Annotated in this window: 54 protein-coding genes (1 of these 54 running past the window's edge); 41 read left to right on the top strand and 13 right to left on the bottom strand. The window is 41.2% G+C overall.

What is annotated here, in order from left to right; all coding sequences use genetic code 11:
- The 3 genes from FQ608_RS00270 to FQ608_RS00260 all read left to right on the top strand — a co-directional run.
- A protein-coding gene (locus FQ608_RS00270; RefSeq protein ID WP_158855805.1) for an acyltransferase crosses the window boundary here: on the top strand, positions 1–335 show its end. The gene continues 376 nt to the left of window position 1, outside the view; the window shows 335 of its 711 coding nt (coding positions 377–711); its start codon lies beyond the left edge, outside the window; it ends in the stop codon at positions 333–335.
- 127 nt (positions 336–462) lie between these two features.
- Positions 463–1,605 (top strand): glycosyltransferase family 4 protein, encoded by a 1,143-nt coding sequence (locus tag FQ608_RS00265; RefSeq protein WP_158855804.1) that lies wholly within the window; start codon positions 463–465, stop codon positions 1,603–1,605.
- Positions 1,606–1,617: 12 nt separating this feature from the next.
- Positions 1,618–2,772: a DUF1972 domain-containing protein gene (locus FQ608_RS00260; RefSeq protein WP_158855803.1), complete on the top strand. Its 1,155-nt coding sequence runs from the start codon at positions 1,618–1,620 to the stop codon at positions 2,770–2,772.
- A gap of 64 nt (positions 2,773–2,836) precedes the next feature.
- Here the strand turns inward: FQ608_RS00260 and FQ608_RS00255 are convergent, their stop codons facing one another.
- Positions 2,837–3,745 carry a universal stress protein gene (locus FQ608_RS00255; protein WP_158855802.1) on the bottom strand — a complete coding sequence of 303 codons (909 nt, stop codon included), beginning with the start codon at positions 3,743–3,745 and terminating at the stop codon, positions 2,837–2,839.
- A gap of 254 nt (positions 3,746–3,999) precedes the next feature.
- Here FQ608_RS00255 and FQ608_RS00250 point away from each other — a divergent pair, with 254 nt between their 5' ends.
- On the top strand, positions 4,000–4,560 hold the full coding sequence (locus FQ608_RS00250) for a 2'-5' RNA ligase family protein (RefSeq protein ID WP_158855801.1): 561 nt from the start codon (positions 4,000–4,002) through the stop codon (positions 4,558–4,560).
- 40 nt (positions 4,561–4,600) lie between these two features.
- On the opposite strand, the gene FQ608_RS00245 is transcribed toward FQ608_RS00250, so the two are convergent.
- Positions 4,601–5,089, bottom strand: coding sequence for a DUF6702 family protein (locus FQ608_RS00245; RefSeq protein WP_158855800.1), 489 nt, complete (start codon positions 5,087–5,089; stop codon positions 4,601–4,603).
- Positions 5,090–5,179: 90 nt separating this feature from the next.
- Between FQ608_RS00245 and FQ608_RS00240 the strand changes: the two genes are divergently transcribed.
- Together FQ608_RS00240 and FQ608_RS00235 are read left to right on the top strand one after the other, a co-directional pair.
- Complete coding sequence (locus FQ608_RS00240) at positions 5,180–5,764, top strand: HupE/UreJ family protein (protein ID WP_158855799.1); 585 nt, start codon at positions 5,180–5,182, stop codon at positions 5,762–5,764.
- A gap of 274 nt (positions 5,765–6,038) precedes the next feature.
- A complete protein-coding gene (locus tag FQ608_RS00235) occupies positions 6,039–8,363 on the top strand; it encodes a M1 family metallopeptidase (protein WP_158855798.1) in 2,325 nt (774 codons plus the stop codon).
- Positions 8,364–8,841: 478 nt separating this feature from the next.
- Here the strand turns inward: FQ608_RS00235 and FQ608_RS00230 are convergent, their stop codons facing one another.
- Together FQ608_RS00230 and FQ608_RS00225 are read right to left on the bottom strand one after the other, a co-directional pair.
- Positions 8,842–10,074 carry an ammonium transporter gene (locus tag FQ608_RS00230; RefSeq protein ID WP_158855797.1) on the bottom strand — a complete coding sequence of 411 codons (1,233 nt, stop codon included), beginning with the start codon at positions 10,072–10,074 and terminating at the stop codon, positions 8,842–8,844.
- Between the two features lie 52 nt (positions 10,075–10,126).
- Positions 10,127–10,465 carry a P-II family nitrogen regulator gene (locus tag FQ608_RS00225; protein ID WP_158855796.1) on the bottom strand — a complete coding sequence of 113 codons (339 nt, stop codon included), beginning with the start codon at positions 10,463–10,465 and terminating at the stop codon, positions 10,127–10,129.
- Between the two features lie 363 nt (positions 10,466–10,828).
- Between FQ608_RS00225 and FQ608_RS00220 the strand changes: the two genes are divergently transcribed.
- Positions 10,829–11,725, top strand: a complete 897-nt coding sequence (locus FQ608_RS00220) for a nucleotidyltransferase family protein (RefSeq protein ID WP_158855795.1) — start codon at positions 10,829–10,831, stop codon at positions 11,723–11,725.
- A 166-nt stretch (positions 11,726–11,891) separates the two neighbouring features.
- Positions 11,892–12,308 carry a DoxX family protein gene (locus FQ608_RS00215; protein WP_158855794.1) on the top strand — a complete coding sequence of 139 codons (417 nt, stop codon included), beginning with the start codon at positions 11,892–11,894 and terminating at the stop codon, positions 12,306–12,308.
- Between the two features lie 335 nt (positions 12,309–12,643).
- Here the strand turns inward: FQ608_RS00215 and recF are convergent, their stop codons facing one another.
- A complete protein-coding gene (gene recF / locus FQ608_RS00210) occupies positions 12,644–13,756 on the bottom strand; it encodes a DNA replication/repair protein RecF (RefSeq protein WP_158855793.1) in 1,113 nt (370 codons plus the stop codon).
- Between the two features lie 104 nt (positions 13,757–13,860).
- Between recF and pdhA the strand changes: the two genes are divergently transcribed.
- The 6 genes from pdhA to FQ608_RS00180 all read left to right on the top strand — a co-directional run bounded on the left by pdhA (position 13,861) and on the right by FQ608_RS00180 (position 20,075).
- Positions 13,861–14,883, top strand: a complete 1,023-nt coding sequence (pdhA, locus tag FQ608_RS00205) for a pyruvate dehydrogenase (acetyl-transferring) E1 component subunit alpha (RefSeq protein WP_158855792.1) — start codon at positions 13,861–13,863, stop codon at positions 14,881–14,883.
- Positions 14,884–14,999: 116 nt separating this feature from the next.
- Positions 15,000–15,719: a tetratricopeptide repeat protein gene (locus FQ608_RS00200; protein WP_158855791.1), complete on the top strand. Its 720-nt coding sequence runs from the start codon at positions 15,000–15,002 to the stop codon at positions 15,717–15,719.
- Between the two features lie 79 nt (positions 15,720–15,798).
- Positions 15,799–16,275 carry a 6,7-dimethyl-8-ribityllumazine synthase gene (gene ribH / locus FQ608_RS00195; protein WP_158855790.1) on the top strand — a complete coding sequence of 159 codons (477 nt, stop codon included), beginning with the start codon at positions 15,799–15,801 and terminating at the stop codon, positions 16,273–16,275.
- A 69-nt stretch (positions 16,276–16,344) separates the two neighbouring features.
- Positions 16,345–17,667 carry an aspartate kinase gene (locus FQ608_RS00190; RefSeq protein WP_158855789.1) on the top strand — a complete coding sequence of 441 codons (1,323 nt, stop codon included), beginning with the start codon at positions 16,345–16,347 and terminating at the stop codon, positions 17,665–17,667.
- A gap of 121 nt (positions 17,668–17,788) precedes the next feature.
- Positions 17,789–18,130 (top strand): DUF6787 family protein, encoded by a 342-nt coding sequence (locus FQ608_RS00185; RefSeq protein ID WP_158855788.1) that lies wholly within the window; start codon positions 17,789–17,791, stop codon positions 18,128–18,130.
- A gap of 133 nt (positions 18,131–18,263) precedes the next feature.
- Positions 18,264–20,075, top strand: coding sequence for an ABC transporter ATP-binding protein (locus tag FQ608_RS00180; RefSeq protein ID WP_158855787.1), 1,812 nt, complete (start codon positions 18,264–18,266; stop codon positions 20,073–20,075).
- Here the strand turns inward: FQ608_RS00180 and nadC are convergent.
- Positions 20,044–20,913 (bottom strand): carboxylating nicotinate-nucleotide diphosphorylase, encoded by an 870-nt coding sequence (gene nadC, locus FQ608_RS00175; RefSeq protein ID WP_158855786.1) that lies wholly within the window; start codon positions 20,911–20,913, stop codon positions 20,044–20,046. The two genes, FQ608_RS00180 and nadC, sit on opposite strands and share 32 nt — an antisense overlap.
- 110 nt (positions 20,914–21,023) lie before the next feature.
- On the bottom strand, positions 21,024–21,434 hold the full coding sequence (locus FQ608_RS00170) for a DUF4783 domain-containing protein (RefSeq protein ID WP_158855785.1): 411 nt from the start codon (positions 21,432–21,434) through the stop codon (positions 21,024–21,026).
- Between the two features lie 236 nt (positions 21,435–21,670).
- On the opposite strand from FQ608_RS00170, the gene gpmI reads away from it, so the two are divergent.
- Both gpmI and FQ608_RS00160 read left to right on the top strand, forming a co-directional pair.
- Positions 21,671–23,194 (top strand): 2,3-bisphosphoglycerate-independent phosphoglycerate mutase, encoded by a 1,524-nt coding sequence (gpmI, locus tag FQ608_RS00165; protein ID WP_158855784.1) that lies wholly within the window; start codon positions 21,671–21,673, stop codon positions 23,192–23,194.
- Position 23,195: 1 nt separating this feature from the next.
- Complete coding sequence (locus FQ608_RS00160; RefSeq protein WP_158855783.1) at positions 23,196–23,780, top strand: hypothetical protein; 585 nt, start codon at positions 23,196–23,198, stop codon at positions 23,778–23,780.
- Between the two features lie 12 nt (positions 23,781–23,792).
- On the opposite strand, the gene FQ608_RS00155 is transcribed toward FQ608_RS00160, so the two are convergent.
- Together FQ608_RS00155 and FQ608_RS00150 are read right to left on the bottom strand one after the other, a co-directional pair.
- On the bottom strand, positions 23,793–25,310 hold the full coding sequence (locus FQ608_RS00155) for a sodium:proton antiporter (protein ID WP_158855782.1): 1,518 nt from the start codon (positions 25,308–25,310) through the stop codon (positions 23,793–23,795).
- Between the two features lie 246 nt (positions 25,311–25,556).
- Positions 25,557–26,633, bottom strand: coding sequence for an anhydro-N-acetylmuramic acid kinase (locus tag FQ608_RS00150; RefSeq protein ID WP_158855781.1), 1,077 nt, complete (start codon positions 26,631–26,633; stop codon positions 25,557–25,559).
- 394 nt (positions 26,634–27,027) lie between these two features.
- Here FQ608_RS00150 and FQ608_RS00145 point away from each other — a divergent pair, with 394 nt between their 5' ends.
- From FQ608_RS00145 to FQ608_RS00090, 12 genes are all read left to right on the top strand, one after another.
- Positions 27,028–28,311, top strand: a complete 1,284-nt coding sequence (locus tag FQ608_RS00145; RefSeq protein WP_158855780.1) for a hypothetical protein — start codon at positions 27,028–27,030, stop codon at positions 28,309–28,311.
- Between the two features lie 11 nt (positions 28,312–28,322).
- The gene (locus FQ608_RS00140) at positions 28,323–29,624 is read left to right on the top strand and encodes a hypothetical protein (protein WP_199856276.1); all 1,302 of its coding nucleotides are present in this window, start codon (positions 28,323–28,325) and stop codon (positions 29,622–29,624) included.
- A gap of 99 nt (positions 29,625–29,723) precedes the next feature.
- Positions 29,724–30,251 (top strand): LPS export ABC transporter periplasmic protein LptC, encoded by a 528-nt coding sequence (lptC, locus tag FQ608_RS00135; RefSeq protein ID WP_158855778.1) that lies wholly within the window; start codon positions 29,724–29,726, stop codon positions 30,249–30,251.
- 9 nt (positions 30,252–30,260) lie between these two features.
- On the top strand, positions 30,261–30,476 hold the full coding sequence (locus tag FQ608_RS00130; RefSeq protein ID WP_158855777.1) for a hypothetical protein: 216 nt from the start codon (positions 30,261–30,263) through the stop codon (positions 30,474–30,476).
- Entirely contained in the window at positions 30,476–31,747 is a 1,272-nt protein-coding gene (locus FQ608_RS00125) for a hemolysin family protein (RefSeq protein WP_158855776.1), read from the top strand. The genes FQ608_RS00130 and FQ608_RS00125 overlap by 1 nt, the downstream gene beginning before the upstream one ends.
- Positions 31,748–31,834: 87 nt before the next feature.
- Positions 31,835–33,949, top strand: coding sequence for a peptidylprolyl isomerase (locus tag FQ608_RS00120; RefSeq protein ID WP_158855775.1), 2,115 nt, complete (start codon positions 31,835–31,837; stop codon positions 33,947–33,949).
- Between the two features lie 105 nt (positions 33,950–34,054).
- A complete protein-coding gene (locus tag FQ608_RS00115; protein ID WP_158855774.1) occupies positions 34,055–34,321 on the top strand; it encodes a DUF493 family protein in 267 nt (88 codons plus the stop codon).
- A gap of 20 nt (positions 34,322–34,341) precedes the next feature.
- Positions 34,342–34,569 carry a 4a-hydroxytetrahydrobiopterin dehydratase gene (locus FQ608_RS00110; protein WP_158855773.1) on the top strand — a complete coding sequence of 76 codons (228 nt, stop codon included), beginning with the start codon at positions 34,342–34,344 and terminating at the stop codon, positions 34,567–34,569.
- Positions 34,570–34,571: 2 nt separating this feature from the next.
- Positions 34,572–35,252, top strand: a complete 681-nt coding sequence (gene rsmI / locus FQ608_RS00105; protein WP_158855772.1) for a 16S rRNA (cytidine(1402)-2'-O)-methyltransferase — start codon at positions 34,572–34,574, stop codon at positions 35,250–35,252.
- A 1-nt stretch (position 35,253) separates the two neighbouring features.
- Positions 35,254–36,057, top strand: a complete 804-nt coding sequence (locus FQ608_RS00100; RefSeq protein WP_158855771.1) for an inositol monophosphatase family protein — start codon at positions 35,254–35,256, stop codon at positions 36,055–36,057.
- A gap of 250 nt (positions 36,058–36,307) precedes the next feature.
- Positions 36,308–36,922 (top strand): NADPH-dependent F420 reductase, encoded by a 615-nt coding sequence (locus FQ608_RS00095; RefSeq protein ID WP_158855770.1) that lies wholly within the window; start codon positions 36,308–36,310, stop codon positions 36,920–36,922.
- A gap of 345 nt (positions 36,923–37,267) precedes the next feature.
- Positions 37,268–40,267, top strand: a complete 3,000-nt coding sequence (locus FQ608_RS00090) for an AsmA-like C-terminal region-containing protein (protein WP_158855769.1) — start codon at positions 37,268–37,270, stop codon at positions 40,265–40,267.
- A 3-nt stretch (positions 40,268–40,270) separates the two neighbouring features.
- On the opposite strand, the gene FQ608_RS00085 is transcribed toward FQ608_RS00090, so the two are convergent.
- Positions 40,271–41,191, bottom strand: coding sequence for an AEC family transporter (locus FQ608_RS00085; protein ID WP_158855768.1), 921 nt, complete (start codon positions 41,189–41,191; stop codon positions 40,271–40,273).
- Between the two features lie 119 nt (positions 41,192–41,310).
- Here FQ608_RS00085 and FQ608_RS00080 point away from each other — a divergent pair, with 119 nt between their 5' ends.
- On the top strand, positions 41,311–41,541 hold the full coding sequence (locus FQ608_RS00080) for a hypothetical protein (RefSeq protein ID WP_158855767.1): 231 nt from the start codon (positions 41,311–41,313) through the stop codon (positions 41,539–41,541).
- A gap of 18 nt (positions 41,542–41,559) precedes the next feature.
- Here FQ608_RS00080 and FQ608_RS00075 read toward each other — a convergent pair whose 3' ends face one another.
- Positions 41,560–41,931 (bottom strand): UDP-glucuronosyltransferase, encoded by a 372-nt coding sequence (locus tag FQ608_RS00075; RefSeq protein ID WP_158855766.1) that lies wholly within the window; start codon positions 41,929–41,931, stop codon positions 41,560–41,562.
- Between the two features lie 163 nt (positions 41,932–42,094).
- Between FQ608_RS00075 and FQ608_RS00070 the strand changes: the two genes are divergently transcribed.
- The 7 genes from FQ608_RS00070 to FQ608_RS00040 all read left to right on the top strand — a co-directional run bounded on the left by FQ608_RS00070 (position 42,095) and on the right by FQ608_RS00040 (position 51,145).
- Positions 42,095–42,427: a hypothetical protein gene (locus tag FQ608_RS00070; protein ID WP_158855765.1), complete on the top strand. Its 333-nt coding sequence runs from the start codon at positions 42,095–42,097 to the stop codon at positions 42,425–42,427.
- Between the two features lie 120 nt (positions 42,428–42,547).
- On the top strand, positions 42,548–44,815 hold the full coding sequence (locus FQ608_RS00065; protein WP_158855764.1) for a TonB-dependent receptor: 2,268 nt from the start codon (positions 42,548–42,550) through the stop codon (positions 44,813–44,815).
- A 467-nt stretch (positions 44,816–45,282) separates the two neighbouring features.
- Positions 45,283–45,858 (top strand): hypothetical protein, encoded by a 576-nt coding sequence (locus FQ608_RS00060; protein ID WP_158855763.1) that lies wholly within the window; start codon positions 45,283–45,285, stop codon positions 45,856–45,858.
- 221 nt (positions 45,859–46,079) lie between these two features.
- Positions 46,080–46,529 carry a ferritin-like domain-containing protein gene (locus tag FQ608_RS00055; protein ID WP_158855762.1) on the top strand — a complete coding sequence of 150 codons (450 nt, stop codon included), beginning with the start codon at positions 46,080–46,082 and terminating at the stop codon, positions 46,527–46,529.
- Positions 46,530–46,902: 373 nt separating this feature from the next.
- Complete coding sequence (locus FQ608_RS00050) at positions 46,903–48,228, top strand: M16 family metallopeptidase (protein WP_158855761.1); 1,326 nt, start codon at positions 46,903–46,905, stop codon at positions 48,226–48,228.
- Between the two features lie 116 nt (positions 48,229–48,344).
- Positions 48,345–50,390, top strand: coding sequence for a M16 family metallopeptidase (locus FQ608_RS00045; protein ID WP_158855760.1), 2,046 nt, complete (start codon positions 48,345–48,347; stop codon positions 50,388–50,390).
- A gap of 47 nt (positions 50,391–50,437) precedes the next feature.
- Positions 50,438–51,145, top strand: a complete 708-nt coding sequence (locus tag FQ608_RS00040; protein ID WP_158855759.1) for a LolA-like protein — start codon at positions 50,438–50,440, stop codon at positions 51,143–51,145.
- Positions 51,146–51,305: 160 nt separating this feature from the next.
- Here the strand turns inward: FQ608_RS00040 and FQ608_RS00035 are convergent, their stop codons facing one another.
- Together FQ608_RS00035 and FQ608_RS00030 are read right to left on the bottom strand one after the other, a co-directional pair.
- Entirely contained in the window at positions 51,306–51,749 is a 444-nt protein-coding gene (locus FQ608_RS00035; protein ID WP_158855758.1) for a DoxX family protein, read from the bottom strand.
- Positions 51,750–51,829: 80 nt separating this feature from the next.
- Positions 51,830–53,506, bottom strand: coding sequence for a M61 family metallopeptidase (locus FQ608_RS00030; RefSeq protein WP_158855757.1), 1,677 nt, complete (start codon positions 53,504–53,506; stop codon positions 51,830–51,832).
- Positions 53,507–53,631: 125 nt separating this feature from the next.
- Between FQ608_RS00030 and rpmH the strand changes: the two genes are divergently transcribed.
- The 5 genes from rpmH (at position 53,632) to FQ608_RS00005 (ending at position 57,249) form a co-directional block, all read left to right on the top strand.
- Positions 53,632–53,790 (top strand): 50S ribosomal protein L34, encoded by a 159-nt coding sequence (gene rpmH, locus FQ608_RS00025; RefSeq protein ID WP_158855756.1) that lies wholly within the window; start codon positions 53,632–53,634, stop codon positions 53,788–53,790.
- A gap of 37 nt (positions 53,791–53,827) precedes the next feature.
- Entirely contained in the window at positions 53,828–54,190 is a 363-nt protein-coding gene (rnpA, locus tag FQ608_RS00020) for a ribonuclease P protein component (protein WP_158855755.1), read from the top strand.
- Positions 54,191–54,203: 13 nt separating this feature from the next.
- Positions 54,204–55,868, top strand: a complete 1,665-nt coding sequence (locus FQ608_RS00015; protein ID WP_158855754.1) for a S41 family peptidase — start codon at positions 54,204–54,206, stop codon at positions 55,866–55,868.
- A gap of 179 nt (positions 55,869–56,047) precedes the next feature.
- Entirely contained in the window at positions 56,048–56,737 is a 690-nt protein-coding gene (tsaB, locus tag FQ608_RS00010) for a tRNA (adenosine(37)-N6)-threonylcarbamoyltransferase complex dimerization subunit type 1 TsaB (protein ID WP_158855753.1), read from the top strand.
- Complete coding sequence (locus FQ608_RS00005; RefSeq protein ID WP_158855752.1) at positions 56,734–57,249, top strand: DUF2480 family protein; 516 nt, start codon at positions 56,734–56,736, stop codon at positions 57,247–57,249. Before tsaB ends, FQ608_RS00005 begins: the two co-directional genes overlap by 4 nt.
- Positions 57,250–57,671 lie beyond the last annotated feature (422 nt).

Genomic DNA, 57,671 nt, shown 5'->3' with positions numbered 1-57,671 from the left:
GTAACAATTCCAGCATCGGTCCATACAGCTATATAGGATGTTCGGGGTATATAGAAATTGGGAATAATGTGATGATTTCGCCAAGAGTAAGTATTTATTCTGAAAACCATGTGTTCGATGATCCGGCTATCCCCATGATAGAGCAGGGGGTTAATAGAAGTTTTGTGATCATTGAGGATGATTGCTGGATAGCCTCCCATTCGGTGATTTTGGCTGGTGTAAGAATAGGTAGAGGTTCGGTGGTTGGCGCGGGCAGTGTCGTTACCAAAGATGTGCCGCCATTTTCGATAGTGGCTGGAAATCCTGCCAAGATAATCAAGCCAAGAAAAAATTAATAAACCCTTAGGAAATTGTGTATTATAATCCCGTACCGATTCCATTACTCAGGGCGGGAAAATGTAAATAATTAAGTTTTATTCCTTATGCGTTTTATTTTTTCCAAAGGTCAATCTATTGTGTTGTATGCCTCATAGAATTCTTATGTTACATGGATCCTCAGATTTGTATGGGGCCAGCAAGATATTCTTGTTTACGGCACAGGCTTTGATTCTTCAAGGTCATCATGTGGTGGTTTGCTTATCAGAGGATGGCCCCTTGGTGAAGGGACTTCAATCAGTGGGTGCGGATGTCCGCATTATCCGGTTGGGAATCGTGCGGAGAAAATATATGAACCTAGCAGGAATGATAAACAGGCTGGGAGTACTTTGGAAGGCAAATAGCAAACTTACGACTATTCTCAGGACTGAGACAATTTCACTGGTGTATTCCAATACGGCAGCGGTATGGATTGGTGCTTGGATAAGTAAGCGGCAGAAGCTTCCGCATTATTGGCATTTGCACGAAATCATCCAACATCCCAGGTGGTTTTCCAGATTCCTGAAAAAACTCGTTTATAACTATTCAGATAAAATTCTGGTAGTATCTAGGGCTGTGAAAGATCATTGGCAGGTTGATTTGCCATCAGGGAAGTTTGAACTCATATATAATGGGATCGATTATGAGCCGTATTTGCATGCTGGTAAATCACTGAGAAAGGAGTTGGCTATTCCTGAAAACACCTGTGTTATTGGTATGATCGCCAGGGTTAGTCCGTGGAAGGGACAACAATACTTTTTGGAAATTGCGAAAGAATTAAACAAAAAGTTCATAAATTTAATTTTTATTATGACAGGTGACGCTTTTCCCGGCTCTGAATACATATATAAAGAAATTAAAGACAAAATCAACAACGATAATTTAAACAAATTCGTCATTGATTTGGGATTTAGAACGGATGTTCCGGATGTTTTAGCTACCATGGATGTCTTAGTTTTGCCGTCAATACTTCCTGATCCATTTCCTACCGTGATTTTGGAAGGAATGGCAGCCGGTAAACCAGTCGTAGCTACGGCTCATGGAGGGGCTCCCGAAATGTTGGTGGATCAAAAGAGTGGCTATTTGATTCCGTGGGACGACGCACCTGAAGCTGTCCGAATTATGTCGCCTTTGATCGAAAATATAATCCTAAGGCGGGAAATGGGAGTATTTAACAAAAATAGAGTATTAACTAATTTTTCCTTAACGTCTTTTCAAGAAAATATCGCAAGTGTTTTTCAGAAAAGATAATGATTAATCAGTATGTCAAAAGATAGCAAACCTATGCGGGTAGCCATTTTGGGAACGAGAGGATATCCTTTTGTTTATAGTGGATATGAAACGTTTGTCAAAGAAATGGGCGAGAGATTGGTGAGCAGAGATGTAGAAGTGACCGTATACTGTCATAGTCCTTTGTTTAAGGAAAAGCCAAAAATGGTGAATGGTATTCATTTGGTATATATTCCAAGCATAGAAACGAAGTCACTCAGTCAATTGACAAGCTCCTTTTTCTCATTTATCCATGTCTGTTTTTCCAAGGCCGACGTAGTCTTTGTCGCCAACAGTGCCAATGGGCCTTTTGGAATTTTCACAAAAATATTCGGCAAGCCCTCCGTGATTAATGTGGACGGCTTGGAATGGCTAAGACCTAAATGGAAAGGATTGGGTTCTTGGTATTACAAGATGGCATCCAGGTTAGCAACAAAACTTTTTGATCAGGTTATTACCGATTCAGATGAAATGCAACGGATTTATTTGGAGCTATTCAATGCCCCCTCCAAAATGATCGCATATGGTGCCAACCCTCGGATGAACTCGGATGAGACGCTTATCGAGCAATGGAACCTTGAACCAGAATCTTATTTTTTGATTGTAGGACGGCTTATCCCGGATAATAACTCGGATTTGATTGTCAAGGGATTTTTGAAGTCAAGCTCCAAAAGGAAATTGGTTGTGGTAGGCGATGTGCCCTATCAAGATCAGTTTGCAACAAAGATGAAAGGGATTCCCGATGATCGGTTGGTATTTACCGGATACGTCAAAGACGCCGACGCCCTTGCCTCCCTGTATCACAATTGCTATGCGTATTTTCACGGGCACGAATATGGTGGAACCAACCCAGCCATGCTAAAAGCATTGGGATATGGGTGTGCTATCCTTGCTTTGGATACACCCTTTAATCAAGAAATGCTTCAAGACGGAAAGTACGGATGGTACTTTGAAAAAAACATCCCTTCCGTAGTGAAAATCGTTGAAGCAGCGGAAAAGGTACCGGAAAAAATGGGGATTCTCAGGGAGAAGTCCAGGGATGGTCTCGTTCAGAAGTATAACTGGGATTTTGTTACGGATGAATATGAAACCCTCTTCAAAAAGCTCTGCAAACGTAAAATTGTAGAGAAATTGGTGGAAAAGAATTAAACAATCAAGGAAAAAACCCTCCAATTTTCATTGAAAGGGTTTTTTAAATGTCCTTAACCTGACTTTAGATTTTCATCAACGCCTCAAGAAACCCCATGTTTTCTCCACGTTTTTTGAGAACCAATGTTGGAATATCATCATTAAGTTGAATAAGTCTTTCTGATACCGAGCCAAGCAAAATAGCGGCGGAATTGCTTCTTCCTCTACTTCCTATGACAATAAAATCGACCTGCTCCTTTTCAGCCAGTTTTATTATATAATTAGCTTCACTTTTATCGTCTTTCAATATGAATTCACAGGAAATATCTCCAAGACCAGCCTTTTCGATGAATTTTTTGAAATCTTTTTTGGCATGTTCCAACATTACCTTTGCAAATTCACTATGGGATTTTCCAGTTTTGGAATAGCCGGCTGGAATCTCGTACAAATGGCAACATAGAATTTTAGCATGGATTCCCTTGGCTATAGAATGGGCGAGTTCCAGAGTCATTAATGAATAGTCGGAGAAATCCACCGGAACTAATATTCGGTTTATTTCATGGACGTTGGCCTTTTCCGGGATGAAGAGAATGGAGGTTGGGGCCCGCTGCGCCAAATTTTTGGCAAGCGTTCCGGAACCTAGGTCTACCGATTTTCTACCCATTACCAAAAGATCCACATCTTTGATCTTGCACCATCTCAGAATGGTTTCCATTGGGTTTCCCTCTTTCACAAGGACCTCATAGGGGATTTCCTTCATCCCTGCTACTTTTACTTCATGTTCGATCCCCGCGCGAATAGTTTCATCCGCAGGGGCCAACAAATCTGGATAGGTTTTTTTGATATCCTCCGGTATGGACAAGTCTTTGGAAACATGAACAAAATAAATTTTCTCTGTATCAAAGACAGCTATCATGTGCTTTATATTCATCAATATAGTCTCATCCATAGAACTGAGATCCATACCGATCATGATTTTTTTGAAGTGTTTCATCTGTTTATATTTTGTTTTTCAGCGGTCATAACTTGCCCCGTACCTAAGGTCGGGATAGCCTGTCCCGAATTTATTCGGGAGAATCTCGTCATGCTCGATTTCATCAGGCTATTTGTAAAGTTTCTTCAATTTAAGTGATTACCCAAAACTTTTAACGCAGAGTTCCATATTTTGTGGGAAAAATTGTTTGAGGTCGGTTTTTTTGGTTTTCATTTGTCATTTAGAAAAAGGAAAAATACGATTTAAAAGGTTCTATGGCCAAAACATTAGGGAAATATTTTATAGCGATTGTGCCGGAAGGTGAAATCCAAGAAAAGTCCACTGCGCTTAAGATGGTTCTGAAAGACACCTATGGAATCCGGTACGGATTACGTTCTCCCGCGCATGTTACGCTTAAGATGCCCTTTCTTTGGAATGAAAAAAAAGAATCCGAGCTTTCGGGCAAATTGAGTCGTTTTTTTGAAGGGAAATTACCTTTTGAGATTCATTTTAAGGGAGTGGATACCTTTGGAAAACGGGTTATTTTTTCCAGAGTGAAGAAAAATCCTGCTCTCAATAAGCTGCAGGAGGATGTGATTATGTATTGTAAGACCATCTTAAAGCAGGATATAGAGTTAAGCGATCGGATTTATACCCCCCACATGACGATAGCCTTCAAAGATTTGAAGGAAGCCAATTTCTCAGAATACCTCGATACCGCAAAGAAGATGTCCCTCAATGAGAGATACATCGTAAATCGGGTTGCATTGCTCAAAAAGGAAGGTGGGAAGTGGTCAGTTTGCGGGACTTTCGCCATGGGATCCGCTTCAGTTTAAAAAACAAAACTAATGGTATGATTTTCTCTCCGAGGATATCCTAGAACCGCAATTCACCTTCCGGCTTGTCAACGGTAGTAATAATGCTTTTGGGACGCTGGTCAACATAAAAATTGACGATGTTTTGTTGGGTAGGGAATTCACCTGTAAGAATCGTATTCATGACCATAACTTCTCTGGGCCTGGGAACATTTGTGGATTCAAAATAGAACCAGGCCGCATCCTCTTCAACCTCATGCCCCAAATATTCAAGGGAAATTAACTGGCCGTTGACGTGTATTTTATTCTGATCCAAAAGATATTCACGCACCATTTCATCCAGTAGGATACGGTCGGAAGTGTTGAGAAAATCCACTTGGGTTTTATATTTTCTCGACAAAGCGACTTCAAGGTCATCCCAGAATATTTTTTGGGCAATTTCCAATCGTTGTTCATCAGCTTTATATACCATGTCTGTCAGACTGATATAAAATGGATGTACCGTAAACAGCCCAAACAAGCTAACGACTGACAAGTAAAAAGAAAGCATTTGGATCATTAAAATTTATTGAATATGTGAAATATGCATTAATATTACGACAAAAATCCGATTCGGATTGACTTTCAACCACCCAATTGCATGAATCAATTTCAATTATATTTTAAATTAGGTTACCAACATATATTAGACCTAGCGGGTTTTGACCATATTCTCTTTGTGATCGCACTCTGCGTCATATACCTGATGAGAGATTGGAAAAAGATCCTGATTTTAGTAACCGCTTTTACTATTGGACACTCCCTTACCTTGGCCCTCGCCACGTTGAGGGTTGTTAAAGTAGACACTGACCTTGTGGAATTTTTGATTCCTGTGACCATTGCCTTAACTTGTCTTACCAATATTTTAAAACCCAAACCGGCAGGAGGCAACGGCTATGTGCAGCTTAATTATGCTCTTGCCTTGTTTTTCGGACTGATACATGGATTGGGATTTTCGAATTACCTGAGTGCCTTGCTTGGTAAGGAATCCTCAATCTTTCAACCGCTCCTAGCCTTCAATATCGGACTTGAAGTAGGGCAGCTTGTTATCGTGTCGATTTTCCTCATCGTATCTTCCCTGATGGTGGGGATTCTTGGAGTGAAACGCAAGGAATGGATTCTGATAATATCCTCTATTGTCCTGGGGATGTCCCTAATGATGATATTGGAAAATCGGTATTGGTAGATGTAGAAAAAATCTTACGGGAAATTGATTTGTATGAAAACTGGTTGTTATTGATTCTTTTCGTTTTCTAAATTTTGATTATTTTATTAGGTAGGGTTAAAATGAAGGCAAATTTGCGAAAATAATGACCCAAATTGGAAACTGTGGTTATTGTATTTGTTTTTGATTGAAACAGAATGGTGAACTTGAGGTTTATTGATTAAATTGCAGCTTAGTAAAATACAAAGGAAGGATCGCCTTTCATTTCTGAATATTATTTGAGAATACCATACGTATGAAAAAACTGATTATTTTAATTTTGTTTGTGACAGGTGTATCCTTCACAGGTTCTGCCCAAATCGATGAACAAAGACATGGCGTACGCTTTGAGCAACTAGGCACCAAGCTTCGGACTCCTAACGTATATAGAAACGCAGCTGGAGCCCCTGGGCACATGTACTGGCAGCAACAAGCCGATTATGATATTGAAGTGACCCTCAATGACGAAAATCAGTCCATTACAGGTACAGCAAATATCAATTATATAAACAATTCCCCAGATGCCTTGGATTACCTCTGGGTACAACTGGACCAGAATCAGCGTGCAAAAGATTCTGAAACTCATAAAATGGCCACCAATAAAATTGAACCCCAAATGAGCCTACGGCAATTGCAGGGAATTTTGTGGCACGATCAGGATTTGGGCTATAAAATCACCTCTGTCACCAATGGTTCCGGACAGGATATTCCCGTAACAGTAAATCGTACCATGATGCGCATGGACCTTGCCGCACCCCTGCTGCCTGGAGAGAATTTTGAATTTAAAATTGACTGGAGCTTCAATATCCATGACAGGATGAGCTTCATCGGAGGTAGACCGGGATATGAATTCTTTGAAAAGGATGGGAACTACCTCTATACGATGGCGGAATGGTTTCCGCGGATGGCTGTTTATTCCGATTTTGAAGGATGGCAGAATATGCAGTTTGTCGGATCAGGAGAATTTGCTCTTGTCTTCGGGAACTATGAAGTGAAAATTACCGTACCCGCCGACCATATGGTGGGGGCTACCGGTGTTTTGCAGAATCCACAGGAAGTATTAAGTAATACAGAAATGGACCGATGGAATCAGGCAAAGACCAGTTTTGAAAACCCAGTTGTCATCAGGACCCAGTCAGAAGCTGAGCGACTTGAAAAGAAGCGGGAAAAAGCCACCAAAACGTGGATTTTCGCCGCAGAAAATGTAAGGGACTTCGCTTGGACCTCTTCCAGAAAGTTTATTTGGGACGCAATGGCCGTTAAAATTGGGGATAAGGATGTTATGGCCATGTCGTATTACGGTAAGGAAGGCAACCCGCTTTGGGAGCAATACTCCACCTTGGCTGTAGCCCATACCCTTCGCTCTTATTCTAGCAGGACCTTTGATTACCCCTATCCAGTGGCGATTTCCGTCGAGGCAACAAATGGCATGGAATACCCCATGATATGCTTCAACTATGGCAGGCCCGATGAAGATGGAACGTATTCAGATGCGATAAAATACGGAATGATCTCAGTCATCATCCATGAAGTAGGACACAACTTCTTCCCGATGATTGTCAATTCAGACGAAAGGCAGTGGACCTGGATGGATGAGGGGTTGAATACCTTCTTGCAGTTTTTGGCTGAGCAGGAGTGGGATAGGGATTATCCTTCCAGAAGAGGAGCCCCCCACAAGATTGTTCCCTATATGAAGATGGAAAAAAACTTCTTAGAGCCCATCATGACCAACTCGGAAAACATTATTGCCTTAGGCCCAAACGCCTATGCAAAACCGGCAACGGCACTAAATATTTTGAGGGAAACCGTTATGGGGAGGGAGTTGTTTGACTATGCGTTTAAGCAATATGCCCAACGTTGGATGTTCAAACACCCTACTCCCGATGATTTCTTCCGAACGATGGAAGATGCTTCAGCGGTTGATTTGGATTGGTTTTGGAGAGGTTGGTTTTACGGAACCGAACCTGTTGATATTTCCATTGAAGAGGTGAAATGGTTTAAAATCGATTCTAAGAACCCAACAGAATCAAAAGCCCGCGATAGAGAAGCGTTTGAGCTGGAGGAAACTTACCTTACCAAAGAGCGGAATAAAACAGATGTTCCCCAGACTGTTGTTGAGGCCAATCCTGCAGCAAGGGATTTCTATAACAGCTACGATCCGTTTCGGGTAGGGCCTGCTGACGAAAAGCAATATCAGGATTTCTTGAAAAGCTTGTCTGCTGAGGAAAGGGATTTATTGAATAGTGGTTTGAACTTTTACGAAGTGAAATTGAAAAATATAGGCGGACTAGTGATGCCAGTCATTTTAGAGTTTAAGTATACAGACGGGACCTCCGAAATCGAAAGGCTCCCTGCCCAGATTTGGCGATTGGATGAATACGAGGTTACCAAGGTATTCGGGAAGACCAAAGAAGTGGCTGAAATCGTTTTGGATCCTTTACGGGAAACGGCCGATATTGATGAGTCAAATAACTATTGGCCTGGAAAACCTACCCCTTCACGGTTTGAACTATTCAAACGATCTACTCCTCCAAGAGGTACATCAAGAGGTCAGAATCCAATGCGGGATAGTAGGAATTAACTTTCAATGATTGGGTTCTCCGGGAATAGTGTTCACGGAGAACCCAATCATTGAATTTTTTTGGTTAGCTTTTCGTGGGCGGCAATTACAAAACATTGAGCGTAAGAATTGTGTTGGGGTCAATTTCTCTGAATCTTTGATGATTTGTCCGAGCCAGCGACTGAAAAATTAGTAAGAGAAGGATATAAAGAAGAAATAGTTTTCCAAGGAGAAGAAAGAGAGTGGGAAATGTACTGGAAATCATTGGATTACGTATGGATTGGAAGAGAAAAATTGAATAACGATATTTAGGACATTAGTTTTTTTTTTTATTTTCAGTTGCAATATACAGGCAATAAATGAAGCCTGACAGCACCATTATAAAGGCGAAATTGCTCCAAGTTTAATCCAAGCTGTAAACAAATCTATCAACAAAAAAAAGGCCACTCGGAATTATATTCCGAGTGGCCTTTTGCATTTCTAAGAGGCTTATATAAAACTACTCCTTTGTAGCAAAATCCGGATAAGCATGCATGCCGTGTTCATTGATATCCAAGCCTTCCAGTTCTTCCTGTTCGTCGACCCGGATTCCGGTGGTTTTCTTCAACGTATATAAAACAATAAAGGTAAAGGCGACACAAAATGCCCCAATTGCCCCAATTCCAATCAGTTGTGAAATTATCTGCGACATTCCTGCCAGGTCTCCAAAAATTCCTACCGCCAGTGTACCCCAAATACCGCAAACCAAGTGCACGGAGATGGCACCAACTGGATCGTCTATCCTTACCTTATCAAATAAAAGAACACCAAACACAACCAACATACCGCCAATAAACCCGATTACGGCAGCTTCCCAAGGAGCCATCATATCCGCTCCGGCGGTGATGCTTACCAATCCGGCTAAAATCCCGTTTAATACCATGGTGATGTCATAAGCTTTGAATTTGGCATACGACGCAAACAAGGCCCCGAAAGCACCAGCAGACGCCGCAATTGCGGTTGTGACAAACACAAGGGAAACGGTACCTGGAGCAGCGGACAATACAGACCCTCCATTAAAGCCAAACCAACCAAACCAAAGCAGGAATACACCAAAAGTAGCTAACGGAAGGTTGTGACCGGGAATGGCGTTGATTTTATTGTCTTTGTATTTACCAATTCTTGGGCCCAAAAGATATGCGCCAATAACCGCACCCCATCCACCAACTGAATGCACAAGAGTAGAACCCGCAAAATCATAAAAAGGAGTGGAAAGTGTTTCCAAAAAACCACCGCCCCATTTCCACATGCCTACAATCGGATAACAAATGCCTACGTATAATAAGGAAAAGAATATAAACGGACCAAGTTTTATCCGTTCTGCAACTGCTCCGGACACGATGGTAGCCGCAGTGGCGGCAAACATGGCCTGAAATATAAAATCCGTATAAAAGGTGTAGCCTTCGGAATAATTGGATGTGTCCCATCCGTCAGGAAGACTAAGTCCCAAACCGGAAAGTCCAAAAAAGCCACCTTCGAATGCCTCTCCGGGATACATAAGGTTGAAACCTATAAAACCATATGTAAGAATTCCCAAGGCGGGAATGATGGTATTTTTAAAAAGAATATTGACTGTATTTTTAGCGCGGGTCAGTCCGGCCTCCAATGCGGCAAAACCCAGGTGCATGATGAAGACCAAAATGGTGGCTACCATCATCCAAAGGTTGTTAATAGTAAATAGTTCTTGGTTCATAATTTATGCTTTTTTAAAGATGGTTTGAAAGATGGGGTGATTAATAAAGTGATTAAAGGGCATCCTCTCCGATATCCTCGTTTCTAATCCGGAAGGCTTTTTCTACATTATAGACGAAGATTTTACCATCGCCAACCTGTCCGGTTCTTCCTTCGCGGAGGATGCATGAGATCACAGCTTCTTCCAAATCATCAGGTACCACAATTTCAAGCTTGGTTCTGGGGATGAATGTGGGCTCATATGCCACACCACGGTACTGCTGGGTTTTGGCATGCTGTAGACCCATCCCTTTCACTTCAAAGAAAGTCAGGAAGTTTACTCCCAGTCCCGAAAGGCAGGCATGTATCTCGTCAAATTTTGAGGTTCTGATTAAGGCTTCGATTTTTTTCATTTTATCAACTGGATTTAAGGTTCTTTAATAATTTGGGCTAGGAATCATATATTTTTTGACAATAATAGAAAATATGGTTGATAAAACAATCAATATAAACTGAAAAAGTTAAATTTAGTTGAAAATAGGGTTTAATAATAACCATACAATTCATTTTAAGAGATTCGAGATCACAGATTTTACCAAATTGGCAGAATTAGGTTCAGTTCAAGTTTTTGCGATAGGAGCCGGAGGGTTAGTTCAAATTTCTAGGTTTTACATCCATCCAAAAAATTGATGAAGTTGGAAAGAGAAATCCGATTATCGGTTATCTTTGCCCTGTTATTTTATAGCTTTAAATTTTATAGAACATAACCAAGGTAAATGAAACCTACACTTTTGATTTTGGCAGCCGGAATGGGCAGCAGATATGGGGGAGACAAACAAGTTGATGGATTTGGACCCAACGAAGAAACAATTCTCGAATACAGTATATATGATGCTATCCAGGCAGGATTTGGAAAGGTTGTCTTTATTGTAAGGGAAGAAATTGTAGAACTTGCCAAGAACCTGTTTTTACCCAAGCTGGAGGGAAAGATAGCTGTTGACTTTGTGATACAGTCTTTGGAAAGCCAAGTGGATGTCAAATACAGGAATGAATTGCGCAAGAAGCCATTTGGAACTGCTCATGCGCTGCTTTGTGCCAAGGACGCCATTAACGAACCATTTGCGGTGATAAATGCAGATGATTTTTATGGAAGAGAGGCATTTCAGGCACTTGGAAAATTTTTGGTGAATGATGTAAAAGCAGACCTCCATTGCATGGTAGGGTATGCGATTCAAAATGTATTGTCAGATTATGGCACGGTAAGCCGGGGAGTATGCACCTCTGACCAGCAAGGTCACCTTTTGGGAATGATAGAGCGCACTGCTATCAGTAGGCATGGAGATAAAATCCTGCATCAGACCGAAAGCGAAACCATTGAAATTCCATTTAGCACTCCTGTTTCGATGAACTGTTGGGGTTTTCACCCCTCCATTTTTGTGGAGACAGAGAAATTATGGAAAGTATTTTTGAAGGATAATCATAAAGATTTAAAGTCGGAATTTTATATTCCCACCGTAGCAAACGAATTGATAAAGGAACATAGGGCTGCCGTCAAAATTTTGCCTGGAGGCACCACCTGGTTTGGAGTAACCTATGCAGCGGATAAGGCAATAGTGACAGATGCGCTTCGACGTTTACACGAAAATGCATATTATCCAGAAAAACTTTTTTAAATCAAGGAATTGTAGGAAAAGCTACGTTTTTTTGGAAAATTGAGGGGTTAAAATTTCTGAGATTAAAATTATTTCGATACTTTTAGCTAGAAAGCGAAAGTTTGTGGAGGAAATCTATGATTGGGTTCCCATGCAAACAAATAAATAATCCCAAAAACTGACTTATATGAAGCAGCTTCTTTTCTCCCATAAATCCGTAGGTACTGACATAGCTCTCCTGATCCTGCGTATAGGTTCAGGAGTTCTGCTGTTTATTCACGGTTTGCCCAAAATCATGAATTTCAGTGAACGACTCAATTCATTCGCCGACCCTCTAGGCCTAGGTCCGGCACTTTCGCTGCAACTGGTTGTTTTTGCTGAAGTTTTCTGTACCGCTTTGCTAGTGGTTGGTTTTATGAGCCGTGTGGTATTGATTCCATTGATCATTAATATGACGGTGATTACCTTTATTGTTCACGGTTCAGATCCGTTCGGCAAACAGGAATTGCCGCTTCTGTATCTGATTTGTTTTGTAACTTTAATTATCGCTGGCCCCGGCAAATATTCGGTTGACGCTCAGTTGCTCAAAAAGCCAAGGTATTGATTTACGGTAAAGTAAAGTTAAAAAATAATAGAGAGCATTAAGGTTTTTTGATAAATTGATCATTGGACAGATGAAATTTAACAATCAAAATCTTTTTATGGTTGGGATTGACCTATCGCTGGCCCCACACTCTCATATAAGAACATTTAAGTTTTTTCAGAAATAGGCATTTTCCAAATTGAAAATACTTGCGCGCATTTTCGGTATCCCTCTTTCACGGGTAACCCCTCCGTCCCCATCAATTTCATTATAAGGTTGAATAAGGAAATACGATTCGGTTCGAATTATTTTTTGATCATTTTATGAAAGTTGATATTGATCAAAAGTTATCCAAGCTAAATGGAGGTGACTTCCGTCAACTTTCCTTCTTCAATATGGAATAGTTTCGCTGGAATCTGAAGATCGGAAAAAATCTTTATGGACCGTTCCGGGCGTGCATCTGTAATAAACAACTGGCCAAAATCTCTTTTTGCGACTAATTTCATCAACTGGCCAATTCGTATATCATCCAGTTTGTCAAAAATATCATCTAAAAGTAAAATTGGTTTTTGTTTTTTCTCTAGTTTGAAGGCATCAAACTGGGAAAGTTTAAGGCTTATCAAATATGACTTTTGCTGCCCCTGAGAACCAAATTTCTTTAACGAATGCCCCCCTATGGTGAATATATAGTCATCCTTGTGGATACCTTTATTTGTTCTTTTTAGAATCAGGTCTTTTTCCAGGGAATTTCTAAAGTCTTTCTCAAATGTTTTTTCTCCGGCATCGCTAGTGTACGTAATGTCTGTTTTTTCCGATTCACCTGCTATAAACGAATAATGTGATTGAATACCGGGGGCGAAGTTTTGGATAAATTCAAAGCGCTGTCTGTGAATGATATCAGACAGTTGGATCAATTCTCTTGAATACGGTTCCAACAACGAAAGGTCTTTTTTCCCAGAATCATGAAATTGTTTCAAGAGTGCGTTTCGTTGCTTCAAAAAATGCTGGTATCGCACCAGTTGGTTTAAATAATTGCTGCTCAGTTGCGAAAGCATATTGTCAAAGAACCTTCTTCGTTCTTCACTTCCGTCCCGTATAAGGCTTGTGTCGTCGGGAGCTATCAGCACTACAGGAAACAAACCGATATGATCGCTCATTTTTTGGTAAGGTTTACCGTTGAGCACGAGTTGCTTTTTTTTTCCGGACTCCATGGAGCAATCCAACTCAAGGATTTTTCCTTCATTGATAAAGCTTCCTTTCACCATGAAAAAATTCGTTCCATGAAGCATTTGAAACTGGTCGACAGACTGGAAGGCGCTTTTAGTCAGGCACAAATAGTGGATAGCATCCAGCAGATTGGTTTTACCAGCGCCGTTTAGCCCGAGAAAACAATTGACTTCTTCAGAAAACTCAAACCTATCCGCACTGAAATTTTTGAATTGGCGCAAGCTAATATTTTTCAGGTGCATGTTTAAAAACTCTGTCGATTTTCACTAATTTCGCATTCTGACTCAAAATTACCCCCGTTTTCATTATCTTTGGGTTCAAAGTTAGCATATTTATATAATACGATATGGCAAAAAAGAGTTCTAGCACCACAAAGTCTAAAGTAAAATATCCAAAGGAAACCTATGCTTATTGGTACGAAAGCATGCTCTTAATGAGAAGGTTTGAGGAAAAAGCAGGTCAACTGTATGGCCAACAAAAAATAAGAGGATTCTGTCATTTATATATCGGTCAAGAAGCTTGTGCTTCGGGTGCTATTTCGGCTTTGGAAAAAGACGATAAATGGATCACGGCATACCGTTGTCATGCCCATCCGCTCGGATTGGGAACAGATCCAGGAGCTGTGATGGCTGAATTGTTCGGCAAGGCAACTGGCACCACCAAAGGTAAAGGTGGGTCCATGCATATCTTTGACAACACAAAAAACTTTGCAGGTGGACACGGTATCGTGGGAGCACAAATCCCCATGGGACTTGGATTGGGATTTGCCGAAAAATACAAAGGGACTAAAAACCTAGCCATTTGCTACATGGGTGACGGTGCCGTGAGACAGGGAGCTTTTCATGAGTCTCTCAATCTGGCCATGTTGTACAAAACCCCCGTCATATTCGTGATAGAAAACAACGGCTATGCCATGGGTACCTCTGTGCAGCGTTCTTCTAATGTAAATGAATTATATACCTTGGGAGAAGCCTATGACATGCCTTCATTTGCAGTAGATGCCATGAATGTGGAGGCAGTTCACGAGGCGGTAGCAGAAGCAGCGGAAAGAGCTAGAAAAGGAGAAGGACCTACCTTGTTGGAATTTAGAACCTATCGGTACAAAGGTCACTCGATGTCTGATCCGCAAAAGTACCGTACCAAGGAAGAGGTGGAAGAATACAAACAACGCGATCCGATCGAACAAGTCAAAATGACTATCTTGGAAAATGAGCTTCTCACAGAGGATGAATTGAAAGAGATAGATGCGCGTATAAAACAAAAGGTAGCTGATGCGGTACAGTTTGCGGAGGAATCTCCATGGCCGGACGGAGCAGACGCTTTCAAGGATGTTTATGCGGAAGATGATTACCCTTTCATAAGGGAGTAATTGATATAAAATGGTAGACTTTAGCCACCTGTATCTATTAAAATATGGGTGGCTGATTTTTTTATTATTTGTGATTCAATGAAAACCCCTATATTTGCGACTGAAAAATTAAAATCATGTCAAAAAGTAAAGTAAAACCTACGGGTAAAAAGAAGGATCAAACCAATGAATTGTTGGAAAACCCGGAAGCTATTGCAACCCGCTTAAATCGTGGGGAACATTTTCTCAAAGAAAACACCAAAATAGTTGCAGGTGCTATTGGTGCAGTGATCCTTATTATTGCGGCTGCACTTTTTTTTCAATACAATAAAGCGAATCAAAATAAGACTGCTCAGGCCGAAATGTTCCAGGCGGTCTACTATTTCGAACAAGATAGTGTCGACTTGGCATTGAACGGGGACGGAGTAAATCCCGGACTGCTTACCATTATAGATAAATATGGAGGAACTGATGCTGCGAATTTGTCGAATTTTTATGTTGGTTCTATTTATTTGTCCCAAGGGCAGCATCAAAATGCCATAGACCATCTGAAGAAATTTTCAGCTGATGACTTCTTTATCCAAGCGCAGGCTTATGCCCTTACGGGGGATGCGTGTATGGATTTAGGAGATGTTAAAGAGGCTATCCGATATTATAAGCGTGCAGCTGGACATGAGCCGAACAAGTTTTTCACGCCAAAATACCTGAACAAATTGGCAATAGCTTATGAAGAATCAGGTGATTTGAAAAGCGCAATCGAAACTTACGAGGAAATCGAAAATAAGTATTTTGATTCGTATGAGTTTACCAATGCCCGAAAACATAAGGCTCGCCTGCAAGGCCTTGCCTCAAACTAATAGAACACCCCGTGTTTTTAAGAAAGAGTAAGGCCTTGGGTTTTACTCTTTTTTTTGTCCAATCACCGAATAGAACATCATGGCTACATCACTAAAAAACCTCAGTCAACACTCAGATTCAAACATCAAAGAAATCAACGATAAGAAATTCGGCATCATCGTCTCTGAGTGGAATGAGGAAGTAACGGAGTCCCTATATAACGGGGCATTGGAAACACTCCTGAAGTATGGAGCTGAACGGCAGCATATTTACCGGAAAAATGTCCCGGGCTCTTTTGAATTGCCATTGGCTGCGCAGTGGATGGCTCAGGTGGATGAGATCGACGCTGTCATATGTATCGGTTGTGTCATCCAAGGTGAAACCAAACATTTTGATTTTATTTGCCAAGCGGTTGCGCAGGGTATTACAGAGGTGGGCCTTAAATACAACAAACCTGTGATATTTGGAGTCCTTACTCCAAATACCCAGCAGCAAGCTTTGGATAGAGCAGGTGGAAAACATGGAAATAAGGGTGATGAGGCCGCAATCACCGCCATTAAAATGCTTGGATTTTAGTAATGCCGGTTAATACAGGATGCCGGATTTTTAGTTGTTGAATAAGATATTTGAAATAACAGTCAGTCAATGAAAATTATGAAATTTGGGGGGACCTCTGTAGGGAAACCCGAGCGAATGCATCAAGTCAAAGACCTCATTGCAAAAGGAGATGAGCCCAAAATAGTGGTTTTGTCAGCCCTATCAGGAACTACCAATGCATTGGTGGGCATCGGGGATGCCTTAGCAGCGGGTGATAAAGCTACTGCCAAGTCAAAAATTGACCAACTTCAGAAGCATTATGAGCAATTCTGCGATGAGTTATTTTCCTCAGCGGAAGCAAAAAAAGAAGGCCTTAAGATCATTCAGGAGCACTTCGAATTTCTGAACATTATCCTGAAAATTTCTTTCAACGAAGCCATCAATAAGGATATTCTGGCACAAGGAGAATTGCTTTCCACGAAGTTATTTTATGAATTGCTTAGCGAACTGGGAATTAAATCCGTTTTCTTGCCTGCGCTTGAGTTCATGAGCATAGATGAAAACAACGAACCTGAGCTTCCTAAAATTCAGGAACGGTTGGGTAAACTATTGGCGGAAAATCCACGGGAAAAAATCTTTGTAACCCAAGGGTATATTTGTAAAAATTACCGAAATGAAGTGGATAACCTCAAAAGAGGGGGGAGTGATTATACAGCTTCTCTTATCGGTGCGGCGATTTCCGCATCAGTCGTAGAGATATGGACGGATATAGACGGGATGCATAATAACGATCCCCGAATAGTGGACAAAACTAGACCTATCGCAAAGCTTTCCTTTGAAGAGGCAGCTGAATTGGCTTACTTTGGAGCGAAGATTTTACATCCCGCTTCCATATGGCCTGCGCAGCAATTCAATGTTCCAGTTAAGTTGCTAAATACAATGGAGCCAGATGCCTTGGGCACGACCATCACGGCAGATATGTCCGAAATAGGGGGGGTCAAAGCACTTGCGGGAAAAGACGGCATTACAGCAATCAAAATCAAATCCAGCCGAATGTTGTTGGCCTATGGATTTCTAAGAAGAGTGTTTGAGGTGTTTGAGAAGTATAAAACATCCATTGATATGATTACTACTTCCGAAGTGGCTATCTCGCTTACCATTGATGATATCACACATTTGGAGGAGATAAAAAGTGAGTTGGCAGCATTTGGCCATGTAGAAATTGACCATAATTTATCCATTATTTGTATTGTGGGAAACCTTATCATGGAGCAGAATGGAGTCTTGCAAAACATTATGAATAGCTTGGCGGATATTCCCCTTCGCATGGTATCTTACGGAGGAAGCAAGCACAATGTATCCGTTTTAGTAGATGCGGCATACAAAAATTCGGCTCTCAAAAGCCTTAACCGTGGTTTGTTTGAGTTTTAGTTGGAGTTGAAATCCAAAAGAAGGATCATTTCGCATTTGTTGAAATCTATTTTCTTTACATGCGAAATGATTTCTGATAGTATTGCCTGAAAATTTCACCTCACAAAAAATGATTTCCGTTATGACTGAAACTACCGGAGAAGATCCCCGAGATACCTGGCTTCAAAAATTGCAATACAAATGGAAATTAAAAAGCATTTGGCAGGTAATCTTGGTTCTCATCGTTTTTGCATGTACTGGTATGACGGTATTGTACATTAAGAAGCCTATTTTCGCCTTGTTGGGTGTGGATATGAGTACTGGGGGATTTTATAAAACCGTACTTTATTTGTTGCTTGTGCTTCCCCTCTACCAGGTGTTTTTACTTATTTACGGGTTTATTTTCGGCCAATTTAGTTTCTTTTGGGAAAAAGAGAAACAGTTTCTGAGAAGAATTACCGGACGAAAAGCAACAGACAAATAGGGGGGTAGAAACCAACTCCCACGCTGTCAGTATGAATATTGGCTTATATAAAAATCATTTCGTTAGAAATGTGGTTATCATAGGTGGGTAATTTGATTTAACTTTAGCCCCACCAAATAAGAAATTGGATTAAATGGCAAAATCAAGAGGATTGGCACTAGACGACAGTGAGAAAAGAAAACTAAACAAACAGAATTTTCAGAAGCTCATAGGGATTTTTAGTTTTGCCTACCCCTATAAAGTACCTTTTCTATTGGGAATGATCTTTCTGATTTTTTCAAGTTTGATGTTATTGACATTTCCATTTGTTGCGGGGAAGCTTATTGATGCTGCTTCTGGGGAATCATGGATTGTGGATGATATCAACAGCATAGCCTTTATCCTTTTGGGCATATTGCTTGTACAAAGTGTGTTTTCATTCTTCCGGGTTTGGCTTTTTGCACAAGTAAGTGAAAAGTCCATGCGGGACATCCGTAAAGCTATTTATAGCCGATTGGTCCATTTACCCATGACGTTTTTTGACAAGCGAAGGACTGGAGAGCTAATCAGTAGAATCACTTCGGATGTGTCATTGCTACAGGATACTTTTTCCATTACCCTAGCAGAGCTAATGCGGCAGGTAATTACGCTTTTAGCAGGAATAGGTTTTCTATTATATACAACCCCAAAGCTGACTTTTTTTATGTTGGCAACCATCCCCGTTCTGGTGGTAATTGCGATGGTCTTTGGAAGGTTTATTCGAAGACTGTCTAAGGCAACGCAAGACGAACTTGCGGCCGCTAATGTAGTAGTAGAGGAGACCCTGCAGTCAATCGTCACGGTGAAATCCTTCACAGGAGAAGTCTACGAATCTCAGCGATATGGAAAGGGATTGGAGCGAGTGGTGAATGTAGCACTCAAAGCGGCTGGATTTCGCGGAGCCTTCATCTCTTTTATCATCTTTGCGTTGTTTGGGGGTATTGTAGCCGTGATTTGGTATGGAGCTACACTGGTTAGTGAAGGGGCTATGAGTGTTGGAGATTTGGTTAGTTTCGTCTTATACACCACCTTTATCGGAGGATCCATAGCCGGATTGGGGGATATTTATGGACAGGTTCAGAAGGCCATCGGGTCATCGGAGCGGGTGATTGAGATTTTGGATGAATTGCCGGAAGCAGAGGGGGATTCGGACGGAGATAGTATAGTGAAAGGTGATGTGGTGTTTGATAATGTTTATTTTCAATATCCTACCCGGGAAGACCATTTGGTACTTCACGGAATCAGTTTTTCTATCCGGTCCGGTGAGAAAATTGCCCTAGCGGGATATAGCGGTGCCGGGAAATCAACCATCATACAGCTTTTGTTGCGATTTTATGAGGTTGGAAAAGGACAGATATTACTGGATGGAAAGCCCCTACACCGTTGGAACTTAAAACGGCTTCGGTCTAGTATTGGTATTGTCCCCCAAGAGGTGTTGTTGTTTGGCGGCAGTATCCGAGAAAATATAGCGTATGCAAAGCAAAACGCCACAGAAGAAGAAATTATAATTGCTGCTCGAAAAGCAAACGCTTGGCAGTTTATAGAAAAGTTTCCTGAAGGCTTGGATACGCTGGTTGGAGAGCGGGGAGTAAAGCTTTCAGGCGGGCAGCGCCAACGTATTGCCATCGCAAGGGCCATTTTGAAAGACCCTTCTATTCTGATTCTTGACGAAGCTACCTCTTCTTTGGATGCGGAATCGGAAGCGTTGGTTCAGGAAGCATTGGATGAGTTGATGAAAAACAGGACAACTATTGTAATCGCACATCGACTGGCGACCATCCGCAAAGTGGATAGAATCTATATGATCAAAGATGGTGAAATTGTTGAAGAAGGAAGTCACGAAGGTTTGGCATCCGTAGAGAACGGTTATTATGCCAACTTGGTAAAATTACAGTTTAATGAACCTGTTTTACCGCCTTCAGACTGATGTCCATGCTTTTGACTTGGTGGGTTAATGCTCCGACCGAAATATAATCCACCCCACACTCGGCTACTTCTCTAAGCGTCGCTTCTGTAATGCCTCCGGAAGCTTCCGTTTCATACTTGCCATCAATCATTTCCACCGCCTTTTTCATAGTGGGGCAGTCCATGTTGTCGAGCATGATGATATCCACTCCCCCGATTTCCAACACTTCTTTAACCTCCTGCAAGGTTCTTGTTTCTACTTCAATTTTTAATGAAAGTTTATTCTCTTTCAGGTAGGCTTGGGTGGCTAATATCGCTGGTCGGAGGCCTCCGGCAAAATCAATGTGGTTGTCCTTCAGCATGATCATGTCATAAAGCGCGTACCGGTGATTTTTTCCGCCCCCTAGGTACACAGCCCACTTTTCCATCATTCGGAAATTGGGAGTCGTTTTTCTGGTATCGAGCAGCTTGGCAGGTGTGTGTTTGATATACTGGGTCAACTTATGGGTATAGGTAGCTATTCCACTCATCCGTTGGAGGCAGTTTAGGACAAGACGCTCCGTAGTAAGAATGGAAGCGGCTTTCCCGGAAACCGTTAATCCTATATCTCCATTTTTGACCTGCTGACCATCTTTTAGAAGCAAAGTGACATTTAGGGATGGGTCAAAATGCTGGAAGATTTTCTTCGCCAGGGCTAGTCCCGCAATGACTCCATCTTCTTTGATGAGCAGTTGCGCCTTGCCTGTTGCATTTGGGGGAATCGACGCAAGGGTGGAGTGATCACCTTCACCTACATCTTCTTTGAAAGCTGATCGGATAAACTCATTAAGTCTCTCTTCGGTAATATACGTCTGTTTCACAGATCAAAAATAGGTTAATTTTCTTAAAAAGATGGCTTGGGTTGCTTTTAGGTTTAGGGTTGTGGTAAAAATAACTTGACACCACTGTCTTAATGAGCTAACAATAACCTCTACTCCTTAGAAAACTCTAGTCCGTAAATTTTTAATTGGTCATCAACTTTGGATTTGCCCTTTACAAGGATCCTAAAGCTATCTGTTTTAGACTGATATTTTCCGATTATATACCGAATTTTTTCCGCAGATTCGCCCTGTTGTAAAACAAGGAAACTTACGGCCGGGAATTTCTTGAAAAAATCCCGCATAACGATTTCGGCTTGGCTTTTGGAGTAATCACCTCGAATTTCTCCGAGCTTTATTTCTACAGAGCTGTCAAAAAATTGGGCTAAATCTTTGCTGGAGCTGTTTTTCAAAGATAATGCAATCTGATCGATTTGAGGAAATGGCGATTCGGTGGTCAGACTATGTTGGCCATTGTTTGTTATCCCGAAGATCACAAAAATAATGCATATCAAAGATTTCATAAGTCCGTGATAATCAAATTTTGAGCCAAAGACCTTTTTTTTTAAATTATTACATGACTTTTTCGTCAAAGCTTTTGAATGGTTGAATACGGGCAGTTTCTTCAAGTTGAATACCCTGGCTTTGATTAATATGCTGTATATTTGTCGTCCGACAGGAAAAATACAGCCACATAATCCATACGGGGTATTTTGTGTGCACGACTAAATTTTCATTTCGAAAAAGAACACCCTGATACATGAACAAGAAAGTATTATTGATGATTTTAGATGGCTGGGGTATAGCCAAAAATCCGGAAGTTTCTGCTATTGATAAGGCACAGACTCCATTTATTGACAGCCTTTACACAAAATATCCATTCGCCACCCTTGAAGCGTCAGGTTTAGCTGTTGGTCTTCCTGAAGGTCAAATGGGTAATTCTGAGGTGGGTCACATGAATATTGGCGCTGGAAGGGTTGTTTATCAGGATTTGGTGAAAATTAATAAAGCCGTTTCCGAAGGGGACCTAAATACTAATCCGGTTTTGAAAGTAGCATTCGAGCACGCGAAGAACACCGGTAAAAAAGTGCATTTCATCGGATTGGTTTCGGATGGAGGCGTACATGCCCACATTTCACACCTTAAGGGACTTTGCGATGCGGCTAAGGCAAATGGAATAGATAGGGCTTTTATTCATGCTTTTACGGATGGACGAGATACAGACCCTAAAAGTGGTTTGAAGTTTTTAACCGAAGTGGCCGAACACTCCAAGACATCTACTGGTACCATTGCCACAGTAATAGGAAGGTACTACGCCATGGACAGGGATAACCGGTGGGAACGGGTAAGTCTTGCCTATAATGGAATGGTAAAGGGAGAGGGAGAAAAGTCGAAAGATATTCTGACCGCACTCAAAAAATCCTATGCCAACGGTGTAACAGACGAATTTATCCGTCCCATTATCCAGGTTGATTCCGAGGGAATACCGGTTGGAAATATTGAGGATGGAGATACAGTAATATGTTTTAACTTCCGAACTGATAGGGGTAGAGAAATCACAGAGGTGCTTACTCAAAATGATTTTCCCGATTTTGGAATGAAAAAGATTAACCTGCACTACGTAACTTTCACGAGTTACGATGAAACTTTCCAAAATATGCATGTCATTTTTGAGAAGGATAATCTGTATAATACCCTAGGCGAGATTTTGGCCAAAAACCACAAAAAGCAAATCCGAATAGCAGAGACGGAAAAATACCCCCATGTCACTTTCTTTTTCTCCGGAGGAAGGGAAAAGGAATTTGAGGGAGAATCCAGGATTCTTTGCTTTTCTCCAAAGGTAGCCACTTATGATTTACAGCCGGAGATGAGTGCCTTCGAGATTGCCAAAAAAATAAATCAGGAGCTTCCTAAAAGGGAGGCGGATTTTATTTGTCTCAATTTTGCCAATGCGGACATGGTCGGCCATACCGGTGTATTTGACGCGGCGGTTAAAGCCTGCGAGGCTGTCGATAAATGTGCGGAATCGGTTATTCGAAAAGCGCTGGAACATGACTACACCATCATCGTAATCGCCGATCACGGCAACAGTGATTGCATGATCAACGAAGACGGATCACCTAATACAGCCCATACTACAAGCTTAGTGCCATGCATAATGGTAGACCGTAACGATAGGCTAACCATTAAGGATGGTAAATTGGGTGATTTGGCTCCTACCATACTTACATTGCTTGGGGTTGAAATTCCAAAAGAAATGACCGGAGAGATTTTGCTAACCTAACATGAAAATAGCTCCTTCAAAACTGCCTATTCAGGTCGGGTTGATGTTGTTACTCTTGGTGTCCTGCTCGAAAACGGAGCAGGCTCCTCCAGAGAATCCAACCCAACTCAATAAGTATTTTCCTATGGTCCAGTTTGTACAGGACCAAATACCCCAGTTAGATGGGAGGGAGGTATCGAAGAAACTGACCATAAAAGGAAAAGAAGAGGCTCTTACGATGGTAATGAACGCCGAGGGTTGGCGTAAAGAATTGGATCTGTTTATTCAGGCAGACATCAATAAAAATTCTCTGGCAACATCTTACGCTACACAGGAAAATGCGCAGCTGTTGCAACATACCCTAATACCCGGGGAAAAAGGTGATATTCAGCAGATGAAAATACACCGTTCCGGAGATAAAATTAGTAGAATAGATTTCTCCTTCAAAAAGGAGAATCTATTCTACCTTTCTGAGGGTTCTGGAAGCTTGGAAATGACAGCCGATGGAAAACACCTGTCGTCCTATGAGGTAAATGGGTATCAAAAAGTCTGGTTTTTGCCTGCAAATATCATGTCAACCGAAGGTAAAATTAATTATTTACCTTAAGTCTTTTAAAACTCAGACAAACGCAAAGAATACCAGCCAGACGACAAACAGGATGGGTAGCAATATGGGTATTGAGAATCGAATGATATACCCAAAGAATGAAGGCATTTTTATGCCGCTTTGTTCGGCAATAGATTTGACCATGAAATTTGGACCGTTGCCGATATAGGTCATAGCTCCAAAAAACACAGAGGCAAGGGAAATAGCCATCAGTTCAAAGGAAGATTCATCATACAGATCCAGGGCGAAATTGCGCACTTCAGCAACATTGCTGATACTGGCTCCTTGGGAGGCCATTGCGGCAGCTAGAAAATTGAGATAGGTTGGCGCATTGTCCAGCACTCCGGAAAGGGCGCCAGTACCCCAATACAGCGTATTGTGCGTAATGAGGGCTGCTCCCTCCGGTGATTTGGCAAATTCACCCACCAACTCTAACGCAGGCATCATGGTGCCAAAAATGCCTATAAATATAAACGCTACTTCCCGGATAGGTTCGAAATTAAACTCATTGCCATTTATTGCTTCCTTGTCCGCAAATCTAAATGATAAATAGGCCACGGATAACATGATAATTTCTCTGAGGAAGGAAAATTTCTGCCCATCATAGTGAATGGCCGGGACCCATTCCAGCACATTTGGATCCAAGAATACCGAACAGATCACCACCAGCAGCCAAAGGAAGTTTTTCGAGCCTATCAGTGAGATTTTATTGGAATGGATTTCGGGTTCGGAGATTTCCTCGTCATTTGCCCGTCCAAATTTTTTATCCAAGAAATAAAACATGATTGCTAAAAAACCCAAAGCAATCAACCAGGCCGGCCAGTTGTGTTCCAAGGTCCAAAAGAATGGAACGCCCTTAAGGAACCCCAAAAACAACGGTGGGTCTCCGATCGGTGTAAGAGATCCTCCTACATTGCTTACCATGAAAATAAAAAATATGATATGGTAAGGTTGTATGTTGTTTTTATTCAGCCTAATGAACGGACGAATAAGCAGCATTGATGCACCCGTAGTTCCGATCAGATTGGAAATCAACGCACCTATTAAAAGTAAACTTACATTCGCAAACGGGGTTGATCTTTTGTCCACACGTATGAGTATCCCACCTGAAGCTATATACAATGATGCGAGTAATGCAATAAACTGAACGTATTCGGCTAAAGCATGCACAGGTTGATGAACATTGTGTAAGACGAAAAAATAATAGAGGACTACAATTGCAGCCAACATTACAGCTATTTTCGGATAATTATGGTGCCAGAAATGTTCATAAAATAAGGGGCCCGTTGCAATCATCAACAATAAGATCACGAATGGAAAAACAAGCCATACAGGGGCATGCGCATGGGGTATGTCCGGCACGGGATCGGCTGGTAAATCCGACAAACTAACCAAGAGTGGAGTTAATTCTGAAATGTCAGGAGATGTGAAGCTAGGTGTGTTCTCTTTGCCTTGGGCAGTTGCGGTGGGAAAGTAGGTGATTGTAGTCAAGGCCCAAAGCAAAACACATGAAGCTATTATTTTCTTCATCAAGTTGATTTTAAAGGTTAGGTCAAATTTCCGGGGATAAGTTTTAGTTGTCGGGTTAAAAACTTCTTCGAAATATTTAATCGCACTAAACTACTTATTTTGGTTTACATGAAACAAATAATTTGATCAGAGAAAGTGAAAATTTTATAAACCCTTCGAATTTTAATTCTAAGATACCGGATTTAGGGATGTTGGATAGGTATTGATGCCTGATAGGTAAGCAGGACGAGTTCGAAATTGTACTTTTTAAATTTCGAATCCATATAGAGTACCTCCGCAGTTGTCACGGGATGCCCCACTAACCGAAGCCAGGGAGTTGACTTCATTTCGTAGTCGCAGGACTCCGAGAAAAGCGAACACCAAGCCTTCTTTGTAAGCAATTATGGTCTCTTCAGGTACGCTCAATGTGGTGCCGCCATCTAATTTCGACGCTAGTTTCTCCAGAAAAAAGGTATTAAAGGCTCCTCCTCCGGTTGCCAGCAGCAAGGCTTTTTTGGGAGATGTTTCATTGATGGAGGTGGCGATTATCGTTGCAAAATGTTCTGATAAGGTAGCAAGTATATCACGGTGGTTTAGTTCCGGAAGGTCAACGAGTGGCAAAAAGCCCTTTTCTACATCCTCCCTACCCAAGGATTTTGCTCCCTTTAAAGTATAATATGAGGCATGGGAAAGATCATCGAGCAGGTGAGGTATTACAGAGCCGGATCTGGCCAAATTACCACCATCATCGTATGGTTTACCCGCCTTTTTTGCAAAATAATTGAACAGCAAGTTGAACGGGCAAACATCAAAAGCAATTCGCTGATTGTCCCGTTCCATAGATATATTGGCGATTCCCCCCAAATTTAGGCAATAGTCGTATGAAGGAAACAGGAGTTTGTCACCTATAGGAACCAGAGGAGCCCCCTGGCCACCAAGCTGAACGTCTAGGCTTCGGAAGTCATTGATTACCGGCAAGTGACAGAATGTATGTAGGGCCCAGCCATTGCCTATCTGAAGGGTCAGGTGTTTATCAGGTTGATGAAAAACGGTATGCCCATGGGAGGCAACAGCAAGCGGTTTTATCCCATTTCGATCGCAAAAGTCCGCAACCTGCTTACCCATCCATTGGCCAAAACGAATATCCAGAAGCGCGAGATCTTCACCGTTAAACAAATGGCACAGGCTTAAATCATTTCCTAAATCACTGGGAAATGGGATGGTCTCTCCGTAAACAAGTTCAAAAGTCCAACCTTTATTAGATTCAAATGTTGCGAAAACGATATCCAGGCCATCCCCTGAGGTACCGGACATTAGGCCTATCATAGGGTAGGTAGCGGTCATATCCACGTGGGTTAAAGTTTGTTAAAATGAGATGCGTAAAGTTAAAAATAATTCATGGTTTGAATATACCTTTTTTAATTTGACTAATTTTACAGCGTTGTCAAGATCGGATCTTGTTGCGAGTTACTTCTTACCCCAAAAGTTACGTTACTTCAATGTCGAAATATTTAATACCATTTTCAAGGTGTATAGCGTTGATTCACACAGGGGAAAATAGAGTTGATTTTCTTGTCAATAATCCAATTTACTTCCATGTTGCATACAAGCATCAATTTCAGGGCTCATGGTCTTTATTTGAGGCAGGGATGCCAAATCCTTTGAATACTAAACAAAAGACCACATATTTGTAATCCCAATTTGGTCCTTGATGGACTGAATCGAATTTTAAAATACAATGTCAGCAATAAACAGCCGTAATGCACTAAGCCTTTTTTTAGGCTTATTTATCATAAATTTCACTTTTGGACAGTCCTCTTCCTCCACCTATAGTTCTCTTGGTGTGGGCGAATTTAACTCCTCCGGACTCACCCAAAACCAAGCGATGGGGGGGCAGGGCATTAGTTTCGGGTCACCTTTCAGTGTCAACAATGTAAATCCCGCTCTATCTACCAAAAATGGTGCTTTTAGCTTTCAAGCTGCCTTTAACTATGTGACGATGCAAGCTGCCACAGATGCAGGTTCAGAAGAAATAGATGGCGGTGGTTTGAGTTATGTAGCTATGTCCCTCCCTTTGATCCCCCGTAAGTGGACATTGGGGTTGGGGTTGAATCAGGTAACGGGAGTTGATTATAATCTTGCGATAAATTCTCCGGTCGTCAACTCAGACTTAGTGTCATTTAACACCATAGAGGGTAGGGGAGGATTGAGCGAGGTTTACTTGAGTACCGGATTTCAGCCTGTGACAAATTTGAGTATCGGCCTTCATGGATCTTACTTGTTTGGATCTACCATTCGTACAAATCAGTTGGAATTATTGACCTCTGAGTTAATACCTGTTGGGATTTCTTCGGAATATTATGAACGACTTACTTTTAGTGACGTTACTTTCCGCGGAGGAGTTCACTATTTATTGCCACTTGGCAATCAAAGAAACCTAAATTTCGGTGCCATCTATCATGTTTTTGGCGACATTAAAGGAAAAGAATTTGCAAAAATGGCAGAATTGGGCCAAGCTGTAATTCCAAATTCACCTGGAGATGTACTTAGTGACAATTTACAAGGAAGTATTTTTCTTCCTGACAGGTTTGGATATGGTGTATCTTTCGAAAAAATTAATAAATTTGTTATTGGCTTTGAAGTTCAACAACAAGATTTCCGGGAGTACAGGGGATTCAACTCTACGACTGGGAATTTAGAGAACTCATTGAAGATGAGCCTTGGAGGTCAATTTGTTCCTAACCCCTTTTCGATTGAAAGATTATTGGACAGGGTTACCTTTAGAGGGGGGGTCGAATATGAGAGATTACCATTTAGTTTGAATGGTACCCAAGTCGATGATGTTGGCATTAATTTTGGAGCCTCAATTCCTGTACACACCTTATCCTTATTAAATTTGGCACTCAAGGTAGGTACAAGAGGAACTATAGATAATGGTCTGATTAGAGAAAATTACGTTAAAGTTTCCTTTGGAATTTCAATAAATGATAATAGTTGGTTTTACAAAAAAGTATTTGAATGATGTGGACAAACATGAAATTTAAAATGATGATCATTGGGTGTCTGTCTTTTTTGGCAGTGGGTCTCACTCAAGCCCAAGACGGATGGAATTGGCCCGCCGACACTGAATTAGAAGCAAAGGGTCGAGAATACAATGCGGCTTATACAGATTACAAACGCTCTGAGGAGAATTTGAAAGCAAAATCCGGGCTGCATTGGTTGCTAACCAATATTCCCGAATTAAATGAATCCATTTATATCAACGGCGTAGAAATTTATGCCGGTGCTGCCAAAGAGGCCACTGATCCCAAGGAGCAGCGGGTTTATCAGGATTCGGTCTTGCTTATATATGATTTAAGAAACGAAATATATGATAACGAATCCAAGTGGATTGCCAATAAAGCTTACTATGCTTACCAATTTTATAGAGGGGATAAAGAAAAGGTAGGTGAAGCTGCAGACCTGTTCGAGCGGGTTATGGAAGTAAACGGAACCTTGGGATATCAATTGGTTCCTGCCTATTTCGATGCGGTATACAGAAATTTCGCCTACAATCAAGCGTACACCACTGAAGAGGTTCTTGCTAAATATGAAAAGATAAACGCAATTTTAGAGGAAGAGGAAAGCGCTGGAACGGATGTTAGCAGTCAAAAAGGCACCTTAGAGCAATTGCTCGTGGCTATGGAAATTATTGATTGTGATTTCATCTCCAATGTTCTGGGTCCAAAATTGGAGGCGGATGCCGGCAATATGAAAATGGCACAGCAAATTTTCCAATATTCAGTCCAGTATAAATGCTTGAATACGCCAACATTCAATTTGGCACTTGAGGTGATTGATACAAACGATCCCACATTTACCACTTCCCAAGTGAGGGGAATGCGGTACATGCAAAATTCTGAATATGCCAAGGCGGGAGAGTTGTTTGAAAAAGCACTTACTTTAGCTACTACGGATGAGCAGCGTGCGGAGATTCATTGGGATATGGCTAAGGTGCATGCCAATTTGGGAAGAAAAGGTCAAGCAAGAACATCAGCCTTGAAAGCTGCTGAATTAAACTCAGAGCGGACGAAGGATGCTCACGGATTTATCGGAGGTTTGATCATGAGTTCTTCGAATGAATGTAGGGGAGGCCAAAGCCGTGTAAAAGATTACTCCATTTTCATAGCTGCATATGACGCATATGCCCGTGCAGGTGATGCCGCAGGCATGGCAAATGCAAAGGCAAGATTTCCATCGAAAGAAGAGTTATTTACTGAAGGCTTCCAGGTAGGCGAATCAATGAACACTGGATGCTGGGTCGGCCAAACAGTAACGTTGGCGACCAGAGACTAATGAAAGATTCACATCTATAAACAGAAAAGGCGGTCATCAACCGCCTTTTCTGTTTATATTTGAAATCTATGATTAGAAAAGCGATTATCAAAAAATCAAATGAAAGTAGTATCTTGGGTTAGCTTGTTAGTGATCCTGGGGATTATCTCCTGTAGGGAAGATATTGACAAGAGCCAGCTGGAATTTTATGAAGGCCCTACAAGAACCGGTTCCAATATCATTTTGGTTCATAGTGATTCGGCAATTGTACGTACCAAGTTAATGGCTGACAAGCAACTGGATTTTCAAAATGGAAATGCCGAATTCCCCGAGGGAATTGTCATCCATTTTTTTGAAAAGGACGGTGAATTGAGTACTACAATTCGGGCAGACAGGGGATACTATGAACGGAAAACAGACCTATACAGGGGGGAAGGTGATGTTCAGGTACACAATCTAGTCAAAAACCAAAAGTTGAGCTCAGAGGAATTGTTTTGGGATAAAGGAAAAAAGAAGATTTTCACGGAGAAATTTGTCACAGTGGAAGAGCCTTCCCGGATTATTAACGGAACAGGTATGGAGGCGGATGAAGGGTTTAATGAATACACCTTTACTAAAGTGACAGGACAAATAGACAATGCGCTATAATAGCTTGATATGAAAGTATTGGATATAGTAATGCTTCCCTTTGCAGCGGCACTGGTAATCATTGGCGCTCATGTGACCATGCAGCATGGCGTGGGTGCCTCTTATCCAATTTTTATGTTTGCGGTGGCTACTCTATTTTGGTTTCTTCTTCGGAAAAAACGTAGAGAAGAAAATGAACCTGCGGAAAGTGAATTACCCAAAAAGAAAGAAAAGAGAAAAAGGTAATGGACATACAGTATTTTATTTATGTGTTAATTACCCTGTTTTTTTCAGCCTTGTTTTCGGGGTTGGAAATGGCCTTTGTATCGGCGAATAGGCTGCATATAGAGCTGCAAAATAAGCAAGGCAAATTTTCGGGAAAGATCTTGTCAGATTTTGTCAAAAACCCAAGCCAATTTATTGGTACTACACTTTTAGGAAACACGGTTTCGTTGGTTCTATATGGGACCTTTATGGCTTACCTGTTGGAAGCACCTATTATCAATATGCTTCCTGAAAGCTTGAATAATCAGGCAACGGTGATGATTTTACAGACGGTGGTGTCCACCATGGTCGTGCTAATTACCGCTGAGTTTATACCAAAAAGCATCTTTATGCTAAACCCAAACAGCTTGCTTTTCTTTTTTTCTATTCCGTTTGCGGCGATTTATTATTTGCTTTATCCAGTAGTGTGGTTAGTAGTGGGCTTGTCCAAGCTAGTCATTACCCATTTACTTAAGTTAGATTATAATGAAGATAAGCCTGTATTCAATATTACTGATTTGAATAGTTTTATTCAAAATAACTTGGAAATGAAAGGCGTAGATTCCAAGGTTGACATCGATACTAAGATCTTTGACAACGCAGTGGAATTTAAGACGGTAAAGGTAAGGGAATGCATGGTTCCCCGGACAGATATCGTTGGATTGGAAATTGAGGACGCGATTGCGGATCTGAAGGAAACATTTATAGAAAGCGGACACTCAAAGGTGATTGTCTACAGAGACACAATAGATGATGTCATTGGCTATTGCCACCACCTGGAGTTGTTCAAAAAACCAAAATCAATTCAAGATATTCTTACCCCCATTGTGATTGTACCGGAATCCGCCTTGGCCAATGAGCTTTTGGTTCAATTTATAAAGGAACGAAAGAGCCTCGCATTGGTAGTTGACGAATTTGGGGGAACCAGCGGCATCGTCAGTATGGAAGATATCATAGAGGAGATATTTGGCGAAATTGAGGATGAATATGATAATGATGATTTGGTGGAACAGAAGACAGCCGAAAATGAATACCTACTTAGTGCCAGACATGAAATAGATTACCTCAACGAAAAGTACAGTTGGACTCTTCCACCCGGCGATTTTGAGACATTGGCTGGTTTTATCCTTTCCCTTACAGAAAATATCCCCCAGAAAGGGGAATCAGTGGTCTATGGACCCTTTACCTTTACCGTCGTATCAAAGCAAGATCACCGGATTGATACGGTAAAACTTAAAATCAATACACACTAGTTTGCAAATACTACATTTATAAATAGCGGATTACTTTGAATTTAGCTGTAGATGTAATTATTTTGCGACACTTCAAAAAATAGGAGAATGGCATTAATAAAAGAAATAAGACAAAGAACAGGTCTGGCAATAGGTGTAATAGCGGTAGGACTCATATTTTTCCTCGTTGGGGGAGATATTTTGGGGCCAAATTCGATGATTTTAGGACAGGGAAGAACTACTGTCGGAGAAATTGCGGGTGACAAAATATCCTATGAGGAATATATTCAGAAAATAGAAGAAACGAAGTTTTCATTTCAGCAGAATACAGGAAGAACTCCTTCTGAAAACGAACTTTACAGTATTAGGGAGCAAGCTTGGCAGGCCCTTATTGTAGAGCGGGTTTTTTCTTCTCAATATGAAGAGCTTGGCTTGACAGTATCTGACGCGGAACTTATCGATATGGTTCAGGGGAAAAATATAATAGGCGAACTAAGGAGAGAACTTACAAACCCTGAAACTGGAGAGTTCGACAGACAGCAGTTGGTGGCATTTCTCCAGTCTCTGGAAACTGCGGATCCGCAACAACAAATGTTTTGGGCGCAGCAAGAAAAGCTTTTTGCTGATTCCAGAATGAGGATCAAATATGACAACATGTTGGGATTATCGGAATATGCTTCGACGGCGGAAGGAAGAATGCAGCATAAATTGGCAAATACCATTGCTGATGTAGAGCACATTCATATTCCCTACTATGCGGTATCTGATTCCAGTGTGACCGTTTCAGAAAATGAGCTTAAGTCTTTCTTAAACAAAAATAAGGAACGCTTTAAAGTAAGTGCAAATCGAGATATAGAATATGTTTCTTTTAGCCTATTTCCAAGTGCGGAAGATTCTGCTGCGGTCAAAAGTGAAATCAATTCATTGACTGCTGAGTTGCAAAATACTATGGAGGATTCAGTTTTTGTGTTAAGAAATTCAGACGTATCCAATTCCTTTCAGACAATATATCCTGGTGACCCGTTACCGGCTAACCTCCTTTCAAATGTAGAAAACCCAGAGTCGGGAGTAGTATATGGACCATTCCTTTCAGATCGATCCAGCTATGTTTCCTATAAGATCAGCGACCAGTTTGAAGGGGCACCACGCATGCGTGCCAGCCATATCTTATTATCTACAGAGGGAATGGAGGAAGGAGCCAAATCGCAAGTGAGCCAAGAAGCCCAAAGAATATTAGACGAGGTTAGAACCTCCGGAAATTTTGCTCAAGCGGCCCAACAATATGGACAGGATGGAACCGCCCAAAGAGGCGGTGACCTAGGGTGGTTTGCAAAAGAGGACTTTATAGAAGAATTTGGAGATGCCGTGTTTGCAGCCAGGACTACAGGTTTGATTAACCGGATTGTAGAAACAGAATATGGATACCATATCATTGAAGTAACTGAATTACCAAAAACAACTACTTATAAAGTTGCTGTGTTGGAATTGGAGTTGATCGCTAGTGACGTGACAAGAAATGATGTCTTTCGAAATGCCGATTATTTTGCTGCTAATACGTCCAATGCAACAGAATTCCGGGAAAATGCACAAAAGGAAGGATACCAAGTATTGCGTGCAAATAGCGTTAATCCTTCCGCCAGGTCCTTGAATAATTTGGATGGAGCAAGGGAGATTATCCGGTGGTCATTTAACGATGCTTCTGTAGGTCAGGTTTCTACCGTGTTTGAACTGGATGATTCATACGTGGTAGCCTTGTTGGCCGGAAAAACCGAGGAGGGTGTAGCAACCTTGGATGACGCCAATACCCGAAGTCAAGTAAGTTCCGAAGTTAGAAATGAAAAGAAAGCAACTTACATTAAAGATCAAATCAAAGGATTGGAAACGCTTCAAGCTATCAAGGAGAAATACCCGGATGCTTCTTTGGGCTCAACCGCAGACCTTAGAATGAACGCAAGTGTTATACCTGGAGTTGGTTTTGCACCGAAGGCAGTAGGCTCCATTTTTGGAATGAAAAATACAGGAGTACTTTCAGCACCTATTGTAGAAGACATAGGCGTGATTTTGGTCAAAGTGAACAGCATAACCCCGGCTTCCGAAATTGCCGATTTTACACGGTATCAAAATGAAATTACCAGCAATTCCTCTCAGCGAACGAGCTATATGATTATGATGGCTATGGAAGAATTAGCTGAGGTCAAAGATTATCGATATAAGTTTTTCTAGAATATAGAAACATCAAATAAGGTCCCATTCCCTCAAGGAGTGGGATTTTTTATGATTTAGGGATTTTATTTTGTAGTCTTTGCGTTGACAATTAAAAGATGATTTATGAATAAAACGTTTGACATCTCTTCTTTCAAAGAAAAACTCGACGCAGAATCTGCTTTTCCGTCCCTGTATATGTTTAAATTCATTGTGCCCACAGGCAGGGAAGAGGAGATTGCTGCATTGTTGCCAAACAACGAGATGATACTAAAAACTTCGTCCAAAGGAAATTATGTAAGTGCTACCATCAAAGCCATGATGCCCAGCAGCGATGCCATTATAGAAATTTATCGCAAAGCATCCAATATTGAAGGGGTGATTTCGCTTTAATCAAAAAAATCAACAAACCCATGTGGAAAGAAGTAAACAATACAATTGAAAAAACTTTTGAATTCAAGGATTTTACCGAAGCATTCTCATTTATGACCCGGGTTGCGTTTCTGGCCGAAAAACACGGACACCATCCTAATTGGTCAAATGTTTATAATAAAGTTACCATCCAACTGACTACCCACGATAAGGGAAGTGTGGTTACCCAAAAGGATAGAGATCTTTCCGCTGCGATTGATGCTGTTTGAGTATGAATTCAGACACTAATCTGTACCTTGTACCCACTCCAATCGGTAACCTGGAAGACATTACGCTACGGGCGTTGACGGTGCTCAAATCCGTCGATGTAATTCTTGCAGAAGATACCCGGACATCCGGTAAACTTTTAAAACATTTTGGAATTCAGCGACCGCTGGAAAGTTACCACATTTTCAACGAACACAGGAGTGTTGAACGCATTATACAGCGGCTGAAAGATGGGCAGGTTATGGCTTTGATTAGTGACGCGGGCACCCCAGGTATTTCTGACCCGGGATTTTTGCTTGTGAGGGCAGCAAAAGAGCAAGACCTTGTTGTAAACTGCCTTCCAGGCGCAACCGCTTTCGTCCCGGCTTTGGTAAATTCCGGCCTTCCAAATGACCGTTTTATTTTCGAAGGGTTTCTTCCTCATAAAAAGGGACGTAAAACACGGGTGGAAGCGCTTATTGAAGAAACCAGAACAATGATTTTTTATGAATCCCCCCATAGGCTTATGAAAACGTTGTTGCAACTAGCTGAGGCATTTGGTGAGAATCGACAGGCTTGTGTGAGTCGCGAACTGACCAAGATCTATGAAGAAAATGTTAGGGGTACCTTACAGGAATTGATTCTTTACTATGAAGAAAACCCCATCAAAGGAGAAATAGTATTAACAGTAGCAGGAAAAAACTGATATGAATTTAGAAAAAATATTAAAACCAACCATTGAGATTGCGAAAAAGGCGGGAGCATTTATTCGGAAGGAACGGCAAAACTTCAACCATGAACGAGTAGAAAATAAAGGATTTAATGATTTGGTTTCCTATGTAGACAAGGAGGCAGAAAAGATGATCGTTTCAGGGTTGAAGGATATTTTTCCTGAAGCAGGCTTCATTACTGAAGAGGGAACTGTGGACCAAACTCAAACGGCTTGGAAATGGATCGTAGACCCTTTGGATGGGACCACAAATTTCGTTCATGGCGTTCCTGTGTTTTCAGTTTCAATTGCCTTAGCTCATGAAGGCCGCATTATGTTGGGGGTGGTTTATGAAGTAAATCTCAGCGAATGTTTTTATGCCTATCGGGGTGGCGGTGCCTTTTGCAACGATACACGTATTCACGTAAGCGGAGCAGCAACCTTAAGTGAATCGCTAATAGCCACAGGGTTTCCGTATCAGGAAGGCGGAAAAATAGACCGTTATCTTGAGCTGTTGAAGTACTTACTTTTAAACTCCCATGGATTAAGAAGGTTGGGTAGCGCGGCTGTGGACCTTTGCTATGTTGCTAGTGGTAGGGTTGAGGCCTATATGGAATATAACCTTCAATCGTATGATGTAGCGGCAGGAACTTTAATTTTGGAAGAAGCGGGAGGAAAAGTTACCGATTTTAGTGGAGGTGGAAATTACATCTTCGGAGGGGAAATAATCGCGAGCAATGGAAAGATCCATGAGTCGCTACGCAAAAAAATGGACGAAATTTTCGCAGCGAAAGCTTTGTAATTTTCTTTATTTTTTCTCGGTTTGAATTTAAAAGAAAACATCACAAGGTTGTGTTTAATGGCAAAAAAGATATTTTAAACAAAATATTTGGTTATGTGAAAATAAAATTTTTAATTTCGCTATAAATACTTAGCTTTCATAAATTTAAATCCTATAGGTAAGTTTTGAGGGAAAAGTCACCCAACGCTATCTCAAAAATCTCTACCTAGACGCAAGGTTTAGAAATTCTTCCAATTTACAATTACTTGAAATGACATTAGCAATTTTAGGAGGCAGCAACTTGGCTACAGCGCTAGGCAATAAATATATTGGCAGGGGTATGGATGTCGTTTTTGGTTTAAGGGACGGATTTAGTTCAAGGCAAGTGGCTTGGAAAATGCTTAAAATGCAGAATCACAATATGCTAGGATTCCAAGATGCAATCGAGAAGGCAGATGTTGTGTTTATTTGCTGTGAAAATGAAGTTTTACCTTCAGTCTGTCAAGCTATAAACCAAGTAGACACAACAAATAAACTGTTTGTGGATTGTACAAACGGACAGTCTGACCCTGAACTGGGATGCAATACCACCTATATTCAAACTCTCACCAATAACCCGATATTTTTTAAAGCTTTCAACAACCTTGGATTAGATTATCCCAAATCTGATCCCTTGGAATTAGTGAAAGAAACCTATTTTTGTGGCGATGGAATAGAACATCGACTCCAATTGAAAAGGCTGATTGAGTTGATTGGATTCAAAGCAATAGACGCTGGTAAGTTGAAAAATGCATGTCTGCTGGAAGCTGTATATCATCTTCGCCGTGAGATTTCACATGTGAAGAATGGCCATGGCGACTATCATTTTAAGTTAATGTCGGTTTAAGTTAACTGTTATAATATACATGTAATTTAAAATCACGGCCAGGTAGTTGTCTTTCGCTGCCAATAGGTCTCCATATATTTGCATTTCATTTTTTAATCCGCCCAGAAGTTACCCAACGTACCTACTAAATTCAATAATTTTCATTTCCGATTTGCGTTGATTGTGTCAATATCGGTTTTAGAAGGGTTTCTAAGCTAAATCTGCCTAACTGTCGCTATCAAGGATTGGGCATTATTTTTGATCATATACAGTTATCTTTTGCGTTGGAATTACGTATGAAATAAATGGTAACCCATCTTCATTTTTATAGGTCAATTGTTCATTGCAATACAAACATAATCTTACATGAAAAAAGCAATTTATATTCTTTTCGCAATCTTCGCTCTAGTGATAGTGGCTTTAATAACCGTCCCGATGCTCTTTAAGGATAAGATCCTGGCCAAAGTGGACAAGGAAATTGCCGCCTCTGTCAACGCCCAAGTATTCTATGATTATGATCAAGTAAGTTTGAGTGTATTTCGGCGATTTCCTAATATTTCTGCCACCATCGGAGATTTTGGAATTGTCGGTAATCCCCCTTTCGAACGGGACACGTTGGTGCAGGCGGGCAAGTTCCAGGTGGATTTGAATTTGTTTTCAGTACTCTTTGCAGATAATCCCGAACTTACCGGAATTCACTTGGAGGACGGTACCATATTCGTTAAAGTTTTAGCCGACGGATCGGCAAATTATGACATTATGTATCCGTCAGAGGAAGAAGACGTCACTGCGGATGAGCCCTCTGAATTTCAAATCGGAATCAAACAGATAGAGGTTAAAAACCTTGGATTTATTTATGATGACCGGGAAATGGGATTTTTCATGGCGTTGGGAGGTATGGATCTGGCAGGAAACGGTGATTTCACCTTGGATGTGTACGACCTTTCGGTTTCAGGTGGGGGTGATCTGGTTCGACTGGATTACGAGGACGTTAATTACCTCTCGAAAAAGAAAATTTCCATCGACACTGATATAAAAGTGGATTTGGAAAATATGATTTTTGGACTGACTCAGGCAAAGGCTACCTTAAATGATTTTGCGTTTGGTCTGGATGGTTCAATTGGCCTTCCTGAGGAAGGGATTGCTTTAGACCTGACATTCTTTGGGGATGATAATTCATTTAAGAGCATCTTGTCCTTAGTCCCCGGTATGTATACATCTTCCTTTGATGGACTTAAAACTTCTGGAGAGATGGATTTCAAAGGTTTTGTCAAAGGGATGTACTCGGAGGAAACCTTTCCCGCTTTTCAACTTGGACTGCAGGTGAACGATGGTATGTTTCAATACCCTGATTTACCACGGCCTGTACAAGGTGTAAATATTGACTTGCTAGTGGATAACCCCAGCGGAAACCTTGATTTGACAGAAATAAACTTATCTGCATTTGATCTACATTTTGGAGATCAACCGGTATCTGGACGATTTTATCTTAAGGACTTGATTAGTTATGAAATGGATGGCCAACTTGTCGGCCAATTAGATTTGGCCGAACTGACCTCAATTTTCCCCGTGGAAGGCATGGAATTGCGGGGAAATCTTGCCATTGATGCAAAAGCAAAAGGAAGATATGACAGTTTGGCCCGCATTATTCCCGCTATCGATGCGAAGATCAACTTGGCTAACGGCTTTGTGAAAAGTGCAGAGTATCCGGCTCCTATAGAGAGGCTAACCGTTAATTCTGTCATTACCAACTCATCGGGTAGAATGAATGATTTTTTGGTAGATATCTCTGGGTTTGGATTTGAGCTGGAAGGAGAACCAATTTCAGGCAACCTAAAAATTCAAGATTTGGATAGGCTGAATTGGGATTTTTCTGTGCATGGCGGGCTGGATTTGGGTAAGCTAATTGCCATCTTTCCCATGGATGATGTGATTATGGAAGGAAAAATCAAAGCGGATATAGATTCCGAAGGCAGCTATGCAGATGTAGAAGCGGGGAGATACGATCGTTTGACCGCCAGCGGAGACATGCAGGTAGCGGACTTTTACTATGCCGATTTGGATATTCCGCAAGGGATCCGCATCCACGAAGCTGCTGCGGATTTCTCACCAAACGAGATCAAGTTGATTACGTTTGATGCCAGGCTAGGGGAAAGTCCCGTGACTGCCACGGGCAGCTTGTCTAACTATATGAACTACCTGCTAGCTGACTCTGGAGGAGTACTTCGTGGTAACTTGGCCATAAAATCCAGCAAATTTAATGTAAACGAATGGATGACTGCGAGTGAGTCCAATACTTCAGGAGAAGCCATGCAGGTCATCGAACTACCCAGAAATGTGGATTTCACAATGGACGTAGAAGCAACAGAGATACTATATGACAACCTTGTTCTTAACAATTCCAAAGGGACAATGACCTTGAATGACGGGATTTTGTCCTTTAGGAATTTTGGGACGCAGACGCTAGGCGGTCAATTGGGATTCACGGGAACGTATAATAGCCAAGATATTAAAAACCCCTTGTTTGACTTTACCTTTGATGTTGCTTCGCTAAGTATACAGGAAGCATTCAAGGCCTTCAACACTGTCAAAACCTTTGCGCCGATTGCAGAACATATTACCGGTAATTTCACGACCAATTTTGCATTGTCTGGAGTGTTGGGGCAGGATATGATGCCGGTGCTTTCCTCTTTGGACGGGCAAGGTCTTTTAAAACTTGCTGAAACGGCTATTAGAGACAGTCAATTGATTCGAGGGATAACCAGTATTACCAAGCTAAACAATACCGCAACCCTAAATCTCAGACCGTTTAATATCCAGGCTGTCATTGAGGATGGAATGTTGAAAATCCCTCCCTTTGATTTAAGATTGTGGGACTACCAAGCACAGGTGCAGGGAAGTACCGGTTTCGACGGTTCTATCAATTACTTGGTTTCCATGCAGGTGCCAGTCGAAAAATTTGGTTCCCAAGTCAATAGCCTCATAGCAGGGCTGACAGGGGCAGACCTAAGTAGTACTTCAATTCCACTGGCATTTAATATTGGAGGAACCTACGGAGATCCAAGTATTAGCCTTGCTTCAGGAGATAACCTAGATTCGTATGTAACCAACTTTCTTAAGTCACGAGCTAGCTCTGCGACTGTCAATGTTCAGGAAGATCTCACCGCCCAATTTAAAGCCAGAGAGGATAGTCTGCGTTTGGAAATTAAGCAAAAAGCAGAAGTAGCTAAGGACAGTGTCCGGATTGAAGCCGAACGGATGGTAGAAGAGACCACCAATAAAGCTAAAGATGAAGTGAAAAATGTGCTTAGAAATCTAACCCGGCCACGGCCACAACCCCAGCCCCAGCCAGATCCCAAACCTTGATATTTATAGGTATTCTACCAGATAGTACCAAATGGCAAGGGTAAAGAAAGACAGAGGAATCCCAAGACCTACCAGCAAAGAAGCCATCTTCGGACGGAGATTGTAGTTGGATGCAATAATAGAAGAAGTGATCATGGGGGCCATGCCGGCCTCCAAGACACTTACTTTATAAATTAATCCTTGGTCCCCGCTTTTATCCAACAGTAGACCGTAAAGCAAAAAAATTACCAAGGGTGCCAAAAGGAGTTTGTAACCCAGCCCGTACCACAAGTAGTGATCCCTGATGTCTTTGATGTTTATTTGAAGCTGCATGCCCACAGCAATCAATGCAATCGGGGTGAGCGTGGCTGCGAAGCTTTCCAATATGGATTCAAATGATCCGGAAATTTCTACCTGCATTACATTCAGCGAAGCGGCAACCAGGAAAAAAAGAAATGGCGGGAAAAATAGGACTTTTTTGGAGATATCCCTTTTTCTCATTTTTTCGGAACCGTAAATTGATGCCACAATGATTGCCAAACTGCTGACTACAATAAAGGATCCCGGTTGATCTACCAGCACAGCGATTTTTAGCCCTTCAGCACCATAAATTGCTTCTATGATCGGGTAGCCCACAAATCCCGTATTGGACAATCCACCACAGATAATAAGACATCCGATGGTATTTCTTTTCCAGTTGAATTTTTTTCCTATAGTCCCAAATAGTAGCCAGGTCAGTGGGAAAATGATCCAAGCGACCAGAATGGGTAACAGTATGGCCAGACTGAGTTCCACCCTCGAAATATGCAGCAATGAAATCGCCGGCAATACCACATAAATGAGATAGGCGTTTAGCGTTCGGGGCGCATTTTCCGGAAAATCTTTTATTCTCCGGAGCAATACTCCAATTAGGATACAAATGATAATGAGTAGAATATTTGTCATATCTGCGTCCGCAAAAGTAACTAAATACAAGTTTGGATTTGAAGAACATTTAAAGTTAACATAAACGTAATCTGATGTTTCTGATTTTCAGTAAGATAATTTAGATATTAGCATCAGAAATGAGTAAGCAAGTCCCCGTTTTATTGGAAGGTGAATTGGTCGTTCCTTTTTCCCAATTGAATCCCGTAGAATTATCCTTTTTCAGGGGAATGCTGGGAGAGAGTGATATCAAGTGCATTAGGCTAACGTCGAAAAATGTAGAAAAAACCATTCCCTATCCCATATACACCTATTGGGTTGACTACCTGCACCTGGCAAAAGATCAGCCTAATGCCATTCAAGAAGTATAGCTAAGAAAGGTAGTCGGTTCAAAAACCAAAATGCTTGCGCTTCCCGTCAAAGAATGCTTCTATTTCGACGTATATAAGACTTTTGACTTTTGGGATGCCTGCCAGTGTAATTTCTATCCTTCCCAATCCTTTGCCCGGATTTACTTCCATGCGTTCGATCATCAGGATAAGTTCCTGCAGGCTTAATGGCTTGGTGGATTTGGCAGGATTTAGTAGGAGGTCATTGCCGTAAAAATCTACTGCTTCATAATGAATTTGCCCATCTATGGCGGTCGCATACAAGCAGATTTCTTCACCCCAAGTGCTCTCAGGATAAGATAGCTTTGCCATTAAAATCTCCGGACCTGTCCCGTCAAAATAAGTTTTGGGTCTGAATTCGAAATTAATCATAGATCAAAAGTAAACTTTTTCTTCCGCTTGCCACATTATTCTGTGGCTTAAAAAATCGGATTTTGAACACCAATGAAAATTTCCTAGATTTGTTAATTACCAATATTCTAGCTCTTGAGCATATTTTGAAGTTATGCGCCTTTTAAGAAAAATATTGCCAACTGTGAGTCAAGCCTTTCTAGGATTGATCGTGCTCATGTTGGCGAACAATATATTTTTCTACCATGAGCATGATTTAGATACAGGAGAGACAATTCGGCATGCCCACCCCTTTCTTTCTGAAGAGGAAGAACAGCAACGTGATCACTCTGAGAATGAATTGATTCTTCTGGATTTAATTACGCATGCCCAATTTTTCTTACCCGATAGGGTAGACTTTATAGAGAAACGTTGTGTTTCCTATTCCATTTCCAGTGTCGTTTATTTAATTGATAGTCCAAGTCTTGCGTGTAATCAAGTCCTTTCATTACGTGGACCTCCATTTTTTTTAGGATAGTTAAGGCTCGGAAATATGGGTGGAGCTACATTACACCTTTTTTCCGGCCACGAAATGCCTGAACAAGGTTCAGCCGTTTTTTTTTATAATAAATATTCTTACCATCATTCGGAAATTCGTATGAAACGATACATTACTCTCGTAATGGTCCTGCTTTGCCAGTTGGTACAGGGCCAAGAAGAGCACATTTCTCTATCGGGGAAAATTACAGACAAGGAAACCAAGCAGTCCATTCCAGGAGTCTCGATATTTATACCCGAGTTAAACAGGGGTACGGTCAGTGATATGGAGGGGTATTTTTCCCTTGCGATGCTCCCTTCCCGTCCCATTACGATTCAATTCTCATTTGTAGGCTACAGTGCCATTATTTCCAAAGTAAATCCTAGCGTCTCAAGTAGGCTAGATGTAGCCATGGAACAGACCACAACAACAGTAGACGAAGTGGTTATTTCAGGAGCCTATGTAATGAGTAGGGAGAGCTCACCGATCGCTATTGAAAAAATCAATAAGACGGACATACTTAAAGCACCTTCTCCCAGTTTGATGTCCGCATTGGCTAGAACGCCCGGTGTTAGTGAAATTTCTCTGGGCCCCGGAATTAGTAAACCGGTAATTCGGGGACTTTCCTTCAGTAGAGTGTTGTCAGTGTATCAGGGAGCACGTTTCGAAAACCAGCAATGGGGTGCAGACCACGGCCTTGGGATGACAGAAACCGGAATAGGTAGCGTTGAAATGATCAAAGGGCCAGCATCTATCATCTACGGCTCAGGAGCTATGGCCGGGGTGGTCAACTTGATCGAGGAAAAGGATGCCGCTACAGGTGAAATTGACGGAGATGTCAATCTTCGGGGATACTCCAATTCATTAGGTGGAAGAGTCGAAGCTGGAGCAAAGGGAACATCCCAGCAGGGAGTATCTTGGTCCATGCGTGCAGCCACCGAATCACATGCGGATTATTTGGACGGAAAAGGGGATGCAGTGGGAAATACCCGATTTAAAACCAAAAATATAAAAGCCGGGGTTGGATTACAACGGAAGTGGGGGGACACTAAAATCAGATATACCTACCTGCAGCAAAACTTGGGTATTCTGGATGAAGACATTGTGTCTGAATTGGTAACCACACGCAACGACCGCACCGTTCAACTGCCTTTTCAGGAAGTAAGCGATCATTTTTTCAATTCTGAGACAAACCTGTTTTTGGGTGAAGACCGCTTGAAGGTCACATTGGGATACCATTGGAACTTTCGGCAGGAGGTTGAAGAGGATTTTGACGAAGTTGATTTGGGCCTAAACCAGCAAAACTTCATGTACGACCTGAAGTATTTCAAATCCATCACTCCGGAATTGGAAGCCATTTTCGGTGTTCAGGGATTCTATCTCCAAAATCAAAACCAAGAAGTTGCTGAAGAAATTTTGATTCCAGATGCCACCAAAGACGATCGCTCAATCTATGGACTGTTGAATTATTCCAAAGATGCTTGGGTCATACAAGGAGGACTTCGGTATGATTACAGAAAGGTGGGAGTAGATGCCAATCGGCAGAAATTCATTAACTACGGGTTTATCTTACCCGGTGCCCCTGAATCAAGGAGTCTCTCTCAGACCTTCGATGGTGTGACTGCTAGTGCTGGAGCAACCTTCCGACCTAGTGACAAATGGCGTTGGAGGCTCAATGTGGCCTCGGGTTTCAGAGCTCCTGATTTGGCGGAATTGTATTCAAATGGTCCTCATCCAGGTACTTCTCGATTTGAACGGGGCAATGCCAGCTTTGTGAGGGAGCAAAATGTCCAGGCAGACTTGGGAGTAAGGTATAGAAACTCGAATTTTTCATTGTCGGGAGAGATTTTTTATAATAGGGTTAACAACTATATCTTCTTTGCCCCCACTGAGGAGACGATAGGGGATTTGACTGTTTGGTCCTTTGAGCAGGATGACGCACATTTGTATGGCGGTGAGGCCTTTTTGGAGATTCACCCCTCCGCTGTCAAATGGATCACAGGCTCCACCTCCTACAGTATGGTAATTGGCACCAGAAGGTCCGATGGCAGTTACCTTCCATACATCCCTGCGTTCCGATGGAACAAAGAAGTAACTCTGGAGCTAAACGATTATAAAGGAATAGAAAACCCCTACCTGAGCCTGATCGGTTCCTTGATATTTGACCAAAACAGGCCTGCACTCCTCGAAGATAGTACGCCTGGCTACTACTTGCTGGGCCTTAATCTCGGAGGTTCGGTAGAAATTGCCGGACAGCGAATAGATACATACATTAGCGGAAATAACTTACTTAATAAGCTTTACTTAGATCACATGTCTTTATACAGGCCGTTTGGAATTCATCAGATGGGGAGAAATATATCTCTCAACTTCAGAGTTAGTTTTTAATAAACGGGAATAAAAAGAATTTGAAGCCGGTGGGGATTCCTCACCGGATTTTTTGTTTGAAATTGTAGGGAACTCTAGTTGTTTCAAGCAATGTGCTTGCCTTGAAAAGATTGTAGCAAGAAAGAACAATCAGTGTTCGATAACAGTACATATATTAAGTGCATATATCAGGTTTATAAGGAGTTAAAAAATATTTCTAAGTTTATTTTGAAAAGGTCATGCAACCTTTAAAAAAAGCATTTTCGGGTAAACTGACCTAAAAGTGTCCGGTTTCCAAACAAGTGGCGTTTTCGGTTGTACTGTTTCGTTACACATTTTTAGCTTTCGCAGGAATATTAGCTTAAAGTTCAATATCACGTCTATTAAATTTTGTCAACGAGTAGTTTTTATAGAGGTATCCAAAAAAATGATGGTACAGCATTCGCCATACTCCTATCAAAAAGGAACTAACAAAAACTAATAAAATTATGAACATGCTCATGACATTCATCGCCGCAGTAGGAATCAGTTTTTCTTCCATACTCCAGCCCCCGGCTGATAAGGCACTCGCAGAAATTACGGTAATCGAGACCCAAGACCAAAGCTTTAACCTGACCATCAAAGAAGCGGTGGGGACGGTATGGGTATCGATTTATGACGAAGACGGTAAATTGATAAACCGAAACGTAGTGAGGGCAAAGGAACCCGTAAAAGTACCGTACAATTTAAGCCAACTACCGGTGGGAAATTACACCGTAAATGTAGCCAGTAAAGTGGAATCAGTATCATTTGATGTCACCACGAAAGAAAAGGTAACAAAGAAATTGTTGGCCTATGCCTACAAGTTGGATAATCATACCGTGCAGGTAAAGGTAGTAGGTATAGAAAAGCCAGGTGTGAAAGTGGCATTCTTTGAAGAGGATACTCACCGCAAAGTATCATCCGATTATGTTACCGAGCCAGCTGGATTTGCCAAGAATTATAAATTTGTTAAAATGGAATTGGCTAAAGTGTACATGGTAGTGACAGATTTCGAAGGAAGATCAAAGGTATTCCATTTTTGAGATTCGATAAGATTTCTTCAATTGTTTTACATGATTCAGCCTTCCGCTATGTTTGCGGAGGGTTGTTTTCGTTATTAATAAGGACCTGATTCAAAGAAGGGCTTTTTATCTTAGAAAGGGAAAGAGAGTCTTTTTTCCAGAAATTCCTTCAAGTAAATCCGCTGGGAATCATTGTTTTTCAGCCATTATGAGTTTTCTTTGGCTTTTAAAGAGAATATTCTATGAAAACCAAGAAGGAACTTGTACATGATTTAAATGATATCCTTGAGCGAAATCACGATGTGATACAAGGATATAAAGATGCCGCCAGAAACGTTGACAACGATGTGTTGAAGAATTTTTTTATCAGCCAAGCCAAGGAAAGATTTAGACTGGCCGACGAAATCAAAGTCGAGATTAGTTTACTAAAGGGCGTTCCTGAAAAAGAAGGAACGTTTATGGGGCTTTTTCGAAGGTCTTGGACCAACTTTAAAACTTCCCTTAATCACGAAAATGAAAGGGAAGTATGTGAAGCCTGTATTTCTGAAGAAGAAAAGTCTATAAGGGAATACGATATGCTTTTGAAAGGACGGGACAGTCTAAGCGAACGACTGGTGGCCGAACTCGAATCGCATAAGGCTCTTACGCAAAAAGCTATACGTGATTTGAAAGCAATTAAGGAAAAGTTTTGATAGGGGGAGAATTTTTATTTTTCTTATTGTCATTTCTTTTCTGTTTTTAAATCTGTTTTTTGAAACAATCTTATGAAAATAAGTTTATTGACTAAAGGTTTTGGCATTGTTTTTAATAGTTGAAGCTGGTGGTTTACCTATAAATTTGAAACCAATTATTATGCATCATATGAAATCGAGCATGACGAGATCGTCACCCACGGTGATAATTATAATGCATGCGAAGATTCTCCCGAATAAATTCGGGACAGACTATCTGACTGCTGAAAAACAAATTATAAACAGATGAAATCGAGCATGACGCAGGCGACGCACGGAGGGATGATTATAATTGCGAGATTCCATGTGGCCATTAAAAAACAATTATAGACACATGAAAAGAAACATCACTTTGCTTATTGGTATTTACCTGACGAGTTTTTGGGTACAGGCGCAAAATGCCATTGATTTCAGGGAGGTCACTTTGGACAATGGACTTCACCTGATTATGCACCAGGACAACAGCACGCCAATTGTGGCTGTGTCGGTATTGTATCATGTAGGTTCTAAAAATGAGAACCCTGACAGAACCGGCTTTGCGCATTTTTTCGAGCATCTACTCTTTGAAGGGACTGAAAACATAGGCCGTGGAGAATATATGAATAAAATTCAGGCAATAGGAGGGACATTGAATGCGTTTACTTCCAGCGACATTACCTATTACTATGAAATAGTGCCTTCCAATTATTTGGAGACAGCCCTATATATGGAGAGTGAGCGCATGCTTCACCCGAAAATCGACCAGATTGGAGTGGATACGCAGCGGGATGTGATTAAGGAGGAAAAAAGACAGTCCTACGACAATCGTCCATATGGTACTATTCTGCCCGAAACAATGAAGCGGGCATTTAGCGAACATCCCTACCGCTGGACGCCGATTGGATCGATGGAGGATTTGGACGCCGCTCGTTTAGATGAATTTATTGCTTTTCATAAATCCTTCTATGTACCCAACAATGCTACCTTAACGATTGCGGGAGATATAGACTATGATCAAGCTGAAGCTTGGGCAAGAGCTTATTTTGAGGAAATTCCGTCTGGGCCGGATGATTTTTTCCGACCTGATGTAACCGAACCTGCCAAAACGACTGAAATCAGAGACATTATATATGACAATATTCAGATTCCGGCAATTATTCAAGCTTATAATTTGCCTCCAAAGAACCATCCCGATTCTTACGCACTGGAAATGTTATCCACCTATTTGACGGGTGGGAATTCTTCGTTAATGACAAAGGAGTTGGTAGATAAACAGCAGAAAGCCTTGGGTGTACAGGCCATACCGTTGGATTTGGAAGATGGGGGAGTCTTTATAATGTACGCCATCACCAATATGGGGGTAGACCCTGGGGAATTGGAAACGGAAATAGACCTCCTTTTAAAAAAGGTTAGGGAGGAGGGAATTTCCGAAAATGAATTTCAAAAACTTCAGAACATCATTGAAAATGATCTGGTCAGCAAAAATAGCTCCATGGAAGGTATCGCACAAAACTTGGCGGAAGCCAAGGTGTTTTATGGAGGGACAAATTATGTAAATGAAGAGTTGGACTATTTTCGAAAAGTAAAACAGGAAGACCTACAACGGGTAGCAAACGACTACATCAATCTGGACGGCAGGGTAGTTCTATATTACCTGCCCAAGCCTGCTGATTCTGAATAGTTTTTATCACTAACAACATAGAGTTATGAAATCGAGCATGACGAAAATCGTCGCAATCCGGGATGATTATAATACATGCGAGATTCCATATGGCCACTAAAAACAATTACAATCATATGAAAAAGATATTACTATATATTTTCCCCTTGCTATTGCTTCAGCCTGTTTTGGCTCAAGTAGACCGGTCCACTTATCCGGAACCTGGGCCAGCTCCGGAAATTAAATTAGGCGATGCGGCAGCGTTTACCTTGGAAAATGGACTCAAGGTGTTTGTGGTAGAAAACAGAAAGCTTCCCCGGGTTGCCATCTCTTTGGTGTTGGATAGAGATCCATTGTTGGAAAAAGAAAAGACAGGAATGCTTGGGCTTTTTGGCGAAATGATGATGGGAGGTACAAGCAACCGAACCAAAGATGAGTTGGACGAGGAAGTTGATTTTATTGGGGCTTCCCTAAGTGCCTCATCTACTTCGCTTTTTGCTTCTTCATTGAAAAAAAACCAAGGAAAAATACTTGAACTGATGACGGATGTGCTTTACAATCCCGTTTTTCCGGAGGAAGAATTGGATAAGTTGAAAAAGCAGGCTATTTCCGGACTTGCCGCAAGTAAAGATGATCCCAACTCCATCTCGGGCAGATTGACATCCGCCCTAAATTTTGGTAAGGATCACCCCTATGGGGAGACACAGACCGAAGCAACAATAAATGCCGTCACAGTGGCAGATATCAAAAATTATTACGAGACTTATTTCAAGCCAAATATTGCGTATTTGGCAATTGTCGGTGATATTTCCTCCGAAGAAGCGGAAGGATTGCTAAAGGAACATTTTGAATCTTGGGAAAAAGGAGATGTCCCAAGTCATACTTATCCTGTTCCGGCGGTTCCCACTCAAAATAAAGTGGCGTTGGTAGACAGGCCTGCATCCGTACAGACCGTGGTCAACATTACCTATCCGATGGAAATGAGTACAAACCACCCTGATTTTTTGACCACGAGGTTGCTCAATTACGTCTTGGGTGGAGGTGCTTCTTCACGCCTATTTATGAATTTGCGGGAGGATAAAGGATTTACTTACGGTGCATATTCTTCAATCGGATCGGATAAATTGGTCACTAGTTTTTCTGCCAGAGCGAGTGTCAACCAAACGGCGACAGACAGTGCCATCCATGAATTTCTATACGAGATAAAAAAAATGGTAGAGAATGGTGTAACGGAAAGTGAGCTAGTTGCCGCAAAAGCTAATCTAAGTGGGTCATTTGGGAGATCGTTGGAGAGCCCCTCAACTATTGCCAGCTTTGCCATCAATACCCAGCGTTACGGATTGCCGGATGATTTCTATGCCACCTATCTGCAGCGGTTAAATGCTGTGACTGTTGAACAAGTAAATGCTGCCGCGAAAAAATACCTCAAACCGGAAAACATGTACATCACGGCTGTAGGGAATGCGAAAGAAATAGAGGACAAACTCAGGACTTTTGGTGAAGTATCCCGATTTACTAACATGGCTGATCCCGAACGTGAGATTGACACAAGTGAATTAAACCTGTCCGCTTCCGAAGTTCTTGCTGCCTATCTCTCGGCAATAGGTGGGGAAGAAGCGGCAGAACAAATCAAGACCACTAAAATAAGCATGTCGGCAGAGGTACAAGGAAATAAACTAAATATGATAACTGTTCAGGATTCTGAAAATCAGGTGATGATACAGCGGATGTTGATGGCGGGGAATGAAATGTCTAAAACCCTGCTTAGGGACGGAAAAGCTACTGTCAGTGCAATGGGGCAAAGTCAAACACTTCCCGATGAGCAGTTCGAATACCTGAAGATGTCCATGTATATTGTCCCAGAGCTTCAGTATGAAACGATGGGATATACCATCAGTTCGGATGGTGTTAAAGATATAGATGGCGAAACTGCTTATAAAGTGCTCATCACTAACCCCACGGGTGGAGAAGTCGCCAACTATTACAGTACCGCAACCGGCCTTAAAATTAGAAGTGAGGATTCAATTACCGGGGTGACCAGTTATGGTCGTTATGAAGAATTTGAGGGTGTTCTTTTACCAGTGCAGCTTTCTGTAGAAAGTCCCATGATTCCATTTCCCCTCAATTTTGAAGTGGATGACTTAGAAGTGAATATTACACTTACTCCTGAGGAATTAAATTAAAAATCAGAAATTAAAAAGTGGCATGTTAAGTGCTAAACCAGAAACCTATGAAAAGAATAGCAGTAAGTTGTTTCGTGATTCTATGTCTCCTTCAGTCCAATGTTTGGGCATTTTCAGCCGAAATGACTGTAGAGAAAAGCCCCAAAGAAATTATCGATGCCTATGTCAAGGCGGTTGGTGGGTTGGAAAAAATAAACGGAATCAAAAATATGATGATAGTGATGGAGGCTAACCTTCAGGGGATGACTTTGGAGATCAGTTCCACTAGCGATCAGGAAAATAAGCGGCTGATGCAGCAGACAGCCATGAATGGAAATGTGGTTCAGAAAACCGTCGTTAAAAATGGAAGAGGATATATCTACGCCATGGGCGAACAACAGGAATTGCGGGAAGACCAATTGGATGCGGTGAACGCACAGATTTTTGTTTTTCCTGAGATTCAATATGAAAAGCTGGGTTATACTCTCACTGCGGGGGAAGTCCAAGATATTGACGGTGAAGCGGCTTATACGCTTAGCATCGTGACATCCAAAGGAATAGAGACAACTGAATATTACAGCACCCGGTCGGGATTAAAACTTCGCACTTCCACGGAGCAGGCAGGAGATATTTCTTATGCCGACTACGAAGAAGTTGATGGGATTATGATTCCTACGAAGATGACCATTTCCAATGCCATGCTTCCCATGCCTATAGAGGCTACCATGGTGACGGTCAAATTTAATGAGACACTGGACAATTCTCTTTTTGAATAATCAATTAGCGATTAATGGATCGTAATTACAAAGCCAGCTTTGGATTAAGCTGGCTTTGTTGTTTGAGACGGTGCGGATTTGAATAATTTTTACAATTTTTATTTCATCTATTGCTCCCTACGGAGGGAATGGGCTTCATCTATCGTTAAAGTATATTTTTTTATTCATTTGGATGTTTCTTCATCCAGTGGTCCACGGAGAATTTTCCAGAATCGTATATCAAAAACACAATCAATAAAATAAATACAACCAAAGAGATTTCAAATTCAAGGTTGTTGCTGACCGATAGAAAGCCCTGCTGTATATTGACAAAAAACACGGCAAAAAACAATATCGGTAACTGGACCAAGGTAGCGAACCGGGTAAGCAATCCCATGGCAATCAAGATTCCTCCGGCAAGGTGGGCAAAAGCCACATAATGGGCAAGTGCCATGTTAAAGAAGGTAATTTCCATACTTTCTGCCATGCTGATCAACGCATCTGTGTTTGAAATAAATAAGATACCCTTATACAGAATAAATAAACCTAAGGCAATGCGGACAAAATCAATCCACTTAGGATGATGGGAGTCCGCCCAATCTTCAATTTTTGTCGTGAGATTCATGTGCGGGTAGAATTTGGTGAACACATGAATTTAATGATTTACAAGCACTTAATCAATATAAAACACAATTATTTAATGTTTTAACAGATTGATTTCGACCATATTTCAGATTTTTGGTTCGATTCAAAAGACTTCAATGCATAGATTGGATAGACTTTGATATCTACATAAGGTATATGAATTCTCACATTTCGGCTATTTCTTTCAACCAACATGGATAAACCGGATTCTTGGTCTGCAGGAACATTTGAAAATTCTCTTCCATTAATTTCAAGGATTTTATCCCCTACCATCAACTCATAATTGGCTTTTGACTCAGAATAGATTTGGGTAATGATTCCATTTTGGTCTGTTCTAATTCCCCAATAATGCAAAATATCATTATTTTCAAAATGCTCAGAAATATAGATACCTATCGATAAAAGTTGTTTTTTAAGTATCCCCAAAATGTCCTCTTTTCCATAAACATATTTGTCGAAAAAATCTTTGATAACTGTAAGTTGACTAAAATTCCCGGAAACAACAGATTCAAATTCCCTTAAAGTATAACCTATTTGATTTTTCCCAAACCTTTGCCACATGTCTCTCATTACCTTTTGCAAAGAGGATCCCTCACCCAAAAGCATTAAGTCTAGACATAATGAAATCAAAGCACCACGGTTATAAATGCTTACTTTTTTATCGGGAATTCCTTCTTTGTATCCATCCAGCCAAAGGTCGAAACTTGATTCAGCAACGGATTGGTTTTCCCACCCCAGACTGTCAAATTCCCTCTGTACCTTTTTATTCAATATTTTCAGGTACTCATCTAGCGTAAAAAAGCCGGATTTCAGCAAGAGTAGATCTCCCATGTAGGTAGTGACACCTTCCAAAACCAAGCCGGTATCCAAATAGGTTTCTTTGGAAAAATCATATGAAATCAATTCCTTGGGCCTGATTCTACATACATTCCAGAAATGGTAGAGTTCATGCGAACTCACACCCACCAATTTTTGAAATTCAGATTTTTCAGAAAGAGTATCGGCAGGGCCAAAAGTGATTACAGTGGAATAGGCATGTTCCACACCATGATAGTGATTATAAGGTAAAAGTTGAATAATAAAATGGTAATCTGTGGCAGCGAAATCACCAAATGCTTCTACATGAGTCTTGGTAAAAGATTTAAATGCTTGGAGCATATCCTCCACTTGAAAAACCACTTCACCTTGTATCCAAAGGTGAAACGTTGTATTCATGGTTCGATAGGTATAGTGACTCAAATCCGGAGAAGCTATCAGGGGTGAATCTACCAAATGCTGAAAATCATCAGCAAAAAACTCAAAAGGTTTTCGACTTGGAAGGGCAGTCGCCACCTGATAGTGTTCCGGTAGATGAAGCGTAACGTTGATTCCTTCATTTTCACGGCTTTTCACTTCAAATACAAAATTGATAAAATTGATGTAAAGCTGATAAGGATCCGACCAACTTCCCCCTGCATCCATCTGCCGCGCAAAAAATTCATACTGTACTACGTAATCACCTGTTTTTTCGGCGGTGAATGTCCAAAGGTCCATGGTTAATTTAATACAAGACACTTTATTTCCAAAGTAGGACACTCCAAGATGCCTTATATATTGGGCATAGTTTGCCATTTCATACCTTCCAGGCCTCCAGGCAGGAAGCTGTAGTTTCATGATCTCTCCACTATGGCAACTTAATGTTAGTGAAATCTGTATAAATTGGGAGCATGGATTCTGTTGGGAAATATGATACTTCATTGCGATAAAGGCTTAGTTTGGTAAACAAAAGTAATCCACAGGTTTGTAAATAAAAAAAACCTATCTATCTTTGCACTCCTTTTATTAACAGAGCAGAATCGATCAAGTTTTAAATAGATAAAGAAATGAAAAGAACATTCCAACCTTCGCGAAGGAAAAGAAGAAACAAGCATGGTTTCAAAAGTAGAATGTCTACAGCTAACGGCAGAAGAGTCATTAAAGCAAGAAGAGCTAAAGGAAGGCATAAATTGACCGTTTCTTCAGAAAAAACGTTGAAGAAATAATTGAAGTCGCATACAGACTATGTAATTATTGAATACAATGGATCGTAAATTTCCAAAGACGGAAAGATTGCATTCCAGAAAGTTAATAAAGGAACTTTTTGATAAAAGTTCCTCTTTTTTTTTATTTCCATTTAAGGTAATTTTCCTCCCGGCCCAGTCCGGTGAAACTAATCAGGTCCTTATTTCTGTTTCTAAGAAGAAATTGAAAAGGGCTGTACATCGCAATCTTATCAAACGTAGAATCAGAGAAGCGTATCGGCTGAATAAGCATCTTTTAGATAGCGAGGAGCTGAGCACTGCAAAACGAATTGGTCTTATTTACGTTTCATCTGACAGGATGGAGTTTGGTGATATTCAGAAGAAGCTTATCCGGATTCTCCTTAAATTAAAAAAATTATAATCTCATCCATATTATGAGCAATACCCCAAAGAATTACAAAGGAATATCCATTCTGCTTGTCCTCATACTCAGCGCGGGCTTGCTTTTTGCCTTTAGTGTCAAAAACGACAAACTATTTGCCATAGCCAAAAATCTGGATATTTTTGCTTCCCTTGTCAGGGAGTTGGATTCCTATTATGTGGATGAGATTGATCCCGATGAATTGGTGTCAATTGGCATCAATGCCATGTTGGAGGAACTTGATCCCTACACGGAGTTTATTCCTGAGGAAGATCAGGATGACTTTAGGATGATGACTACCGGTGAATATGCCGGAGTAGGTGCATTGATTGGAAACAGGACGGGTACCAACATGGTCTTGATGCCTTACAAAGGATTTCCTGCCCAAGTGGGAGGTTTACGTATTGGAGATGAAATTCTTCGGGTTGATTCCGTTGATGTGGTGAAAAAAAATACGGCGGACATTTCCAGTCTCCTAAAAGGCCCAGCAAATACTAAGGTGTTGGTAGTGGTAAAGCGGGGTAGTGATACACTTCATGTTGACCTGACGCGAAAGAAAATAGTAATTAGCAATGTGCCCTATCACGGCATGATTGACTCAGAGACCGGTTATATCAAACTAAGCGATTTCACCACCAATGCAGCCACTGATGTGCGCAATGCCTTATTGGATCTTAAATCTCGGGGTGCCACGAAGTTGGTGTTGGATGTGAGGGATAACCCGGGTGGGATTTTAAAAGAAGCGATAGAAATAGTAAATTTATTTATACCTAAAGGCAAAGAAGTTGTCCGTACGATAGGTAAGTTACAAAGTGTAAATTCAGTCTACAAGACGGAAAAGTCGCCCGTTGACAAGGAAATTCCATTGGTGGTTTTGATAAATGAGCGGAGCGCATCTGCGGCTGAAATTGTTGCCGGAGCACTTCAGGATTACGATCGGGCTGTACTGATTGGTAGAAAAACGTTCGGTAAAGGACTTGTTCAAAGCACGATTCCCCTTTCCTATAATTCGCAGGTGAAGTTGACTACCGCCAAATATTATATTCCGAGTGGACGGTGTATTCAAGCTATTGATTACAGTCAAAAAGACGATGAAGGAAACGGGTATAATGTCCCGGATTCATTGAGGAATGAATTTAAAACTAAAAATGGGCGTAGAGTTTTAGATGGCGGGGGGATAGAACCTGATGAAGTGATTGAATCACCCACATATGCACCCATTACCTATAGCCTCGTTGCTCGTAGTCTAGTCTTCGAATACGTGAATAATTTTGCGTTGGAAAACCAAGAAATAGCTTCGCCAAGGGAATTCGAAGTATCAAACAAGATATATGATGATTTTGTCGGTTGGCTTGAGGGTAAGGATTATGACTACACTACCAGGGTTGAAAAAACGATTGAAGACTTAGTCACTTTTGCGGAAAAGGAGAAGTATTATGACGATATCAAAGAAGATCTAGAATCGCTTAAAAAGAGTGTCAGTCACAGTAAAGAACAAGATCTGTTAACTTTCAAGGATGAAATTAAAGAAGCCTTAAAGGATGAGATTGTTTCTAGGTATTATTATCAGGAAGGCGTGGTAGAAGCGTCTTTGAATAAAGACGATGAAATTAGCGAATCGTTGAAAGTCCTCAAAAATTCAACTCAATACGCATCGATGCTAAAACCTAAAATATAGCAGAAACCCATTGCATTACCTTGTGTGCTTTTGGTAAATCCTTTCTTGAATGAATTTCCATTCGCTGCCTTTAGTTCCCAATTAGCTTTTTGTCTGGATTTTTTTCTGGGCTAAATCTAGATTGTACTTCGTTGGGTTGACGAGGCAAGGAAACATTCTAATCTTAAAAGAGAAATTTCATGGGACTTATTCTTTCAATTGAGACGGCAGTTTCTGTTTGTTCGGTGGCCGTTCACGACCATGGTCGATTGGTCGGTATCTTAGAGGTGGTTGGAGAAAATGTCCATGGGAGGAAGCTGGTGCCCCTAATCCAAGGGCTGTTGACACATACCGGTATCTCGAAGAAAGATTTAACGGCGGTAAGCGTCTCTAAAGGTCCAGGTTCGTATACCGGGTTGAGGATCGGCGTTTCAACGGCCAAGGGGCTAGCCTATGCATTGGATATACCCTTGATCGGAGTGGATACGTTGGAAGCGATGGCAAGGGGATATTTGAATGGGTGTACTGCCAACGATGTTGTAATACCCATGCTCGATGCAAGGAGGATGGAGGTATATGCGAAAATAATTGCACCGAATGGCGAAATGCTATTGGAATCCCAGCCGATAGTTGTCGGCCCGTTATCATTCGGCGAATACATGGGTGGAGGTAGAACCTTTTTTGTAGGGGATGCCTGCGACAAAGTTTCCTCAGTAATTAAACACTCCAATGCGGTATTTATTCAGTGCTTTCCGTCTGCGAGGACAGTTGGTGAATTGGCCTATGAGAAATATCATAGTGGGGATTTTGAGGATATAGCATATTTTGAACCGAACTACCTTAAGGAGTTTATGGTTATCAAATCAAAGAAAAATGTATTAAATCCATGAGTGAAATTGTAAACCGCGTAGCAAATAGTGCGATAATCTCCTTGGATTTGGAAACCTATTTCCAGGAAGGGCAGCGAAAGTCGTTTGATTTGCGTCCTTACCTGTTTCAAGAAATGATTGTCCGGGAGAGGGAATTTCGACAGATGCTTAAAGAAACGGATTGGGAGGAGTTTAGGGATGCGTTGGTGTCAGTTTACTGTTCGGCAGATGCAATCATTCCTACTTGGGCATATATGCTTGTGATGACATACTTGGAGGGGGTAGCCAAAGAAGCCTTAATTGGTGGTCCGGAGGATTTGGAGAAATACGTTATGACAAAGTCGCTGCAGCGCATAAATCCCAAAGATTTTGAAGGGAAGCCGGTAGTAGTGAAGGGATGCGGAAAATTACCCGTGCCCATCCATGCTTATGGTGAGATTGTGCGAATCCTCAAAGGATCAGCACGTAGCATCATGTATGGAGAACCATGCAGTACGGTTCCTGTATATAAAGCACCTCGGGTAGGGAATTAGATCAATCTTTTTTGGAAATATTTACCGATTAAATTTTGGTAAATACCCAAAAGAGGGCTATGTTTGCAATCCCAATAGAGAAGCTGTCGGGAAAAAGCCAAAAGGCTGATGAAATTTTGAAGATATAGGAACTAAAATAAAAAATATTTTTTTTAGTTTTTCTTGGAAGTTCAAAAATAATAACGATATTTGCACTCGCTTTTCAGGGCAAAGGTTCTGAAAGAGGTTGAAATCTCTCGAAATAGTGTTTAGATGCACTATATAAGTTCTTTGAAGTATTGTAAGACAGCATTCAAATTAAAGACTGGATAAGCCGATTTATCGGCACAGACTAATATTTTCCTATCAGGAATGATAGGAACAACAAACTTTACAATGGAGAGTTTGATCCTGGCTCAGGATGAACGCTAGCGGCAGGCCTA

This window comes from Lunatibacter salilacus, from assembly GCF_009797935.1.
Lineage (GTDB): Bacteria > Bacteroidota > Bacteroidia > Cytophagales > Cyclobacteriaceae > Lunatibacter > Lunatibacter salilacus.
The sequence above is the reverse complement of the archived record's forward strand: the minus strand, read 5'-3'. Positions and strand labels throughout refer to the sequence as shown.

Coding starts and splice junctions, on each gene's coding strand:
- FQ608_RS00130 (WP_158855777.1), top strand. CDS start 30,261: ATGAAAGTATTGGATATAGTAATGCTTCCCTTTGCAGCGGCACTGGTA.
- rpmH (WP_158855756.1), top strand. CDS start 53,632: ATGAAAAGAACATTCCAACCTTCGCGAAGGAAAAGAAGAAACAAGCAT.
- FQ608_RS00075 (WP_158855766.1), bottom strand. CDS start 41,931: ATGATTAATTTCGAATTCAGACCCAAAACTTATTTTGACGGGACAGGT.
- FQ608_RS00185 (WP_158855788.1), top strand. CDS start 17,789: ATGACTGAAACTACCGGAGAAGATCCCCGAGATACCTGGCTTCAAAAA.
- FQ608_RS00125 (WP_158855776.1), top strand. CDS start 30,476: ATGGACATACAGTATTTTATTTATGTGTTAATTACCCTGTTTTTTTCA.
- FQ608_RS00170 (WP_158855785.1), bottom strand. CDS start 21,434: ATGAAATCTTTGATATGCATTATTTTTGTGATCTTCGGGATAACAAAC.
- FQ608_RS00005 (WP_158855752.1), top strand. CDS start 56,734: ATGAGTGAAATTGTAAACCGCGTAGCAAATAGTGCGATAATCTCCTTG.
- FQ608_RS00115 (WP_158855774.1), top strand. CDS start 34,055: ATGAATAAAACGTTTGACATCTCTTCTTTCAAAGAAAAACTCGACGCA.
- FQ608_RS00055 (WP_158855762.1), top strand. CDS start 46,080: ATGAAAACCAAGAAGGAACTTGTACATGATTTAAATGATATCCTTGAG.
- FQ608_RS00015 (WP_158855754.1), top strand. CDS start 54,204: ATGAGCAATACCCCAAAGAATTACAAAGGAATATCCATTCTGCTTGTC.
- FQ608_RS00255 (WP_158855802.1), bottom strand. CDS start 3,745: ATGAAACACTTCAAAAAAATCATGATCGGTATGGATCTCAGTTCTATG.
- FQ608_RS00250 (WP_158855801.1), top strand. CDS start 4,000: ATGGCCAAAACATTAGGGAAATATTTTATAGCGATTGTGCCGGAAGGT.
- FQ608_RS00120 (WP_158855775.1), top strand. CDS start 31,835: ATGGCATTAATAAAAGAAATAAGACAAAGAACAGGTCTGGCAATAGGT.
- FQ608_RS00045 (WP_158855760.1), top strand. CDS start 48,345: ATGAAAAAGATATTACTATATATTTTCCCCTTGCTATTGCTTCAGCCT.
- FQ608_RS00155 (WP_158855782.1), bottom strand. CDS start 25,310: ATGAAGAAAATAATAGCTTCATGTGTTTTGCTTTGGGCCTTGACTACA.
- FQ608_RS00260 (WP_158855803.1), top strand. CDS start 1,618: ATGTCAAAAGATAGCAAACCTATGCGGGTAGCCATTTTGGGAACGAGA.
- FQ608_RS00225 (WP_158855796.1), bottom strand. CDS start 10,465: ATGAAAAAAATCGAAGCCTTAATCAGAACCTCAAAATTTGACGAGATA.
- FQ608_RS00230 (WP_158855797.1), bottom strand. CDS start 10,074: ATGAACCAAGAACTATTTACTATTAACAACCTTTGGATGATGGTAGCC.
- FQ608_RS00090 (WP_158855769.1), top strand. CDS start 37,268: ATGAAAAAAGCAATTTATATTCTTTTCGCAATCTTCGCTCTAGTGATA.
- FQ608_RS00030 (WP_158855757.1), bottom strand. CDS start 53,506: ATGAAGTATCATATTTCCCAACAGAATCCATGCTCCCAATTTATACAG.
- rnpA (WP_158855755.1), top strand. CDS start 53,828: ATGGATCGTAAATTTCCAAAGACGGAAAGATTGCATTCCAGAAAGTTA.
- FQ608_RS00035 (WP_158855758.1), bottom strand. CDS start 51,749: ATGAATCTCACGACAAAAATTGAAGATTGGGCGGACTCCCATCATCCT.
- FQ608_RS00060 (WP_158855763.1), top strand. CDS start 45,283: ATGAACATGCTCATGACATTCATCGCCGCAGTAGGAATCAGTTTTTCT.
- FQ608_RS00040 (WP_158855759.1), top strand. CDS start 50,438: ATGAAAAGAATAGCAGTAAGTTGTTTCGTGATTCTATGTCTCCTTCAG.
- FQ608_RS00200 (WP_158855791.1), top strand. CDS start 15,000: ATGTCAAAAAGTAAAGTAAAACCTACGGGTAAAAAGAAGGATCAAACC.
- FQ608_RS00140 (WP_199856276.1), top strand. CDS start 28,323: ATGAAATTTAAAATGATGATCATTGGGTGTCTGTCTTTTTTGGCAGTG.
- FQ608_RS00190 (WP_158855789.1), top strand. CDS start 16,345: ATGAAAATTATGAAATTTGGGGGGACCTCTGTAGGGAAACCCGAGCGA.
- FQ608_RS00240 (WP_158855799.1), top strand. CDS start 5,180: ATGAATCAATTTCAATTATATTTTAAATTAGGTTACCAACATATATTA.
- FQ608_RS00160 (WP_158855783.1), top strand. CDS start 23,196: ATGAAAATAGCTCCTTCAAAACTGCCTATTCAGGTCGGGTTGATGTTG.
- FQ608_RS00100 (WP_158855771.1), top strand. CDS start 35,254: ATGAATTTAGAAAAAATATTAAAACCAACCATTGAGATTGCGAAAAAG.
- tsaB (WP_158855753.1), top strand. CDS start 56,048: ATGGGACTTATTCTTTCAATTGAGACGGCAGTTTCTGTTTGTTCGGTG.
- FQ608_RS00080 (WP_158855767.1), top strand. CDS start 41,311: ATGAGTAAGCAAGTCCCCGTTTTATTGGAAGGTGAATTGGTCGTTCCT.
- FQ608_RS00110 (WP_158855773.1), top strand. CDS start 34,342: ATGTGGAAAGAAGTAAACAATACAATTGAAAAAACTTTTGAATTCAAG.
- lptC (WP_158855778.1), top strand. CDS start 29,724: ATGAAAGTAGTATCTTGGGTTAGCTTGTTAGTGATCCTGGGGATTATC.
- FQ608_RS00245 (WP_158855800.1), bottom strand. CDS start 5,089: ATGCTTTCTTTTTACTTGTCAGTCGTTAGCTTGTTTGGGCTGTTTACG.
- ribH (WP_158855790.1), top strand. CDS start 15,799: ATGGCTACATCACTAAAAAACCTCAGTCAACACTCAGATTCAAACATC.
- FQ608_RS00220 (WP_158855795.1), top strand. CDS start 10,829: ATGAAACCTACACTTTTGATTTTGGCAGCCGGAATGGGCAGCAGATAT.
- FQ608_RS00235 (WP_158855798.1), top strand. CDS start 6,039: ATGAAAAAACTGATTATTTTAATTTTGTTTGTGACAGGTGTATCCTTC.
- FQ608_RS00085 (WP_158855768.1), bottom strand. CDS start 41,191: ATGACAAATATTCTACTCATTATCATTTGTATCCTAATTGGAGTATTG.
- rsmI (WP_158855772.1), top strand. CDS start 34,572: ATGAATTCAGACACTAATCTGTACCTTGTACCCACTCCAATCGGTAAC.
- recF (WP_158855793.1), bottom strand. CDS start 13,756: ATGCACCTGAAAAATATTAGCTTGCGCCAATTCAAAAATTTCAGTGCG.
- FQ608_RS00215 (WP_158855794.1), top strand. CDS start 11,892: ATGAAGCAGCTTCTTTTCTCCCATAAATCCGTAGGTACTGACATAGCT.
- FQ608_RS00145 (WP_158855780.1), top strand. CDS start 27,028: ATGTCAGCAATAAACAGCCGTAATGCACTAAGCCTTTTTTTAGGCTTA.
- FQ608_RS00050 (WP_158855761.1), top strand. CDS start 46,903: ATGAAAAGAAACATCACTTTGCTTATTGGTATTTACCTGACGAGTTTT.
- gpmI (WP_158855784.1), top strand. CDS start 21,671: ATGAACAAGAAAGTATTATTGATGATTTTAGATGGCTGGGGTATAGCC.
- FQ608_RS00065 (WP_158855764.1), top strand. CDS start 42,548: ATGAAACGATACATTACTCTCGTAATGGTCCTGCTTTGCCAGTTGGTA.
- FQ608_RS00150 (WP_158855781.1), bottom strand. CDS start 26,633: ATGACCGCTACCTACCCTATGATAGGCCTAATGTCCGGTACCTCAGGG.
- FQ608_RS00180 (WP_158855787.1), top strand. CDS start 18,264: ATGGCAAAATCAAGAGGATTGGCACTAGACGACAGTGAGAAAAGAAAA.
- FQ608_RS00265 (WP_158855804.1), top strand. CDS start 463: ATGCCTCATAGAATTCTTATGTTACATGGATCCTCAGATTTGTATGGG.
- FQ608_RS00095 (WP_158855770.1), top strand. CDS start 36,308: ATGACATTAGCAATTTTAGGAGGCAGCAACTTGGCTACAGCGCTAGGC.
- pdhA (WP_158855792.1), top strand. CDS start 13,861: ATGGCAAAAAAGAGTTCTAGCACCACAAAGTCTAAAGTAAAATATCCA.